General features: G+C 59.7%; 45 protein-coding genes (1 of these 45 running past the window's edge). 27 read left to right on the forward strand and 18 right to left on the reverse strand.

The features are described 5' to 3' along the window. Window positions 1-186: 186 nt before the first annotated feature. Window positions 187-399 (reverse strand): hypothetical protein, encoded by a 213-nt coding sequence (locus Q7V20_RS00175; protein ID WP_304785920.1) that lies wholly within the window; start codon window positions 397-399, stop codon window positions 187-189. On the opposite strand from Q7V20_RS00175, the gene Q7V20_RS00180 reads away from it, so the two are divergent. The 4 genes from Q7V20_RS00180 to Q7V20_RS00195 all read left to right on the forward strand — a co-directional run bounded on the left by Q7V20_RS00180 (window position 376) and on the right by Q7V20_RS00195 (window position 4925). Further along, window positions 376-1011, forward strand: a complete 636-nt coding sequence (locus Q7V20_RS00180; RefSeq protein WP_304785923.1) for a site-specific integrase — start codon at window positions 376-378, stop codon at window positions 1009-1011. The two genes, Q7V20_RS00175 and Q7V20_RS00180, sit on opposite strands and share 24 nt — an antisense overlap. Window positions 1012-1017: 6 nt before the next feature. Then, window positions 1018-2247, forward strand: a complete 1230-nt coding sequence (locus Q7V20_RS00185) for a DUF1173 family protein (protein WP_304785924.1) — start codon at window positions 1018-1020, stop codon at window positions 2245-2247. A gap of 158 nt (window positions 2248-2405) precedes the next feature. Further along, entirely contained in the window at window positions 2406-3683 is a 1278-nt protein-coding gene (locus Q7V20_RS00190) for a hypothetical protein (RefSeq protein WP_304785926.1), read from the forward strand. A gap of 12 nt (window positions 3684-3695) precedes the next feature. Then, window positions 3696-4925 (forward strand): metallophosphatase family protein, encoded by a 1230-nt coding sequence (locus Q7V20_RS00195; protein ID WP_304785928.1) that lies wholly within the window; start codon window positions 3696-3698, stop codon window positions 4923-4925. Between the two features lie 383 nt (window positions 4926-5308). On the opposite strand, the gene Q7V20_RS00200 is transcribed toward Q7V20_RS00195, so the two are convergent. Continuing rightward, window positions 5309-7573 carry a hypothetical protein gene (locus tag Q7V20_RS00200; RefSeq protein WP_304785930.1) on the reverse strand — a complete coding sequence of 755 codons (2265 nt, stop codon included), beginning with the start codon at window positions 7571-7573 and terminating at the stop codon, window positions 5309-5311. 24 nt (window positions 7574-7597) lie between these two features. After that, window positions 7598-10240, reverse strand: a complete 2643-nt coding sequence (locus tag Q7V20_RS00205; protein ID WP_304785932.1) for an AAA family ATPase — start codon at window positions 10238-10240, stop codon at window positions 7598-7600. A gap of 455 nt (window positions 10241-10695) precedes the next feature. Between Q7V20_RS00205 and Q7V20_RS00210 the strand changes: the two genes are divergently transcribed. Together Q7V20_RS00210 and Q7V20_RS00215 are read left to right on the forward strand one after the other, a co-directional pair. Continuing rightward, window positions 10696-11958: an RES family NAD+ phosphorylase gene (locus Q7V20_RS00210; RefSeq protein WP_304785934.1), complete on the forward strand. Its 1263-nt coding sequence runs from the start codon at window positions 10696-10698 to the stop codon at window positions 11956-11958. A gap of 310 nt (window positions 11959-12268) precedes the next feature. Continuing rightward, the gene (locus tag Q7V20_RS00215) at window positions 12269-14776 is read left to right on the forward strand and encodes a DNA repair protein (protein WP_304785936.1); all 2508 of its coding nucleotides are present in this window, start codon (window positions 12269-12271) and stop codon (window positions 14774-14776) included. Between the two features lie 107 nt (window positions 14777-14883). On the opposite strand, the gene Q7V20_RS00220 is transcribed toward Q7V20_RS00215, so the two are convergent. The 3 genes from Q7V20_RS00220 to Q7V20_RS00230 all read right to left on the reverse strand — a co-directional run bounded on the left by Q7V20_RS00220 (window position 14884) and on the right by Q7V20_RS00230 (window position 16382). Further along, window positions 14884-15261, reverse strand: a complete 378-nt coding sequence (locus Q7V20_RS00220) for a hypothetical protein (protein WP_304785938.1) — start codon at window positions 15259-15261, stop codon at window positions 14884-14886. A 170-nt stretch (window positions 15262-15431) separates the two neighbouring features. Beyond that, on the reverse strand, window positions 15432-15740 hold the full coding sequence (locus Q7V20_RS00225) for a hypothetical protein (protein ID WP_304785940.1): 309 nt from the start codon (window positions 15738-15740) through the stop codon (window positions 15432-15434). A 60-nt stretch (window positions 15741-15800) separates the two neighbouring features. Next, window positions 15801-16382: a RadC family protein gene (locus Q7V20_RS00230; protein ID WP_304785942.1), complete on the reverse strand. Its 582-nt coding sequence runs from the start codon at window positions 16380-16382 to the stop codon at window positions 15801-15803. A 392-nt stretch (window positions 16383-16774) separates the two neighbouring features. On the opposite strand from Q7V20_RS00230, the gene Q7V20_RS00235 reads away from it, so the two are divergent. Next, complete coding sequence (locus Q7V20_RS00235; protein WP_230181300.1) at window positions 16775-16990, forward strand: hypothetical protein; 216 nt, start codon at window positions 16775-16777, stop codon at window positions 16988-16990. Window positions 16991-17020: 30 nt separating this feature from the next. Here Q7V20_RS00235 and Q7V20_RS00240 read toward each other — a convergent pair whose 3' ends face one another. From Q7V20_RS00240 to Q7V20_RS00255, 4 genes are all read right to left on the reverse strand, one after another. Next, window positions 17021-17692, reverse strand: a complete 672-nt coding sequence (locus tag Q7V20_RS00240; protein WP_304785946.1) for a hypothetical protein — start codon at window positions 17690-17692, stop codon at window positions 17021-17023. Between the two features lie 75 nt (window positions 17693-17767). Beyond that, complete coding sequence (locus Q7V20_RS00245; RefSeq protein WP_304785948.1) at window positions 17768-17998, reverse strand: hypothetical protein; 231 nt, start codon at window positions 17996-17998, stop codon at window positions 17768-17770. 181 nt (window positions 17999-18179) lie between these two features. Continuing rightward, a complete protein-coding gene (locus Q7V20_RS00250) occupies window positions 18180-18707 on the reverse strand; it encodes a hypothetical protein (protein ID WP_304785950.1) in 528 nt (175 codons plus the stop codon). Between the two features lie 105 nt (window positions 18708-18812). Continuing rightward, the gene (locus Q7V20_RS00255; protein ID WP_304785952.1) at window positions 18813-18989 is read right to left on the reverse strand and encodes a hypothetical protein; all 177 of its coding nucleotides are present in this window, start codon (window positions 18987-18989) and stop codon (window positions 18813-18815) included. A 616-nt stretch (window positions 18990-19605) separates the two neighbouring features. Here Q7V20_RS00255 and Q7V20_RS00260 point away from each other — a divergent pair. Genes Q7V20_RS00260 through brxL form a run of 8 tightly spaced genes read left to right on the forward strand, consistent with a single transcriptional unit; the run spans window position 19606 to window position 33677 of the window. Next, window positions 19606-19959 (forward strand): helix-turn-helix domain-containing protein, encoded by a 354-nt coding sequence (locus Q7V20_RS00260; RefSeq protein WP_304785954.1) that lies wholly within the window; start codon window positions 19606-19608, stop codon window positions 19957-19959. A 31-nt stretch (window positions 19960-19990) separates the two neighbouring features. Next, window positions 19991-20590: a DUF1819 family protein gene (locus Q7V20_RS00265; RefSeq protein ID WP_304785956.1), complete on the forward strand. Its 600-nt coding sequence runs from the start codon at window positions 19991-19993 to the stop codon at window positions 20588-20590. After that, window positions 20587-21165: a DUF1788 domain-containing protein gene (locus Q7V20_RS00270; RefSeq protein WP_304785958.1), complete on the forward strand. Its 579-nt coding sequence runs from the start codon at window positions 20587-20589 to the stop codon at window positions 21163-21165. Before Q7V20_RS00265 ends, Q7V20_RS00270 begins: the two co-directional genes overlap by 4 nt. A gap of 23 nt (window positions 21166-21188) precedes the next feature. Then, a complete protein-coding gene (gene brxC, locus Q7V20_RS00275; protein WP_304785960.1) occupies window positions 21189-24866 on the forward strand; it encodes a BREX system P-loop protein BrxC in 3678 nt (1225 codons plus the stop codon). Between the two features lie 20 nt (window positions 24867-24886). Further along, entirely contained in the window at window positions 24887-28462 is a 3576-nt protein-coding gene (gene pglX / locus Q7V20_RS00280; protein WP_304785962.1) for a BREX-1 system adenine-specific DNA-methyltransferase PglX, read from the forward strand. Between the two features lie 7 nt (window positions 28463-28469). Further along, the gene (locus Q7V20_RS00285; protein ID WP_304785964.1) at window positions 28470-29003 is read left to right on the forward strand and encodes a DUF1016 N-terminal domain-containing protein; all 534 of its coding nucleotides are present in this window, start codon (window positions 28470-28472) and stop codon (window positions 29001-29003) included. A 10-nt stretch (window positions 29004-29013) separates the two neighbouring features. Continuing rightward, window positions 29014-31620 (forward strand): BREX-1 system phosphatase PglZ type A, encoded by a 2607-nt coding sequence (pglZ, locus tag Q7V20_RS00290; protein ID WP_304785966.1) that lies wholly within the window; start codon window positions 29014-29016, stop codon window positions 31618-31620. An 11-nt stretch (window positions 31621-31631) separates the two neighbouring features. Continuing rightward, complete coding sequence (gene brxL / locus Q7V20_RS00295; protein WP_304785968.1) at window positions 31632-33677, forward strand: protease Lon-related BREX system protein BrxL; 2046 nt, start codon at window positions 31632-31634, stop codon at window positions 33675-33677. Between the two features lie 61 nt (window positions 33678-33738). Here brxL and Q7V20_RS00300 read toward each other — a convergent pair whose 3' ends face one another. After that, window positions 33739-34839 carry an ImmA/IrrE family metallo-endopeptidase gene (locus tag Q7V20_RS00300; RefSeq protein WP_304785970.1) on the reverse strand — a complete coding sequence of 367 codons (1101 nt, stop codon included), beginning with the start codon at window positions 34837-34839 and terminating at the stop codon, window positions 33739-33741. Further along, complete coding sequence (locus Q7V20_RS00305) at window positions 34790-35410, reverse strand: hypothetical protein (protein ID WP_304785972.1); 621 nt, start codon at window positions 35408-35410, stop codon at window positions 34790-34792. Before Q7V20_RS00305 ends, Q7V20_RS00300 begins: the two co-directional genes overlap by 50 nt. Before the next feature lie 373 nt (window positions 35411-35783). Here Q7V20_RS00305 and imuA point away from each other — a divergent pair, with 373 nt between their 5' ends. Genes imuA through Q7V20_RS00320 form a run of 3 tightly spaced genes read left to right on the forward strand, consistent with a single transcriptional unit; the run spans window position 35784 to window position 41007 of the window. Further along, on the forward strand, window positions 35784-36614 hold the full coding sequence (imuA, locus tag Q7V20_RS00310; RefSeq protein ID WP_304785974.1) for a translesion DNA synthesis-associated protein ImuA: 831 nt from the start codon (window positions 35784-35786) through the stop codon (window positions 36612-36614). Further along, window positions 36556-37896, forward strand: coding sequence for a DNA polymerase Y family protein (locus Q7V20_RS00315; protein ID WP_304785976.1), 1341 nt, complete (start codon window positions 36556-36558; stop codon window positions 37894-37896). Before imuA ends, Q7V20_RS00315 begins: the two co-directional genes overlap by 59 nt. A 12-nt stretch (window positions 37897-37908) precedes the next feature. After that, window positions 37909-41007, forward strand: coding sequence for an error-prone DNA polymerase (locus tag Q7V20_RS00320; protein ID WP_304785978.1), 3099 nt, complete (start codon window positions 37909-37911; stop codon window positions 41005-41007). A 17-nt stretch (window positions 41008-41024) separates the two neighbouring features. On the opposite strand, the gene Q7V20_RS00325 is transcribed toward Q7V20_RS00320, so the two are convergent. After that, window positions 41025-41804, reverse strand: coding sequence for an SOS response-associated peptidase (locus Q7V20_RS00325; protein ID WP_304785980.1), 780 nt, complete (start codon window positions 41802-41804; stop codon window positions 41025-41027). A gap of 342 nt (window positions 41805-42146) precedes the next feature. Between Q7V20_RS00325 and Q7V20_RS00330 the strand changes: the two genes are divergently transcribed. Then, a complete protein-coding gene (locus Q7V20_RS00330; RefSeq protein ID WP_304785982.1) occupies window positions 42147-42662 on the forward strand; it encodes a hypothetical protein in 516 nt (171 codons plus the stop codon). On the opposite strand, the gene Q7V20_RS24295 is transcribed toward Q7V20_RS00330, so the two are convergent. Together Q7V20_RS24295 and Q7V20_RS00335 are read right to left on the reverse strand one after the other, a co-directional pair. Then, window positions 42617-43009: an HNH endonuclease gene (locus Q7V20_RS24295; protein WP_370652370.1), complete on the reverse strand. Its 393-nt coding sequence runs from the start codon at window positions 43007-43009 to the stop codon at window positions 42617-42619. The two genes, Q7V20_RS00330 and Q7V20_RS24295, sit on opposite strands and share 46 nt — an antisense overlap. A gap of 208 nt (window positions 43010-43217) precedes the next feature. Beyond that, window positions 43218-43499 (reverse strand): hypothetical protein, encoded by a 282-nt coding sequence (locus Q7V20_RS00335; RefSeq protein WP_304785984.1) that lies wholly within the window; start codon window positions 43497-43499, stop codon window positions 43218-43220. Window positions 43500-43675: 176 nt separating this feature from the next. On the opposite strand from Q7V20_RS00335, the gene Q7V20_RS00340 reads away from it, so the two are divergent. Then, window positions 43676-45694, forward strand: coding sequence for a ParB/Srx family N-terminal domain-containing protein (locus tag Q7V20_RS00340; protein WP_304785986.1), 2019 nt, complete (start codon window positions 43676-43678; stop codon window positions 45692-45694). A 72-nt stretch (window positions 45695-45766) separates the two neighbouring features. Here Q7V20_RS00340 and Q7V20_RS00345 read toward each other — a convergent pair whose 3' ends face one another. Then, window positions 45767-46945 (reverse strand): phage integrase N-terminal domain-containing protein, encoded by a 1179-nt coding sequence (locus Q7V20_RS00345; RefSeq protein ID WP_304785988.1) that lies wholly within the window; start codon window positions 46943-46945, stop codon window positions 45767-45769. Window positions 46946-48184: 1239 nt separating this feature from the next. Here Q7V20_RS00345 and Q7V20_RS00350 point away from each other — a divergent pair. After that, a complete protein-coding gene (locus Q7V20_RS00350) occupies window positions 48185-49228 on the forward strand; it encodes a PRTRC system protein D (RefSeq protein WP_304786128.1) in 1044 nt (347 codons plus the stop codon). Beyond that, on the forward strand, window positions 49225-49503 hold the full coding sequence (locus Q7V20_RS00355) for a hypothetical protein (RefSeq protein ID WP_304785990.1): 279 nt from the start codon (window positions 49225-49227) through the stop codon (window positions 49501-49503). Before Q7V20_RS00350 ends, Q7V20_RS00355 begins: the two co-directional genes overlap by 4 nt. A gap of 117 nt (window positions 49504-49620) precedes the next feature. Here Q7V20_RS00355 and Q7V20_RS00360 read toward each other — a convergent pair whose 3' ends face one another. Both Q7V20_RS00360 and Q7V20_RS00365 read right to left on the reverse strand, forming a co-directional pair. Next, on the reverse strand, window positions 49621-50889 hold the full coding sequence (locus Q7V20_RS00360; protein ID WP_304785992.1) for a type II toxin-antitoxin system HipA family toxin: 1269 nt from the start codon (window positions 50887-50889) through the stop codon (window positions 49621-49623). A 3-nt stretch (window positions 50890-50892) separates the two neighbouring features. Further along, entirely contained in the window at window positions 50893-51585 is a 693-nt protein-coding gene (locus Q7V20_RS00365) for a helix-turn-helix domain-containing protein (protein WP_304785993.1), read from the reverse strand. 507 nt (window positions 51586-52092) lie between these two features. On the opposite strand from Q7V20_RS00365, the gene Q7V20_RS00370 reads away from it, so the two are divergent. The 5 genes from Q7V20_RS00370 to Q7V20_RS00390 all read left to right on the forward strand — a co-directional run. Further along, on the forward strand, window positions 52093-52608 hold the full coding sequence (locus Q7V20_RS00370) for a hypothetical protein (protein WP_304785995.1): 516 nt from the start codon (window positions 52093-52095) through the stop codon (window positions 52606-52608). 419 nt (window positions 52609-53027) lie between these two features. Continuing rightward, window positions 53028-53975, forward strand: a complete 948-nt coding sequence (locus Q7V20_RS00375) for a 7-cyano-7-deazaguanine synthase (protein WP_304785997.1) — start codon at window positions 53028-53030, stop codon at window positions 53973-53975. Continuing rightward, entirely contained in the window at window positions 53972-55141 is a 1170-nt protein-coding gene (locus Q7V20_RS00380; protein ID WP_304785999.1) for an XRE family transcriptional regulator, read from the forward strand. The genes Q7V20_RS00375 and Q7V20_RS00380 overlap by 4 nt, the downstream gene beginning before the upstream one ends. Next, window positions 55116-55745 carry a PIN domain-containing protein gene (locus tag Q7V20_RS00385; RefSeq protein WP_304786001.1) on the forward strand — a complete coding sequence of 210 codons (630 nt, stop codon included), beginning with the start codon at window positions 55116-55118 and terminating at the stop codon, window positions 55743-55745. Before Q7V20_RS00380 ends, Q7V20_RS00385 begins: the two co-directional genes overlap by 26 nt. 580 nt (window positions 55746-56325) lie before the next feature. Then, window positions 56326-57671, forward strand: partial view of a TRAP transporter large permease subunit gene (locus Q7V20_RS00390; protein WP_304786003.1) — the 5' portion only. The gene runs 856 nt beyond the window's last position; only the first 1346 of its 2202 coding nucleotides appear in the window; the start codon lies at window positions 56326-56328; its stop codon lies beyond the right edge, outside the window.

Raw genomic sequence — 57671 nt, forward strand, 5'->3', positions numbered from 1 at the left:
GACGGTCGTTTCAAACTGATCGTGGACGATTGAGATACATTTGGCTTCCCGCTTGCGCGCACCCTTTGCGCGTCCACGATGGCGCTGAAACGCCGTCCACGATCAGCCTGAAACAGGCGTCCACGATCGCTGAAATACGCAATTGACGGGGCCACCTACGAAACCGTTGCCGTTTGTTTCGGTGTGTCACGCACAGCGGTCGAGCGGCGCATCAAGGCCGTCGCGGTTCAGCTGAGTCAGATCGCTGACATCGACGGTTTGAATGAGGACGGTGCGGCCTTTGTTCGCCGACTGCGACATCACCGCGATGCGATCCTGATGGCGCTCGTCGAGTTCGAGCCACAAAAGGCTGCTGGTCAACGGTCCAATCGGATCGTGACCCTCGAAGAAATCGTGCAAGGCGGCAAGCGCATCAAAGGGCGCAGCGCCAGGCCATGGCACGACCTGTCACTGTTCTACCTGCTGTTTGCCACAGGCGCTCGGCCCCTGGAAATCGCCAGGCTTGAAGTTCGCGACTACCTCAACCTGGATGGAAGTATCCGCCGCGTGTCGGAGTTGCGTGCCGAAGCGGCCATCACCCACAAGGTCAGGCCGCTTTACTTTGCCAGCACTCGGCTGGACGAGGCCCTGGCGCCCTATCTTGCCGAGCGCCTGCAGAAAAAGCAGGGGATCGGGCAGGCCGAGTCATACCGGGGGCTAGACCCACTCAGTCGCTTGTTTCTGTCGGCGACTGGCGATGGATTTCTCATCACGCCCTATGGCGAGCCCGGGCAGCGGCGTTTTTTGTGTCGCCCGATCCTGGAGACCTACCGCAAGCTGTTTCGCTATGCAGGCATGCGGGGCGTGACCGCCCTGTCGGTGCGCCGCACGGTGGTGGCTCGCTTGTACGAGCGTGGCGCGGATGAGGATGCCGTTGGCTTGATCCTGGGCATCAGCGAGCGCAGCGCCGTTCGTGAGTTGCTGGCCCGGCACAAGCCGACGGTCGAGCAACTGCTCAACGAGTTGATTTGATTGAACATGGACAGCCTGACTGCAATGGCGATGGACACACAACGGTTCTCAATCAAAGGGCGGGTGATTGACTCCGGTGCTGCGTCATTTCAGGATCTGCTGGCCAGTGTGTACGACACACCAGAGCGCCCTCGATGTTTGTGCGTGGCCGGTGGCATCGAGATGTACGTGGCGAAGCACCGGCAGTTCGTGGTCAAGCGCATGCCCGATACCGGAGGTCACCACCATCCGGCCTGCCCTTCGTTCGAGACGGACTCCCTGCAATCCGGGCTTGGTGAACTGATAGGCGAGGCCGTTCTGGAGCTGGCGCCTGGGCAGATCCAGTTGCGGGTGGATTTCCCGTGGACACGGACGTTGGGGCGCAGCGTGCCCCGAGGCGAGGCACAGGAGGCGTCAGAAGTGAGCGATCCGAAGCGGCGCATGAGCTTGCGTGCCTTGATGCATTTTCTGTTTGAACGCGCGGGCTTCAACCGATGGAGCCCTGCGATGGAGGGCAAACGCAATCAGGGCGTGTTGCACAAGTACCTGCTCGGGGCTGCCGAGGATGTGTTGGTCAAAGGGGTGGCGCTGAGCGAGCGCCTCTATGTGCCGGAGGCCTTTAGCGAAGCCACCAAGGCTCAGGCAGCGCAGCGTCGCAGGGACAAGCTGGCCGTGTTGCGGCCCCATGAAGGCCAAAGCCCGTTGGCGGTGGTCATTGGTGAATTCAAGGCCAGCGAGGCGACCGCGCTCGGTCGGCGCGTGTGGATTAAGCACATGCCCGATGCACCATTGCTGGTGGCCACGAAGACATGGGAGCGTGTTGAGCGCGTGTTCGCACCCCTGTTTGAGGCGCGTGATTCGGACAGTGGACACACCGTGCGTCTGATCTTGGCTGCGCTGATTCGTGCGCGACGGGAGCACACCTATGAAATCGATGCCGCCAGTTTGATGTTGACCAGCGAGCACTGGATCCCGATTGAGGGTGTCCACGAACTACCGCTGGTGCATGCCTTGGTGAATCAGCAGCGACGCTTTGTCAAACCTCTGCGCTACGACGCCAAGAGTGCCGCAAACTTTCCCAATGCCCTGCTGTTGGATGCGGGGCCACTACCCGTGCCTTTGCACGTCCTCAGTGCCTTCATGCCACTCAAGGATCGGGTAGAAAAAGAGCGCGCCGCCCGGATGGGCGATGCGTCGTCATGGTTGTGGTTCAGCAGCGAGGCCATGCCTGGTTTGCCTGAAAGGGCCGGGCCGTAGCCAAATTGAGAGGGCAAGCATTTACGGTCGTTGCAAGTAAAAGAACAAGGTGGAGGGTTTGCGAAAGGCCTCGTCAACCCGTTCGGCAATTGAAGGGGTTGACGCCACACGAAGTCGCGAGAGCATGAACCATCGCATGTTCATGAAGGAGCGCCGCCATGGCCAATCCCAACGTTACCGTTCACGGCGGCCCCCCTGGCTTGCCGACCTTGCTCGGACAAGGCCCCGCCCGCATTCCCACAGGCGGCAAGATCCGCGCTGGCATCAAGGTGCTCACCCGCAAGGCGGCGGAGCAGCCCCAGGCCCAACGCCTCTATGACGAAGGGGTCGAGGCCGGGCAGTCCTTTGACCAGATCGAGCGCGCCATCGTGGGGGCGCTGCCGCAACTCAAGTCACCGCTGATCCCGCGCAACGTGCCCTGGTTCACCGTGCGGGCACAAGACTTCCCCAATCCCGAGACGCCGAAGCAGATCCTGGATGCCTATGGCGAGGACCGTGGAGACGGCCTTCACCTCTATCGCTTCCCCATTGTCTTTCCGTCCGACCAATGGCAAACCGTGATGCCGCACGAACTCGCGGCTTGGGGGGCTCAGGACAAGCGCTACTGGTCACAGTATTCGGCTGATGGCCGTGTGCGGCTCTGCATTTGCCACGCGCCAGTGCCCATGGATAACACGGGGCGGCGCGCCATCCGCATCTTCGGTGGCCGCAAGACGGTTCTGCGTGAAGACAATGGCGGCATCTGCGAGCCCGAGTCCTGCGCTGACTACCAGCAGCGGCGCTGCAACCTGACCGGGCGGTTCCTGTTCTTCATCCCGGGCATCCGCTCCATCAGTGCGTTCGAGTTGCCCACCAACAGCTTCTACGCCATGAACGCGGCCATCCAGAAGTTCGAAACCATCGGCTTCCTTCGAGGTGGACGCATCTCCGGCTTTCTGGATCGTCAGCGCACCCCGTTCTATCTGACCAAGCGCTTGATGGAGGTCGCCCACATTGATGAGATGGGCCTGCCCACGCGTGTCTCCCAATGGATCATCGAACTCGAAGCGCCTGTTGATGTGACGGCCCTGCTGCGCGACCGGGAGGATGAGGACACAGCCATTGTTCAGGCCCAACTGGCCAGCCAAGTCTTGGATGGCGCTCTAGGCGTGGAGGCGTGCGACACCGATGTTCTGGTCGATCCGGTAACCATGGGTGCAGCCATGGACATCCCGGTGCGCGAAGGTGATCCCACGCTGGCGCACCTCCTGGCGCGTGCGCAAGACTATGGCATCGCCTCCGAGCAGTACCAGGCTTACGCCGACCGGCGGTGGGGCCGAGGGTGGCGGCTCAACCCGCATGGTCGTCGCCGTGCCTGGGATGAACTGGACCGCTATCGCAACGACCCGCAGGGCTACCTCGACAAGATCGAGAGCGAACTGCACCGGGTGTCATGAGGGAGATGCACCATGGTTCGCATCGCGCATTTTTCTGACCTTCACTTCGGCCCCAAGAACCTGATCGAGGCCGACCGCTGTTTCGGGGCGGCCATCGACATGGCCATGGCCTCAGGCGTTCAGGCTGCGGTGCTGTCCGGGGATTCGACTGACCACGCCTTGGACTTGCACTCGCCCGCCGCCGCACGTCTTGTGGCGCAGGTGCGTCGCCTGGCCGACCATTGCCCGGTGCTGATGCTGCAAGGCACGTACTCGCATGAACCGCCTGGCACCTTGTCGGTTTTCAAATCGCTGGGCGGGCGCTATCCGGTTCATGTGGCAGACCGGATCGGGCAGGCGGCCCTCATGCCGAATGGCGGTTGGCAGATTTCAGGAAGTTGGCGCTTTGATGTGCTGCCAGTTGGGCTCATGGCCCTGTTCAGTTGCTTGCCGACAGTTAACAAGGCTGCTGTGGCGGCCACGGTGGGTGCGGGGGCTGCAGCGGAGGCTATGGGTGAACACCTGGCCACCCTGCTGGCCGGGTTTGCCGAAAGCCACCGAGGCGCCCAGGCCTTGGGGGTGCCGTCCATTGGTGTGTCGCATGGCACCGTCTTTGGCTGCTTGAGCGAGCATGGTGTGCCCATGGCCGGGTTCGATCACGAGTTCACCACGGGCGCATTGTTTGCCGCTGAAGCCCAGGCCTTCATGCTGGGGCACATCCACCGCCATCAGGCCTGGGATTGCGATGCCAGATCTGGGCTGCAGCGCATCGCTTATGCAGGCTCCATCGGACGCTTCCACCATGGGGAGGACGGTGACAAGGGCTGGGTGCTATGGGAGGTGAGTGCCACGTCAGCGGTGTGCGCCCTGCAGCCGACACCGGCCCGGCGAACGGTTGACATCGTGTTTGACGGCAAGCCTGACCTTGGTGCCTTGCGGGACGTGGTGGCACAACAGGACATTGCCGGGGCGTTTGTTCGGGTCCGGTGGACCGTGGCGGACGAAGACCGCCACGAGGTCAATCGCGAGGCCATCCAGCAGGCGCTGGGGCTCGCTGCCGAAGTCAAGCTGGAGGGGCGCATCGTGCCGGTGGTGCGCACCAGGGCAGCAGGCATTTCGCAGTTGACCAGCCTGGAGCAGAAGGTCACGGCCTGGGCACGGGCGACGGATGTTCAGGAGGCAGGGCTACTTAGGTGCCTGGGTGAATTGGTGTGTTCACAGCCTCATGAAATCGCTGGCAGGATCCTGGTGGGGAACGCCTGACTTGCAGGGATGGTGGCAGCGGGTGATTTATGGTGCGCACGGTGTGCGTGGTTTGCTGTCTCGGCAGTGTTGCAATGAGCCGGTCTGTAGCGCTAAGCATACCGGGCGAACGCGGTGTGTCATCGACCGGCACGGATTGGTCTGGAGCAGGTTCGCTTGATCACTACGGCCGTCCGGTCGAGGCTGGGTGCTGTCGGCCACATGTCGGTCATTGGGCGACCGCTGTGATCGAGAGCTGACTGTGAGGATGATGGCTGGATCACGGTTGCGCGCCCTAAAACTCACACAGCCCCGCGTGGTCAGCTGCATCAAGCAGCAACTTGGCGGCGTGACGTCAACTGGCCAATGACGATTCGCTCCAATCCGACGGGTGCCAAGCAGCATCAATCGGCAATATCGTCAAAGATGCTTCTCGTGCTGTGCCTCTCCTCTGAATGCTCCACGGCTCCGAGAACTCTTGGGCCAACGTTCGGCTCCGGAGGCTCTGTTTCGGAAATCCACTCGTTCACGAGATCGATTTCTCTGTCAATGAGCTTGACCAGTTGTTCGTCTTCTCCAAACTGCTTCTTGAGGGTGCCGAACGATTCGAGGATTCCCTGCATGTGTTCATCCGGTGAATCGGAGGACAGGTGGCTGCTCTGCGCATTGAGCCGGACATCCTGCAGCTTTGGAAGCAAATCCGTTCTGACCGTTTCCAGCAGTTCGTCAAATTCGCTGTCCAGGAACACACTCCGCACACCAGGATCGTCTAGGCCATGCAGGTCTTCTCCCTGGACGGCATAGGTACGCACCGTCTCGACGAACGCCTTGCGAGTCTCCTCAGGAAGAAGGGCGAATTCATGCAATCGCACGGCAAGATCAACTTCTGGAGCGGCACTAAGACTCAGACCCGGCTTGGCCAAACGCTGCATGACGTCTGGCGATTTCTCAAGATACGCTGCCAGAAAATCCTTCGAACAGCGGTTGGCGAGAAACCGATAGAGCGTCCACCGAGCGCCCCACGAAGACATCCACTCAACTTTGTACTGGTTGCAGGCCGAGAAGTCCCTCAGTCGCGTGATCATCGTCGGAAACAGCGACTTGGGAACAATGACGGCCTTCTCGACACCGACGTTCCCACATGTGACTTGAGACAGAAGATTCTCGGTGGAACTGCCGCTGAGAAAGATGCCAAGCAGGTCTGGGCTGAAAGCCAGGGTCGCGGCGTAGGCGTCGCCAATCGTCGGATGCTTGAATCGCCATACCGGTTGGTCATCGACATGCATGTGCGTCACGAGACTGCCATTGAGTGCATCAAGCGCCTGAATACACTCTCCTAACGTGCTGCTCAGCCTCTCGATGGCGTGCGGCTCTGAGCTCTGCAGCATGATCGGACTTTCAAGATGGTCCTTTCTCATGTAGATCAGGCCCAGTGCTGCTTTGCTGTTCGCATCCAAACCCTGGATCACTTCGAGCAGAAGCTGTTCCCGCTTCTCCACGAACTCGCCCAAATGGTATTTGCTCAGGTAGAGATCGTTCGTGAACAAGGGGTCTGCGATGCGCCGCGCGGTCTCTGGAATGAAGCGCGGATGTGCCGCCATGTACTCCAAGTGAGGTTGAATGGTGGCGCGGAATTCGGCGGTCTGCTTGCCCAGCTTGAGGTGGTTGTAAAGAATCTGCTGCTTCTCCACGTCGGACAGATCATGTACGTCGATTACAACCTGGCTCTCGCTGAGCAGAGGAAATGCGCTTTCCTTGAGATCCTGGCGGGCCCTGTTGTAGATGTAGTCTCTGGACGTCATGACGATTTTGGCCCCTCGGCGCAGCATCGTCTTGACCTGCGTCAGCGAATGATTCCAGCCATGCACCAACGGTGATTCGTACTGCGTCACGCCGAATGCGTCATCGATCCAGAAGAACTGCGAAGGTTCGTCGACATTCCACCGCTCCACGACTTTGGCCGGATCAGCCAGTTTGAGAACCGAGGATTTCCATTTGTCGGCGGCCGCCATCGCCAGCATCGACGCGATCGTCGTCTTGCCTGCTGCGGGCTCACCAATTAGTAAGACGAACCCATGCTCGTCGAGCGCATTGACGGCCTTGCGATAGGACTCCGTGATGACGACCTTGGCCAGATCGTCACGCAACGATTCAAGGACGGCTCGGGCCTGAGCGTAGGCGCGCTGGTCCAAAATCTGGCTCAGATCGCCCAGGCCATACACGCGGGGCACGAGCATCCGCAGCCGCGTGTTCTCCTTGATCTGGTCCTCGATCCAGGTGGACCCGTATATCAGTACGTCCCTCACTCCGGCGCCACTCAGAACAGCTTTGATCTGAGCCTCCTGCTTTGCAGATACGCCAGCGTTCGTCATCAGGATGTAAACATCGCAAAGTCCGTCAGAAACGAGCTTTCGAACTTTGGGAATCTCATCCGCGATGCCGGACTTCGTCAGCAGGCTACCCATCTTGCTGGAGAACTTGCATTGGATGACGAATTTGCCGCTGAATTGCTGTCCTGGCGACGGATTCCAGCTTCCCGCGAAAGCACCATCGCGCCCTGCATCGTTCGAATCTAAGAATGACTGCACCGTCTGCCCAAGAACTTCCCGGGCGATGGTGAGACAAAGCTGCTGGAAGCTGTTCCACCCCAGTCGATAAAGGTCGTACATGTTCAGGCGTTTTCCAAGAGTTACTCAGCTGAAGACACTTGCTGTCTTCAGCTTCGCCTTTTCCCATTCCGCACGGGCTTTCTTGTAGTCCGACTTGATGGCATCGAAATGGGCCAATTCGCTCTTGACCATATCGGTGGTGAGCGGCACCTCATGGAAGTCTTCCGAATGGGAGTGTGCGTCGATGTAGCGCGATAGCGCAGCCATCCGATCATGAATGCGCGCCGCGATCGCTTCATCGAAGTACACATGATTCAGTGTGAACGTGATGTTCTCCCGCCAACGCCTCACCACGTTGTTGAACAACCTCTTCTGGATGAAGTCCTCGTAGCCGGTGCGCAGACTGCCGCAGGCCTTTTCCAATGCGTCCCGTTGCGGGTCGCCCGCCAATGTCCGCGCCGACTCGAAATGGCCCTTGGCCCGGTCATGCGCAGCTCCTTCATAGTGTTCGTGTGGAAAGGCGAGTCGATCGATGGCTCCGGGCGAATTGGCATCATCACGCCATACGGTGCGCCCGGCGAACGCCACCCCCTTCTCCTCGGCAGCCGTCGCGAGATAGTTTGTGAACAGGATGTCGTGCGTGAAGACCACTACCTGCCTCCGACTGGCTTCGGTCACCAGCCTCTGCGCGATTGCCTCCTTACGCAAGTGATCCATCGACGTTACTGGATCATCGAAGACTACGCCCGCACAAGCGCCGTTGAGTTCCACCTCTGTCAGAAAATCGGCCAGCGCCGCGGCGGTCTGCTCGCCCTCGCTGAGTACTTGCGAAGGATCGACTCCGGTCATCCCGGCGTTGGCAATTTCGATCTTCCGGTCGGTGGTCCCTGCTTCGCCGGCAAACCTGAATTGCACCGGGAGTGTTAGCCGAAGCGCGGTGCAGTTCTCGGTGAATCGCGCGATGAAACCCTGTGCAACGAGTTCCTTGGCTAGGGCCTTCTGCTTGCCCGTGACATCGCGCTGGATGGTGGGCAGGCTGCGAAGGCATGCATTCGCTTTCACCACCCATTTCAGATCTTCGACCGCTTCCGCCACGGCCACGTACTGGCCGGCCAGCAACTGTCGGTCCTTGAGCAGTTGCAACTCCAGAGACAGCGCGTCGATCAATGCCTGAGGATCACTCTGCCGGAGCTTTCCGTTGTCCTGATCCAGGCGGTCCGCCAGCGCGGACACTCGGTCCGAGACGGCGTCATATGTGAGCAACGACAGCGCCGGACCCGTCTCCGTTGCCGCCGCATCGCTTAACACGCCGACAACGGTCCGAAAGCCCTCGACGTGCCCGACGATCTCCGCAGCTAGTGCCGCATCGAGTTCTTGCACGGTGCGCCGCGCGGCACTCTCCTCGCCGAAGAAAGACAGTCCTACCTTGCCAAGCGCAACGCTGTGTGATTTCAGCGCGCGCCTCTTAGCAGCAAGCTGAGCTTCCACATCGCTGGTGGCCGTCTGGTAGAACTTGGTCAGACGATCCGCGCTGGCGGCATCCAAGGGTTGTTGGCATAGCACGCATCGAGCGCCATCCGTCTGGGGCGGAAATGTGGCTCCTGGATACGCTTCCTCGCCAAAGGCAATCGCAGCGGCCAACAGATCCAGCCACGCACGGGTTCCGATAGGTTGAACCGGCTCGCCGCCGAAACGCGCTGCTGACAGCGCTGCTCCTTGCTCCACCAGCGCGGCTATCCTTGACGCCGCATCAACAATGCCTTGCACGAGCGAGGGTTGGATCTCCTGCGCCAGGGCGCCGATAGATGCATGAACGGCCTTCAGGTCGACAATGCGTTGTTCGTTCCTCTTGACGATCTCTTTCGGGTCTGTTGTACGCAACTCAACCAATTTTTTTTCGATCACCAAGAGCCGGTCTGCTTCGACCTCACCGTATACCGCCAGTTCTTTCAGCCGCTTCAGGTCGGTCTGCGCGGTAAGAGCAGCGAGCGACGTCGCGACCTCGGATGTGCTGTTCTGAATGCCGTATTTGTCAGCGGCCGGCGTGCGCTGCGCGATCTGGTCTCGGAGTTTGGTCTGCAGGTCGATGAACACGGCCACCATCCGCGGGAAGACATCAAACAGATACGGCATGACCTGAAAAGCGTTGCGGCCGTCCAGGTGCACACGTACACAGGTCGAGTCGAAGACGGCGAAGCCATCGCGCATTCGCTGGCAGGGTTCCTGGTGAACAAAGTCCACGGCCGAACCATCGTCGAATGAGAACTTCGCAGTTGGCGTTGGCTGCTTGCTCTTCACAATCTTCACATCGCCCAGGATCCCGACGTCCTTCGATCGCGTGAAGCATGCTGACTTCAGCACCCGTGCATAACCGGACTTGCCGGCCCCATTGGGTCCGTAGATCACCGTGAGCTTTGGACCGAAGCTAAGCGTTTCACCTGCGGCCAGCGCGTTGACGCCCGACACGCCGGTCATTGTCGTCAGGGTACTGACCAATGCAGGAACGTTCGGCTGGAATCGAGGAAGCGCCAAGTCCCAAGCAATGCGTACCGCCTCGGGGCCTGCCAGGTTCTGGTCAATCAGAAACTCTGAAAAAATCTCATCGAGCACGGTGGCGGGCATGTCAATGTCTTCCACCAACTTGCTCAGCAGGAAATGCTGCCAAGTGGGAAGTGTCTTGCCCCAAGTTGACAGTGCGTCAAAGATGCTAAACGTTGGCTTTGTCATGGTGCTTCAATTCCTCAAACCAAGTGCGCGCAGCCAAGCATCGATCTGTCCGAAGGATCTGCTGCCACTTGTCAGGGCTGCGTCCCCCGGCGGTATCTTCCACGAATCGACGTCTGGTGTCGGGCCGAAGTTGTGAGTATCTCAGCCCTTTCGCGCTCCTCTATCGCCTTGGTGTTCACGCGAGTTGCCGATATGTCTGAAAGGCGCCAAGTTGCTGTCGTACGCGTAGGCCTTTAGCGGGGAGTCGATGACGACAACTCCAAGGTGAGGGTGTACATTCAATGTATCAAAGGCCCGACGAGGTCAAGCAGCACAGCATGCGCCTAAACGACCAGATTGACTGCGGACCCATTGCCGGCTCAGCCGATTGATGGCGCGGCTCGGGCCGCAAGGCACTGAGTATTTAAGATTGCAGTTCGACCGCAGACGAACCGCGCAGGGACAAGGATATACCAATGGAGCGAGCGCTCTGCTATGGCTGTGTCGATGACTCCTACCTCAGCAAAATCATTCGTGATGAAGGAGAAATGTTCGAGTGCGCTGTGTGTGAAGAGTCGGAGCGAGAAGCCATCACTGTTCAACGCCTCGGCCAGATCATGGAGCCGATCTTGCGTGAGCACTTTGAACTCGGACCGCAGGTCATAAAGTTCGGTGAAGACGACAAAGATTGGTGGGAGCAAGACGGGGGTCTCATATCCGAAGCAGTACAGGAAGTTCTGGGACAGTACTTCGACTTCGAGGACGAAATCGTCAATGCGATCGTTGACGCCGATGATTACTGGCCGCCTGATGGCGACGAGGCCTACTGGGACAAAGCAAGCTTGTATGTGCCTAGACGTGTGCAAACCGGGCACTACTTTGCGGAATGGCACAACACTCTCGCGGAATTGAAGCACGGCCGCCGCTTTTTTAGTCCGTCAGCGAGAGCGCTGTTTGAGAAGCTGTTTGATGGAATCGACGACCTGCGGGCACGAAGGGGGCGCAAGCGGCTTCCCGTCGCGCGCGTGCTGCCCAAGGGTACGAGCATCTACCGAGCAAGGGTTTGCAACTCAAGGGCAGCGCTCAAAAGCATGTTCGCGAATCCCATCAACGAGCTTGGACCGCCACCTGCAGAGGCGACACGCCCTGGACGCATGAATGCCGAGGGTGTTGTCGTCTTGTATGCGGCCAGAGATGCGAAGACCTGTTTGGCCGAGATGCGTCCTGCGCTTGGAAGTGAGGTTGCCATCATCGAGATGAAGACGACGCAGGCATTGCGAGTCCTGGACTTTGCCCGACTTGATGAAGCACGCTCCGGCAAGGCCCTGAGCTATTTCCAGCCAGACTTCACGGATCAAGTCGAGCGCCGCGCATTCCTGCGACGCTTGCACAGCCTTATCTCGCACCCAATCGTACCCGGGCGCGAGGCTGACTACCTCATCACGCAAACGATGGCTGAGTACCTGGCTCATGTGCATGACAAACCATTTGACGGCATTCTCTTCTCGTCGGTTCAGCGCGCTGGCGGGGTGAACATCGTCCTCTTTCCAGAAAAGGGGCTTCTCACGAACGAGCCTGCGGATGCCTTTCGAGTGAAATACGTTGACAACACCTTTCGGTTGGTATCGACCACCGCGATTAGGTACTCGCACCATAACCTAGAGGTCACCATCGACGGTGATGGGGAACCTTGGGTTGATGACGGCCTCGGCCCACCGCCGGACGACGACTGGGAATGAAACCAAATCGGGGCTCGAGCGGCAGGTTAGCGCAACTCATCAGTCTTTCGACGCATGGGCCCGCGCGCCAGCAACCGCTGCTGAACCGCCAGCCCAAAAGGCTCGCTTCAGGCTTGGCAGAGACACCAGAGGCGTTACCACATAGCCTCGCTGCAGAGCGTTCGATTGTTGGGCAAGCCCGAACTTCCGCTCAGGGTGGTTCCTGCCCCGTCATGAGCCTGAATGGAGTGTCTGAACGCCATTGACAAGCCGACGTTGACAACATGACATCAAGTTGGAAACTGGTTCCAGCAATCTGCTGGAGCCAACCATGCAACCACTCAAACTCGTCCTCAAAGGCTTTCGGGGCATCCGTGCTGGTCTGGGCCAACACCTGCTGACCCTGGACTTCGAGCGCTTGGCTGATGACGCTGAACTGATCGCCATCGCCGGTGCCAACGGGCGTGGCAAGACCACGCTGATGGACAACATGCACCCCTACCTCACGATGCCGTCGCGCGCGGCCTTGAGCGGCCCGGGTGGCTTTTCTTACTACGACCATGTCTGCCTGCCCGAGAACGAAAAGCACTTGACCTGGGCCCATGACGGCCGCTGCTACCGCTCCCAGGTGGTGATCCGCCTCAACGGTCGGCGCAAGACGGAGGCTTACCTCCATGTGCTCAATGACGCGGGCCAATGGTCTCCCGTCCGCCTGGACGATGGCCTGGTGTCCGATGGCAAGGTCGAGACCTACAACCGCTGCGTTGAAGCCATTTGCGGCAGCGCCGACACCTTTTTCACCTCGGTCTTCTCTGCGCAAGGCAAACGCCAACTCAGCACCTACCGCAACGCCGAGATCAAAACGCTGTTGTCCGACCTGCTGGGCCAGGACGAGATCCGGGCCCTGGGTCAGAAAGCCAGCGAGACGGCCAAGTTGCTCAAGGCCGGGCTGCTGGTGATCCGGCAGGAGTTGACCGGGCTGGACGCCGAGCAGGCGCGCATCGATGCGGGGCAGCAGCGCCTGCGTGACGTCTCGGCTCGCGTACAGCAGGCGCTGGCCGACCGACAATCGGCACAGGTAGTGCTGGATGCCGACCGGTCTCGCCATGCCCGCCTGGTGGCCGAGCGCGACCAGTCTCAGGCCACTGATGCCCGGCGTGCGCAGTTGCTGGCCGAGCGCAAAGCCCTGATCGACACGGGCACACATACCATTAACGCGCTCAAAGCCCAGGATCAAGGCGAAGTGCAGCGGCTTGATCGGCTTGATCAACGCGTGACGACACGGTTGGCACAAGAGCGCAGCCGGCGCGCCGTTCTGACCGGATCACGCCGTGACTGCCTGGCAACGCTCGAGGTGCAGGATGCCGTGCGGCGGGCAGGCTCCCGTTTTCCACTGGCCGAGCAGATGCTGGGCTTGCGTGACGCGAGGATCGCTGCTTGCCGTCAGCGCGTGGCGCAACTGGCCCATTGCCAGGGGGCTGAGCGGCTGTTGATGCAGAAGCTGGCGAACATCGAGCAGGAAGCGGGCAGGGCGGTGCTCAGGGAGCAGGAGTTGGCCCATCGCTTCGGCCTGGTGGGCGAGGTCCCTTGCGTTGGCACCGATCTGCAGGGCCAGTGCAAACTGCTGGGCGATGCGCGGGAAGCCCAGGTGCTGATTCCCAGTGCGAAGGCTCAGATTGCGAGCTTGGCTGCTGACAAGGTCGTTGTGCTGCAAGAGATTGTTGCGATCCGCAAACAGCGCGATGTGCTGTCATCGGCACCGCAGGCCCTGATCTGGGCCGAGCGCCGCGTGGAGGTGGCCCGAGCCCGGGTGTCTCGGTTTGCGATGCTGGCGGCCAAGTCCGTTCAGATCGACCAAGCGCGTTCGTCCTTGCTGGGGATTGAGACGGAACTGACGGCCCTCGGCCCCGATCCAGATGGCACCCACAGGACCGAGACGGCCGACGAGCAGTCGGAACGCCAGCAGATCATGTCGGGACGGCAGCACATCAGCCAACAGTTGGCCCAGCAGGCGCAGCATTACCGGGATGCGCTGGATCGCCTCGATGGCGTGCTGGCGACCTTGCCCGCACCCTTTGACGCACCACAGTTGGAGGCCGCCGTCCAGGCGCAGACCCGGTCCGCCCTGGCCGTGACGGCTGCGGAGCAGAGCCACTTGGCTGCCGAGCGAGACGCCCAGACGCTGGTGGGTCTGTCCGAGCAGGCGCAAGCACTGGTGGCCCGGCGGGCGCAAATCGAGGCGCGCATGTCCCGCGTCGAGGACAGCCTGGGTGCCTGGAACCTGTTCGCACGCTGCATGAGCAACGATGGCCTGATCGCCCTGGCCATTGATGACGCGGGCCCGGCCTTGTCTGGCCTGGCCAATGATCTGCTGCTGGCCTGCTACGGCCCGCGCTTCACGGTGTCCATCCTCACGCTGGTGGAAACCGGCAAGGGCGAGCAGCGCGAAGGCTTCGACATCCTTGTGCATGACGGCGAGTCGGGTGACAGCAAAAGCGTGGGGCTGATGAGTGGGGGCGAACGGGTCTGGGTCAACGAATGCCTGACCCGTGCTGTGGCGCTCTACCTGGCGCAGCACTCGGGCCGGTCTTACGACACACTGTTTTCCGACGAGGCCGATGGCGCGCTCGATCCTGAGCGCAAGCGGATGTTCATGGCCATGAAGCGCGAGGTCTTGCGCCTGGGTGGCTACCGGCGCGAGTTCTACGTGTCGCAGACCCCGGAGTTGACCGCCATGGCCGATGTGGTGATTGATCTGGATGCGATGGTCGCTGACGGTTCGCTCATTGAGCATGGCGCCAGATCAGAGGATGCCACGGCTAGACAGGAAGCAGCTTAGCTTGGGCGCACTCATATTCATGAGTCATGAGTCATGAGCATGGCTTGCTGTGCATCCTGCTGGCAAAGGAAGGGGTGGGGCGACCAACCCTTCCTCGATCGATCACATTACGCAGCCTTGGCCTTGGCCTGACGCTTCGGCGCTTTGGTTGTTGCTTCCGGCTCAACCGAGACCAGCGGTTTGGTGGCTGTCTTTTCTGGCTTGGCGGCCTTCTTCACAGCGGGTGCCTTCTTGGCAACCTTGGCCTTCTTCGAGGCTGGCGCTCGGCTCAGTTGGATGGCTTCGACGGCTGCGATGAATTCTTTCCAGCTCAGCTTGACGCCATTGGCCGCGCCAACCTTGCCCTTGCACCAGGTGATGCCGGCGCGGGCAATGATGATGTCACCCAGTCTGGCGCCGTCTTCCTTTTCTTCGCGGACTTCAATTTCCATCCCGTTGTTCTTGAGTTCGATGTCTGCCTTGATTTCTTTGATTCGCAACTTCATGGGGGTCTGTACTTTCATTTTTTGGCCAGAATTGGCGGCCCGAGGTTAACAAGGAAGACGGACGATCTTCACCGGGTCAACGAGAAAGATGCAGCAGCCAAAGAAAGAGCGCCGACCATGAGGTGCGGCGCTCTGTGAGGGCGTATGGACTGTTGGTATCTGTCGGTGTGTCAATGGCCCTGGTCGAGGTCGTCAAAGACGGGCAGGCCTTCCAAAATGGCCGCATCGCTGTCGAACTTGAGCCAGACGATCCCTGCCAATCTGGCCACCTCGAAGATCATGGCCATGTCGCTCTCAGCGGGCACCGTGTAGGGCGGCGAGCCCACATAGACGAAACCACCATAGTCGTTCGGGTACACGTTGACCGACAGGTCATCATTGGCCAGCTTCTGGCGCGTGGTGGCCGTCAGGTGGCAGATCGACAAGGCAGCCAGAGGCTCGACTAATTCCAACAGCCTGGTCACGATGATGTTATCCAAGGCGGACTCCTCTTGGCAAGAATGATGGCTGTGCCATGCAGGCTAGGGTGGGCGGACTGATCACAGCAAGCCCCTTTCTGCAAACGACGTGACCCGGTCACCGCCCACGATGAAGTGGTCAAGCACGCGCACGTCAACCAGCATCAAAGATGATTTCAGCGTCTGGGTCAAGAGCTCGTCTGCCCGGCTAGGGTCTACCTGGCCACTCGGGTGGTTGTGTGCCAACAGCACGGCCGCTGCGTTGCGTGCCAGCGCGCCTTTGACCACTTCGCGTGGGTAGACCGAGGTCTGGGTCAGTGTGCCCCGAAAGAGCTCTTCGGCCTCGATCAGGACCTGCTGCGAGTCCAGGTACATCACGAGGAAAACCTCGTGCTGCAATCCGGCGCAGTACAGGCACAACCAGTCTTTCACGGCCCTGGGCGAGGCCATGATGGGCCCCTCCAGCATCTTGGCGCGCAGGTTGCGCAACAGCAGTTCACGCGCGACGCTGAGCTTGTGGGCCAGGTCGGGCAGCTCCTGATCAACCGCCCGGTATGCGGCCGCTGGGTCGCAGGCACAGGGCGCATGGGGGGATTCAAGGCGAGTAGGTGCAGCGAGCAGTTCGCTGACCAGTTCGGTGTTGGACATATGAGTGACATTCACGGATTTCTCCTTCACAAAAAGGAAAAGCGGGAACGTCCAACCCCGAGGGGAAGGAGGTTCCCGCTCGGGATGTGCTGACGCGAGGCCAGCACAGTTGATGAGGCAGGTGACGACTGCGACGCCGACGCAAGGTCGGGAGGGCATTCCGCGATGGAATGCGGGAGGCATGGCGCAGTGTGGTCGGCCTGCCCGGTGTGTTCAAGCGCTGCCCGGGCGATGCCACCGCCAACAGCCCGGCGACCCGGGGGATTGCGTGCGGCACAGTGCTGTGACAACGGACTGTCACTGAATTTGCAATGGAAAAATCTTCATCCATCTCTGGCCAAAACCAGTGACAAGGGGCGGAGATTTGAACAAGATGTGCTCATTGAATCGATGCAGCGAGCACGACCATGATTCGTTTTGGCCAACACATTCGACTGACACGGCGAGAGATCGAACGCTTCAAGAAGATCACCGACCTGGAGCCCGTCGGCATTCGATCACTCAGCGACCTGGCGGCCTACATTGCGCTGTGCAAGGCCCATTACTGGGGCGTCTCCAAGGAGACGCAGTTCTTGCACTGGCTGATTGACCGCGAGTACCAGCGGTGCCGTGAGGCGGCTTAGAGCCTCAACGACCAACAGGCGCGCAGGTCTTCAGGCAAAGACGCTCGGCTCGATGGTGGCGCCACGCATGAAGGCCAGGTAGGCCGCAGCCTTGCCGATGTCCTTGAAGCAGGCGATGGCCTCATCCCCTCGCTTCACCGCCCATGGCAGGGTGGGTTCTTCGTTGGGCGATAGGCTCAGGTTGGCTTCGCGGTAAGCTGGATGTCGATACGGTGTTTTGCCTGTGTGCCAGTCAACCAGGCACAGGATGCAATTGGTCAGGATGGCACCACCACCCGACTCACCAGGCTCGACCAGCAATGGGACTTTGAGCCATCCGCCAGAACGACCGATGCGGCCGACCACACCGTGCTCATCAAGCCAGGATTCGCCTGTGGTGAGGTCACCCAATATCAAGCGGATCGTCTGGCCACTTCGGCGATAGGCCTCCAGCACCTTGGCCGCTTTGGGGTCTGTCCTGGGCGCGAAGTAGGTGCGTTGGCTCAGCGGTGAGCGTCCCCAGGCGGCTGTTGCATTCAGGTATTTCTGATAGCCCGCCAGCGCGGCGTAGTCGTTTTCCGCGAAGGCCAGATCGCTTCTGCCCAGTTGTTGCGCGATCTGATTGGCGTGATCGCGGGCGTTGTCAAAACCAAAGCAGCTGTAGCCTGATTCAGCAGCGATGACGTAGAGCTTTTGCTCAAGGTTGAGTGTGACCTTGTCCATGAGGGTTCCTTCAGTGGACACCTGGGGACGCACCGCCGCCAGGGCCGTGGGCCCCGCAGGCGTGATGAATGGGCGTCAGCCTTGGGCTGACAACAAGAAGAATGCTTGATCGCTGATGCTGTCCACCACCTGGCTTTGGCGCAGGTGATCGAGCTTGAGCAGCAGCGCATGGGCATGCGCGCGGTCGTCGCCCAGCAATGAGGGCTGGAGCGCCTGCACTTCCTTGATCAGCAAGCGCAGTTCCTGGACGATGGCGCGATCGGCACGCACCTCAATGGCATGCAGGGTTTCGGCAACGGTGGCCATGGGGAGTCCTTTCATGGGGGGCGCCGATCTGCCAATGGCAAATCGAGGCGGGCGAGGTTGGGAGGGGGCGAACGCGGCATGCACCACCGCTGGGGTGGGCATGCGCGTTCGACGATCTGGGCTCACCAGTGGGTGTCGGTGAGCCACCGTCAGGACAGCAAGTCCATGACGTGCTGCAAGCTCAAGCTGCGGTGGGTGCAGCCTTGGGCTGTGGCGAAGCCTTGTCCACAGCGGGTGTGGATGTGGGCTCGCTGGATGGTGCCCCGGCTTGCGCATCAAACGATGCCTGGGCCTGGGCGAACTCGGCCTCTTGCCTCAAGCGGCGAACCTGAGGCACGCCAGGCTCTTTGCCTGCTTTGGTGTCGATCATGGGCAGGCATTCGACAGCGATGTCTCTGCCCTGGTGGAACGCCCTGTGCATGGCCTGCGCAGGCACGATCACCAAACCATGGGCCAGCCAGCGCACGAACTGGCCGATCCGCTTGTTGCGAGCTTGCGTGGCCTTGTGCGTGCGCAAGGATTCCTTGCAACACAGGTACAGGGCCAGGTGGGCGCGCTTCATTTCTGGCACGGCCTCGAGTTGGGCCATCACTTCGGTGGCAACAGCGGGGTCGCTGCTGACACGTCGGTAAAAGCCAACCCAGGCGCGTGCCTCTTCGATCTCGATGCAGGTCCGCTTTGGGCGAACACGCGGTTTCTCGTAGGACATGATCTGAGCTCCAAAAAATGAAGGTCACACCTGTCCCGGTGGGGAGACGGTGGACTCCCCAGGGGTTGAAAAGCTGATGCAGCAGGGTGGCGTGAGCCATGAAGGTCACGCTGCCGCTGCGATGTACTCAAATGCCCGTTCAGCCGGTGGTGAAACCGGAGGTCGAGGCATCAACAGTGCGGGTAGCACTGCTTGGTGGATCACAGGCTCGCGGGCACGCCCGGAGCCTCCCAACAGCACGCAGATGGCGCGCGCATCCATCGTCGCTTGAGATGCGAACATGGCGTTCTCCTTCTGGAAATGAAGGGGAACGCACCTTCCCAGTGGGGAACATGGTTCCCCAGCTTGGGATGCTTCAGCCCTGATGGGTGAAGCGGCTCGGTGGCAACACCGCGAGGTGTGCCGACAGCACAAGGTTCAGCCCAAGGGCTGAACAAAACACATGGCCACCGAAATGGCCAGGCTGAACCGGAGTTCAGCGTCTACAAGGCAGGTCACGACTGCGACGCCAGCGATGCTGGACTTCAGGGAGACCGAAATCTCCATTGAAGGCTTCGTGAACGCGATGTCCACAGGTAGCCATCGCAGTATGGCCAGGGTGGGTGGCGGTACTCAAGGGGGCGTGGCTGTCCTTTCGCAGACACCATGGCGAATTGACGATGAAGTTGGGCGCTTTTGCGTGGTGGCTGAAGTTTGTTGGTGGTCATTCCGCAGAGCACCATTCAGACCGGCGCGCATCGCATTTCCAAGTCGAATTTCATGTCGTTTTCATACTTGAATTGAGCGCCTTCTGGTGCTGGTCGCCATATATCGTTGATCTACAATGGAACCCTGTGGTTAACGATTTTGTGACCCTCTGGGTAACAGTTGCGCCCAGCGCAGATCAATGCGGGCATTTATGGCAGACAAACAATTTGATTGGCCCGCTGAGATCACCACCTTGGCTGGCGAGCGAGGGATGAGCCTACGGGAGCTGGCGACAGCGCTCGGGGTCAGCCACGTCTTTCTCAGCAAAGTGGTGCGTGGCGAAAAGCCAGCCAGCTCTCGCCTGAAGATCAAGCTATGGAGCTGTAAGAGCTATGGCCTGAGCCGTGAGCGCATGTTGGAGTTGCTCATGCCTGACGACATCGCCGCAGAATTCCGGGAGTTTGAGCGCGAGCAACGCCCCTCCACAGTCAATCAGCCTTCAGCGCTCGAAGCAACATCATCAAAGCCATCCAATGCATCTCACGGGGCGGGCAATGGCCGTTGACATTGGCTTCGCACCAAAGGCCAATCGCCCTATGGCGACAGGCATCTACAGTGCCACGATCACCGCTGGCGGTTTGATGCTGCCCGAGGCTCGCCGTGTGGCCAGGCTGATGCTGGCTGAGCCCAGCAAAGAAGACTGGACCAAAGCCATCTGCACAGACAACCTGCTGCAAAAGAAAACTCCGGCTTCGGCTATTCGGCATGCCAACCTGATTCGCGCGCGGATGCAAACCATGCCCGTGGCGGCCTTGACCCTGGTGGCCTCAGGCAGTCAAGAGGTGGCCACGCAGTTGGCATTTGCGTCCGCGCTCAAGCACAGTGCTTTGCTCACAGACTTCATGCGAGCCGTGGTGGCTTCACACCACAGGCGTTTGGAGTTGGTCATTGCGCGGCGTGAGTGGGACACCTTTTTGTCTGAATGCATGGCCCGCGATCCTGCTGTTGAGTTGTGGACTGCATCAACACGGGCCAAGCTCTTCCAGGTCATCGTCAACATGCTGGTTGAAGCCCATTACCTTGAATCTGGCAGAACACTCAAGCTGCGCACCCCGAGCCTTCACCCGGAAGTGCGAGCCTTGCTGAAACAACATGGAGAACAAGCCTTGATCAACACCTTGGAGTTGCGCTCATGAGCCTGAGTCTTGACGACCGACTCAATCGCATCATCGGGCGCATCACGTCTGAAGAGTTCCTGCAAAACCAGGGGCTGGGCAACGAGATCGGTTTTTGGATCTTCGATTACCCACCAGACAAAGAGCTTGATGTCCGTGCCTTCATCGACGGAAGCGTTCTGCCCACCTTGGCCAAACGCGTGCCTGCCATCCGTGTGCAGAACATCAACCTCTTCGAGCTGGTCATTGATTTGCTGAAAGAGCGCGGCCTTCTGGATCAGGTGCTTCAGATGCAGGTGGACAAAGGCAACGACGCCGTTCTTGCCCCCCTGCGTTCTGTGCTCAAGGAAGACAAGCTGGCCCGACGCATCGCCGAGAAAATCGACCTGCAAGACATCGACATGTTGATCCTCACGGGCGTGGGCGCGGCCTATCCCATGTTGCGTACCAATACCTTGTTGTCTGCATTGCACCCCGTGATGCAGGACACGCCCTTGCTGATGTTCTACCCAGGCCGCTATGACGGCTATTCGCTGAACCTGTTCAGCAAGCTGGCCGACGACCATTACTACCGCGCGTTCCGCCTCGTTGATTAAGTTGTATCTCAGGGATAAGAAGCATGCTGAAAATCAGAGACCTGTTCACCAAGTCCATTGACCGCCCCATCAACGGCGTCATCAAAGCCGACCAGCGCGATGCTGAAAGCATCTGGCAAGAGTTGGATGAGTACGTCGTCACCAAGCAGTTGACCGAGTATTTCCGCAAGTTCTTTGATGCCTACCTGGCTGCCGCTGACAACCCCAAGGATCCTGTCCTGGCGGCACGCATGGGCGTGTGGGTGTCTGGCTTCTTCGGCTCCGGTAAGTCGCACTTCATCAAGATACTGTCCTATCTGCTGGAAAACCTGGAGGCGCATGACCCGCAGTCGGGCATCAACCGCCATGCCGCTCAGTTCTTTGATGAACGCAAAATCAAAGACCCAATGCTGCTGGCTGACATCCGGCGCGCCACCAAAGGCAGTGCTGATGTCATCTTGTTCAACATCGATGCCAAGGCCGACAGTAAATCTGAACGCGACGTGATCTTGCAGGTCTTCCTGCGGGTGTTCAACGAGAAGCTGGGGTTCTCAGGCGATGCACCTCACATCGCTGAAATGGAACGCCACCTGGTGGCCCAGGGCGTCTATGACGTCTTCCAGCAAACCTTTTTTGAGAAAAAAGGTTCCACCTGGCTTGAGCAGCGCGACGCGGTTGATTTCATGCGCGACGAGATCGTGGCCTCGTTGGGCGCTGCGCTCAAGATGACACCCGAGTCCGCTGCGGCTTGGTTCGACAACGCCCGCGACAGCTACAAGATCAACATTGAGAGCTTTGCCAAGCTGCTGCGCGACTACCTTGCCACCAAGCCAGATGGCCACCGCATCATCTTCCTGGTTGACGAGGTGGGCCAGTTCATTGGCGCCAACACCCAACTGATGCTCACGCTGCAAACAATCACGGAGCAACTGGGCACCCAGTGCCAAGGCCGCGCTTGGGTGATCGTGACCAGCCAAGAAGACATTGACGCCGCCATTGGCGATGCCAACAAAGCCAAAAGCCAAGACTTCTCGAAGATTCAAGGGCGGTTCCATACCCGCCTGTCACTGGCCAGCTCCAACACCGATGAGGTGATTGGTGAGCGCCTTTTGGCCAAGACCGAAGCAGCTCACCAGGCCCTGCGCACGACCTACGAAAAGCGCGCTGACATCATCAACAACCAGCTCTCTTTTGTAGGCACCACGGTGAACCTGCGGGGCTACCGGGATGCGGCTGAGTTTGTGGCGTACTACCCCTTCGCCCCCTACCAGTTCACCTTGCTGCAAAAGATTTTCGAATCGATCCGCAAGGTTGGGGCCACTGGCCAGCATCTCTCGCGTGGCGAGCGTTCACTGCTGGATGCCTTCCAATCAGCCACCCGCACCAGTGCAGACCGTGGCATTGATGCGCTGGTGCCGCTGTACAACTTTTATCCCTCCATCGAAAGCTTCCTCGACACGGCAGTCAAGCGTGCCATTGACCAAGCCGCAGAAAACAATGCGCTTGAGTTGCCGCAGGATTTGCAACTGCTCAAGGCCTTGTTCCTGATCCGCTATGTGTCTGAGGTGATCAAGCCAACGGTGGACAACCTGGCCACCCTTTGCCTTGATCAGATCGACGCTGACAAGCTGGCCCTCAAGCGCCGCATTCAACAAAGCCTGGAGCGCCTGGAATCTCAAAAGTTGGTCAGCCGCAATGGTGATCAATGGTTCTTCCTGACCAATGAAGAGCGAGACGTGGCCCGTGAGATCGGTCATGTGGACGTAGCCTCATCAGAAAAGGTGCGCCTGCTCAGTGACATCGTGTTCGATGAAATCCTGTCTGGCCAGACCAAGGTGCGCCACCGCGACACAAAGGGCGACTACGAGTTCAACCGGCTGCTGGATGGCATCCCTTACAAGCAGGCCCACCATCCGTTGACGCTTGAGTTCGTGACCCCTTTGGGTGACGACTACGAGCGCCTCAGCAACGACGCCCATTGCGTGCTGCGCAGCGCAGAGGGTGAGGGCAGAGCCCTGGTTCGCCTCGATGAAGGCAGCCGCCTGGATGTTGAGCTGACCCTGTACCTGCAGATTGAAAAGTACGTTGACAGCCCCAAGGCCAGCACGGCCACGCCATCGCTCAAGAAAATCATGAGCGACCGCAAGGATGAAAACCGTGAGCGCCGCACACGCCTGGTCACCCAAATTGGTGATTTGATGACAGGCGGCACCTTCTACGCCAAGGGCCAAAAAATCAACAGCAAGGCATCAAGCCCCGGCACCTTGCTGGACGAGTTGGTCAACTATCTGGTGACCAACACTTACCTGAAGCTGCAACTGCTCAAGGTGCGCCAACCCGATGCCCAGAGCGAGATTCGCTCGGTTTTGTCAGCTGATGACCTGGCCCAACGCAGCTTGGCCTTGGGCGGCGAGGAAGGCAACCCGCAGGCCATTGCCGATGTGCGCGAGCATTTGAACTTGGTGGCCAAAGACAAGCGGGTGTTGCTGTCTGATGTCGTTGAGCGCTACAGCGCCATCCCCTATGGCTGGAAGCCAGAGTGGGAGACCGTGCTCATCATTGCCCGCCTGTTCATGGCGGGAGAAATCAAGCTCACGCTGGAAGGCTCCGACTTGGATCCGACCAGTGCCATCGACCCCTTGACCAAGCCAGCGCGTTTCAAGCAGGTGGCGATCCTCAAGCGCAAGCTGGCTGACGCGAGCAGCCTCAAGCGGGCGCGTGACTTGCACAAGGGCTTGTTTGCTCGCCTGCCCCGAGAAGATGAAGACGGCCTGGTGGCCGACTGGCGTGCGCAACTGAACGAATGGGCACAAGATCTGCGAGGCTGCGCGCCCATCGCGGCGCAAAAGCACCATCCGGGCAAGGCCGTGATTGAGGCCCTGTTGGTGCGCATCAACAAGCAGCAAGCCATCCTTGATGCCTTTGAATACGTGGAAGCACTGACCCGCGACAAAGACGAATGGCTCAATGCCGGTGAAGACAAAGCCGATGTGTCGGCCTTCTACAAGCAGCAACTGCCGACCTGGCGCAAGATGCTTGATGCACTGCTGGTGTTTGATGCCAACCGCGAAGCCTTGGTCAAAGACGCCAAAGCCCATGGCGCATTGAAAGACCTGGACACCCTGCGAGACAACACCAGCCCCTACAGCCAGATCAACCGCATTGAGCCACTGGTGGCCACGGTGCAGGCCATCAACGATGCCCTGGCTGGTGAAAAGCGTGAAAAGGCGCTGCTGTCCATCGACGGCAAGATCGCCGAAACACAGCAGGCCCTGACCAAGGCCAACGCGAACTCAGACCTGAGCAACCGCGTGTTGCAGCCATTGCAGACGCTCAAGCACAAGGTGGCTGGTTTGTCCGACATTCCCCAGATTCTGTACCTGCAAGGGCAGGCGGGTGACCGCCTGGATGAAGCAATGGACCAGATCAGCGCGGCGTTGAAGGCCAGCACGAAACCTGCTGCCGCAGGTGGTGCCAGTGGCGTCACGCCTGCGAAGCCATTGGCCACCAGTGGTAGCGGTGCGGCAACCACCACGGCGAACGAACCGGTCGCTGTAACAACAGTCGGTACCGCGCCCAAGGCCAGCCAAACGGTGCATGCGGCGAGCTTGTCGCCAACCACCTACCTTGAAACCGAAGCCGAGGTTGAGTCCTACTTGGCCAGCCTTCGTACCCAGCTCTTGGCCGTGCTGCAAGCTGGCCAGCGCATCCGCATTCAGTGAAGCCCTCCGCGTAGAACCCCATGAACAAGACCAATCTGAAGCGTTACGCCCCGCAGGCCCGCAAGGACTTCATTGCCGCTGTAACAGCCCGTGCGCAATTGCTGGGCTTGAACGAGGTGGGCGGCACACCGCAGGCAGAACCTTGCACGGTGAACGGTGAGGTGGCCGTGATCGCAGGCCGCCCCTGGCCTGCCAGCGTGCAAGGCAAGCGTGAGCGCTTGTTCCAGCGCATGAAGCGCGATGGCTTTTCCGCAACGCTGGAGGCTGTGGCCTACACCTGGTTCAACCGCTTTGCAGCCCTGCGTTACATGGAGCTGCATGACTATCTTGGCCATGGCCGCCGGGTGCTGTCAAACCCCGAAGGGGGCTTGCCGGAGGCCTTGGCCTACGCGTTGGACTTGGCCGAGGCGGGTGACCTGCCAGGCCTGCGGCCAGACGCCGTGCGGCAATTCAAGCTGGACAACCAAGATAGCGAGCTGTTCCGCCGTGTGCTGGTGGCGCAATGCAATGCGCTGCATGGTGCCATGCCCTTCTTGTTTGAGCGCATTGACGACGACTCCGAGCTGCTGCTGCCCGACAACCTGCTGCGCAGCGACTCTGTCATTGCCAAGCTGGTGGATGAGATCCCCGAAGAAGACTGGGCCGAGGTCGAAATCATCGGCTGGCTGTACCAGTTCTACATCAGTGAGAAGAAGGACCAGGTCATCGGCAAGGTGGTCAAGTCAGAGGACATCCCCGCTGCCACGCAGCTTTTCACGCCCAACTGGATCGTGCAGTACCTGGTGCAAAACAGCGTGGGCCGCCTGTGGCTCATGGCCAACCCGCAAAGCACCTTGGCCGAAGAGTGGCCTTACTACATTACCCCTGCCGAGCAAACGCCTGAGGTGCAAGCCCAGCTTGATGCCCTCATCCAGACCCGAGTGCGTGAAGATGGCGATGTCCTCAACCCCGAATCCATCACCGTGCTGGACCCGGCCTGTGGCAGCGGCCACATCTTGGTGGTGGCCTATGACGTGCTCAAGGCCATCTACCTGGAGCGCGGCTACCAGCCCCGAGCTATCCCCCGCCTGATCCTGGAAAAGAACCTTTACGGCCTGGACATTGACGACCGCGCCGCCCAAATGGCCGGTTTTGCCCTGCTGATGAAAGCCCGTGCCGACGACCGCCGCCTGTTCACCGCCACGGACGATGCAGGCACCCTGCAGCCGCCCAAGCTCAATGTGCTGAGTCTGCAAGAGAGCAAAGGCCTGAGCGTGGACGAACTCGCCACCCACCTGGCTCCGTTCAGTGTGCAGCGCGCCACCATCACCGCGTTAGTGGACACCTTTGAGCACGCCAAAACATTTGGCTCTCTGATCCAGATTCCTTATGCGCTCAAGACGCATCTGGCGTTGTTGCCTGAGGTGCTGGCCTTGGTGAAGCAAAGTGGGGAGTTGTATGCCACTGCTGCGGCGGATGATTTGCTGCCGTTGGTGCAGCAGGCGAACGTGCTGGCGATGCAGTTTGATGCGGTGGTGGCGAATCCGCCCTATATGGGCATTCGTTACTATGCCAATGTGTTGAAGGAATATATAGAGACCAACTACGCTAACGAAAAAGGTGACCTTTATACGGCCTTCATGGCGAGAAACACTAGATTTCTCAAAGGACTAGGACTTGTCGCAATGTTGACAATACCCAATTGGATGTTTTTGTCTTCGTTTCAGTCGCTGCGAGATTGGCTGACAAACTCCATTGGAATTGATTCTCTTTGCCACAACGGCCGAGGTGTTTTTGGGTCCGACTTCGGAAGCTGTGCGTTCGTACTCTTCAAGGGCGCTTCGTCTGGATTAATTGGGTCATTCAAGAAATTATTCGACAAGCAGGGCAGTATCGCAGTCAACGATGAACTTTCTCAAAGATTCTTCTCATGTAATCCATACATGCGAGCAACTGTAGATTTCCGAAAAGTTCCTGGTAGTCCGATTGCCTATTGGCTCAGCGAAGAAGCCATCTCAGCATTCGCGGTAGATGTAAAGATTGGCCAAGTTGCCATACCCAGAAAGGGCATGGCAACGGGGGATAACAATAAATATGTGCGAATTTGGAGCGAGCTAAATATTGAAAAAATCGGCCTCGGAATGTCGAGAGATGAAGCAAAGGTATCAAATAAAAAATGGTTTCCGTACGCTAACGGGGGTGGGTTTAGAAAGTGGTACGGCATGATTGAGGATGTCGTTCTTTGGGAAAACGACGGCCATGTTCTTCAGAATGCAAAGCACACAAATGGCCTAATTCGTGCGGTGGGATTGAATCTGGATTACATATTCAAGGAAGGTGTAACTTGGTCACCCATTACATCTGCCCAGTTTTCATCTAGGCTGCTTCCTGTAGGTTGTCTGTTTAGTTCAGCATCAAACACCCTTTTTCCCACGGCAATAGATAGCCGTGCCCTTATGGGTCAGGCAAACAGTTCGGTTTTTGAGTATTTTTCAAAGATCATCAATCCAACTCTGAATTTAAATACAGGGGATATTGCAAATATTCCAATAGTTTCGAATGCTGTGCTTTGTGAAGAAATCATTCCAATAGTCGACTGTTTAGTTGATGACCATAAGCGAGACTGGGATTCATTTGAAGGATCTTTTTATTTTGTCGGCGACCCCCTGATAGAACTAGCGGAGTCCAATGGGCTATTGGGCTCATGTTGGGAGCAAGTCTCCGCTAAGCGAGTTGCTGCACGGTTCAGAAGCGCGGACAACGAAGCATCTATAAACAGCCTACTAATTGAACACTTCGGGTTTGCAGAGGAGCTGTCTGCGAAAGTCCCCGAAGATCAAATTACGCTTGCTCGTGCAGACCGCGAAAAAGACTGCCAGCGCCTGATCTCCTACGCCATCGGCTGCATGATGGGGCGCTACAGCTTGGATGAGCCCGGCCTGATCTATGCCCACGCGGGCAACGTCGGCTTCGAGCCTGGCCGTTATGTCACCTTTCCCGCAGATGCCGACGCCATCGTCCCTTTCACCGACGAACTCTGGTTTGCCGACGACGCCTGCAGCCGCATCCGCGAATTCCAGCTCGCCGTTTGGGGGCCAGATACTTTGGAAGAAAACATGGCCTGGCTGGCCGAGAGCCTGGGCACCAAAGCGTCTGAGACCCCAGACGAAACCATCCGCCGCTACCTCGCCGACAAGTTCTTCAAAGACCACGTGCAAACCTATAAGAAGCGCCCCATCTACTGGCTCTTCAGCAGCGGCAAACAAGGTGCCTTCCAGGCCTTGGTCTATTTGCACCGCTACCATGAGGGCACACTCGCCCGCCTGCGCGCCGAATACGTCGTGCCCCTCACCGGCAAGATCCAAAGCCGCATCGAGATGCTGCAAAAAGACGCGCTCGCTGCCAGCAGCACCGCCGCCCGCAACAAGCTGGCCAAGGAAGTGGAAAAGCTCAAGAAGAAGCACGTAGAGCTACTGGCCTACGATGAGCAGCTGCGCCACTACGCTGACATGCGCATCACCCTGGATCTGGATGATGGGGTGAAGGTGAACTATGGCAAGTTCGGGGATTTGCTGGAGGGGGTGAAGGTGGTGGCTGGAGGGGCTGGTGATGACTGAACCAAGCATGACGAACCTTCGGGCTCTTCCGCCCGCTGTGTTGGCTGACTACCAGGACTGGCTCAAGGCCATCAAGCAAAAGATCCTTGCCACCCGGATGAAGGTGGCCTTGGCCGCCAATGGTGAGTTGATCGCGCTGTACTACGAAATTGGGGCGCAAATTGTGGATCGGGAGTCGCTGGCGCAATGGGGCAGCGGGTTCATTGACGCATTCAGTCAGGACCTGAGGGCAGCCTTCCCTGAGATCGGTGGTTTTTCATCCAAGAACCTGCGGTATTGCCGCGCCTTCTTCCGCTTCTACTGTGATCCTGCAATTTGGCAACAGGCTGTTGCCAAATTGCGAGATACACCGTGGGCAGGCACTGAACCCGAACTGTCTGCCTTGCTGGCGAAAATGCCCTGGGGGCACAACATCCAGATCTTCGCCAAGTGCGCCAGCGTGGCCGAGGCCCGTTTTTACATGGAGCAAACGCTTGAGCAAGGCTTCAGCGCATTCCATCAATCCTTGATGCCGCTGTGCATAAACCGCCCCATTGATTGACGTCCCATTCATGAATCTACAACGCCTCACAGAAAGCCTCTCTGCCAGTTTCGCCAGTCAGCGAGTTGTGTTTTGGCACGACCCGGATGCAGAGTTTGCCGCCCAGTTAGACCAGCTGGAGTTAGGCCATGTTCGGGTGCTCAAGCTGGACCATGAGTCGGCACTGCGAATCAAGATGCAGCTTGAAGCTGACGTTGGACAAGCTTGGCTGATCTACAGCAACAAAGAGCAGCCCTTGCCAGAGTCTGATTGGTTGCTCGACGTTCGCCTGCGCAGCAAAAACTTTCGCGCTGACAGTGCTTCCATGTTGCTGGAAGACCTGGGCCTGACCACACTGTCGTTGTTGCCGCATTTGAAGCTGCGCAGCAAGTTCTTGCGGGCCAAAGATCGCGTTGAGCGCCTCAAGCGTCTGGCCATGCCGGGCGATGACGCCGAGGCCTTGGACCGCAAGATGATGGCGGTGCTATTGCGCACTGATGAGTCCGATGCCTTGGCCCTGGCCATGCGCTTGCTGCACGGTTTGTGGGTGCCCGGTGAGGCCACCTTGGTGGAAGAGCCAAAGGCCTGGCAAGAGATCGTCAACCATGAGCTTCAGGATGCCTTCTGGGTGCTGATGCAGCTGAACCTTGGGTATGCGACTGAATCGCCGTCTCTGCAAGATCTGCTGATCCGCATACTGGCGACCGACTTTGTGCGCGGCTTGAACGTGCCGTGCCCTGCAGCCTTGGCGCACCTGGTTCTGCCCAACAAGGTGTTGGCTGCGAATGCCTCAGTGCTGGCCGCTCGCTGGCGCAGTGATTTGAGCCTTCACAAGTCGTATGCCGACGTGTCTGCCGCAGTTGCAGAAACCTTGAACCTGATGGGCCTCTTGAGCGCCTTCCAGCCGGAAGACCTGGCAGATACGGTGACTTTCTCCGTGATCGAGCAACGCATTTTGGGCGTGCTCAAGCAACGCATCATTGGGCAGGGCGGGGCGGTGCTGGCCAGTTTGCGGCCCTTGGTGGCGCGTCGCCGTGATGGGCCTTGGGTCAACCCGCTGATGGCTGGTGCCAGTGAGCAGACCCGAGCCCTCACGGCCTGTTATGAGGCCCTGGAGGCCGCCGCCGAGTTCATGGCCCTCAAAGAGGAGCATGCAGCAGGCCTGAGCTTTGTCGATGCGAACGACGCCGTGGCCCGCTACTGCAGCCAGCTTTACCTCTTTGATCAGCGCTACCGGCGTTTCCACCGCGCTGCTTGCCTGGTCGAGCCCAGTGGTTGGGCGGTGTTGCATGAGCTCAAGACGGTGGTCGAGGATGCTTATGCCGGATGGTTCATGCCGCAGCTGTCGTCTGCATGGGGCAAGGTCATCGAGGGCGATGCGGGGCAGCTGAATCTGTCGATGCTGAGTGCTTTTCCAAAGCAACAGAACTTCTTCCAAGACAAGGTTGTCAGCGCCCAGAAGGGCGGCGTGAAGCGTGTCTTTGTATTGATCTCGGATGCCTTTCGATACGAGGCTGCCGAAGAGCTGGTTCGCGAAATCAACAGCACCAACCGCCTCAAGGCGCAGTTGGATGCCATGTTGGGCGTGCTGCCAAGCTACACCTCACTGGGCATGGCAGCTTTGTTGCCGCACGAAACGCTGGCCTACAAGGCAGACGGTGCTGTGTTGGCAGATGCCTTGCCTACTGCCACCTTGGAGGCTCGAAGCACGGTGCTGAGCCATCATGGTGGCTTGGCTGTCAAGGCAGACGACCTGCTGTCCTTGGGTAAAGAAAAAGGCCGTGAGCTGGTCAAAGAGCATCAGCTTGTTTACGTGTATCACGACCGCATCGACATGCTGGGTGACAAGCAGGCATCTGAAGGGCAAACCTTCGATGCCGTGGCAGACACCATTGTTGAGTTGCAGTCCATCGTCAGCCACATTGTCAACAATTTGAATGGCTCGTTGGTGCTCTTGACGGCAGACCATGGTTTCATCTACCAAGAGTCGGCCCTTGATGGCGCAGACAAGGCGGCCCTGGGCGAGAAGCCAGACGGCACGGTGATCGCTAAAAAGCGTTACCTCCTGGGTCGCAATCTGCCCAGCAATGCCAAGGCATGGCAAGGCAACACGGGCATCACCGCCGGGACCGATGCAGGTGAAGGCAGCATGGACTTCTGGTTGCCCAAGGGCACCATGCGCTTTCATTTCGCAGGCGGTGCCCGGTTTGTGCACGGCAGCGCCATGCCCCAAGAGGTGATCGTGCCCCTGGTCACCATCCGGTCCAGTGAGGCTGCAACGGCCCGAACGCGCTCGGTGGGTGTCAGCTTGCTGGGCTCATCCAACAAGGTGGTCACGAACACCCAGCGCTTCGAGTTCATCCAGGCCGAGGCTGTCTCCGCTCGTGTCCAGGCACGCAGTGTGTTGGTGTCTTTGCGTGATGGCCAAGAGTTGATCAGCGACGAGCAAGCCTTAACCTTGGACAGCACGTCCACCAGCATGAACGATTGGGTCAAGTCGGTTGTCCTGACCGTTCGCTCAGGCAACTATGACCGCATGCGTGACTACTACCTGGTGGTGCGTGAGGCCCTGCCACCCAATGTGGAGGTGCTGCGTGCGCCTTTCCGCATTGACTTGGCATTCACCAATGACTTTTGATGAGGGCCGACATGACTGATCAAACCCATACCGCTGAGCCTTCTGATGTGGACACCCTCCTGAACCGGTACTTTGCCGGGAAGGTGGTGCGCAAGGACTTGACCAAGCTCATCAAAGAGGGCGCCAATGTGCCCGTGTACGTGCTGGAGTACCTGCTGGGCATGTACTGCGCGTCTGATGACGAAGCCACGATCCAGGCCGGACTGACCAACGTCAAACGCATCCTGGCCGAGAACTATGTGCGCCCGGATGAGGCCGAGAAGGTCAAGTCCAAGATCCGCGAGAGTGGCAGCTACAAGGTCATCGACAAGATCACCGTCAAGCTCAACGAGAAGCGCGACGTGTACGAGGCGCTGCTGTCCAACCTGGGTGTCAAAAGCGCCGAGATATCCGACCGCATCGTGCGCCAGTTTGAGAAGCTGTTGGTGGGCGGTATTTGGTGCATCGTGACGCTGCGCTACTCGTTTGAGGAGAACCAGAAGGGTTCGCCCTTCATCGTTGAAGACCTCAAGCCCATCCAGATGCCGAACATGGACATGCAGGCTCTGTTTGAGGGGCGCAAGCAGTTCACGGATGAACAGTGGATCGACGCTTTGATCCGCTCGACCGGCATGGAGCCATCGGCCTTCAAAACACGCGTGAAATGGCACCTGCTGGCCCGCATGATTCCCCTGGTGGAGAACAACTACAACTTCTGCGAATTGGGCCCGCGTGGTACGGGCAAGAGCCACATCTACAAGGAAATCAGCCCCAACAGCATCCTGGTTTCAGGTGGGCAGACCACGGTGGCCAACCTGTTCTACAACATGGCTGCCCGCAAGGTGGGCTTGGTGGGCCTGTGGGACTGCGTGGCTTTTGACGAAGTGGCAGGCATCAACTTCAAGGATCAGGACGGTGTCCAGATCATGAAGGACTACATGGCGTCGGGCTCATTCAGCCGAGGGCGTGAATCGATCAACGCCAATGCGTCCATGGTGTTCGTCGGCAACTTGCCGCAAGGCCAGACGGTTGAGACCTTGGTGAAGACCAGTCACCTGTTCAGCCCGTTCCCTGACGTCATGATCGACTCCGCGTTCTTCGATCGCTTCCATGCCTATGTGCCTGGCTGGGAGATCCCGAAAATGCGGCCGGAGTTCTTCACCAACCAGTTCGGCCTGATCGTGGACTACCTGGCCGAGGCCCTGCGTGAAATGCGCAAGACGAGCTTTGCCGATGCCATCGACAAGTTCTTCAAGTTAGGCAACAACCTGAATCAGCGTGACACCATCGCTGTGCGCCGCACGGTGTCTGGCCTGCTCAAACTTTTGTGCCCCCATGGTGAGTACAACAAGGACCAGGTGCGAACCTGCCTTGAGTACGCGCTGGAGACTCGCCGCCGGGTGAAGGAGCAGCTCAAGAAGATCGGCGGCATGGAGTTCTACGACGTGCATTTCTCCTACATCGACTTGGAGGACATGCAGGAACGCTTCATTTCGGTCCTTGAGCAAAATGGGGGTGGGTTGATCCCCGAAGGGCGTTTGCAGCCCGGCGTGTTGCACACCATTGCGATGGGCGATGGCGGCATGCCAGGCGTGTACCGCATGGAAATCCAAGCCATGGCGGGTGGCGGCAAGTTGTCGGTATCAGGCGCACTGGCACGAGAGCCTGTGCGTGTGGCGTTTGACTACTTCAAGGCGAATGCCTCCCGGGTCAGTGCATCGATCCATCCCACCGAGAAGGACTATCACGTCCATTTGGTGGAGCTTCAGAGTGCTGGCGCGCCCGAGGGCTTGACCCTGGCCAGTTGCATTGCGCTGTGTTCTGCTGCGCTTGGGCGGCCACTGCAGAGCCAGATGGCGGTGATGGGCGACATGAGCCTGGGTGGCACCGTCACTCAGGCTCGCAACTTGGCTGAGAGCCTGCAAGTGGCGTTTGACGCTGGCGCCAAGAGGATCTTGCTGCCGATGTCCAGCGTGACCGACATTCCGTCGGTGCCTGGCGAACTGTTCGCAAAGTTCCAGACAAGCTTTTATTCGGATCCTGTAGATGCGGTGTTCAAGGCGCTGGGGGTGGAATGAACCATGTCGTTGGTTCTCAACACGGCTGTGCGCCGCAGCGCAGGAACCGTGTCAACCACGCTCAGTTCACGAGTCTGAGTCCGGTGCGTGTTTGTAAGCCATACATTTGCGCCACTTCTTCATAGTGCAGCGCAAGGACGTGCTCAAGATCTTGCTGCGTGTATCCCAACTCCTCAGTGAGGTGTTGGACGAGGGCAGGAAACACCGTCGGCCGCTCACGCTCAAAGGCGACTTCGGGAGGCTCCTGCATGCGATACCCAAGAGCAGACATTTGACGCCAGAGATAGTCTGACTTGTAGTGATCGATTGCACCGATGGTTTTGGCACGCACCAATAGTGCCGCCATCGACACACGCCAGACCTTTTTCAGTTGCGCCGCACGCTCAATGGAAATGTCGCGTAGATGCGGCATGACGTCCCCACTCGGCATCAGCAAAGCTGAGGCGAACTGGTTCGCCTGATCCTCCATCTCAGGGTGGGGGATTGAGTGCATGACGATATGGCCCAACTCGTGAGCCAGGCTGAAGCGTTGTCTGTCAGCCGGCGCTCGATTGTTCAGAAAAATGATCGGCGGCAAGCCTGGTATGCGGTAACTAACGCCATCGATCTGCGCTTCAGCCATGTCGAGCGGTACAACGATGCAGCCGGAGCGTTCCACATAGTCCATCAATGATTTGATCGGACCATTCGGGATGTACCAGGCACGACGGACATGCTCAGCGACTTCCTCCGCCCCTCCATCGAAATCATCTATGTCGTATTGAGGGATGGGGAGTTCAGGTTCGATCTCGACGGCCTTTAAGAAGGCACGAAGGTGTGCAATTCGTACGTTCAGCTCGGCAATGAATCGACTCAGGACTTTGACCCCGACAGCTGCTCGTTTTCGAAACATTGGGTGGGCGCTGATAGGGGCACCGTACTCACGTTCCTTCTGGAAGAAAAACGCAACAGGGCAGCGCAATGCATCAGCAAGTGCTGCCTGTTGGCTCTCTGTCGCCTCTCTAAGGCCATCCTCCAGTTTGGACAGGATGGATTGCGAGAGACCAGAAGCGGTAGCCAGCTCTGCCTGACTCATGCCAAGCATTCGCCGACGCAAATGAACGAGGTCCGACCTAAACTGCGTCGCCACCTCGCTTGGGTTGATCTTGTTGAGCTGTGCCATGGGACTTCTTGTTGGTTTTGATGATTCGGTCTGCTGCAGTACCGCTGCGTTCCTGGCCCGACATCGGTACCAGGTTGGACTGCGTGAGTTCGGTGTCGCCTAGCAGCGGTAGCAACCACATGATTTTATTTTGGTGACGCTGGGTCAAGCAGATGTCTTGTATGGCCGTCCCAAGCGCATTCAATGTGTAGATCACTTCTAGACGGGCTATTCCGCCAAAGAGATCGACTGACTGATCGTGAAAAGCAATTGCAGACTTTGTCGGATAGTTACTTGATCGAAAATTCATCCGAGCGTACTTGGGCCGCACAAAGACTCTGTTTTGGATGACTAATCCCAGGTTGCCATGGACCGTATCGACCCGAACGTCAGATAAGCCTTCGGTCTCTTGCTTGGCCCAATAAATGATCTGATTGCTCATGAACTGAGCTCGGAAGCTTTTTGTCTGCATCTGAGCGCCGTAAGGACTGGTGCTCCAGTCTTCCCACGCCAAGTGGATGCAACGACGTAAGAGCGCCGCGTGGTGAGACCCAAAGATTTCGGAAGCGTCGCGGTCTTGAAAGGTGATCATGGCAGTAGAGATTGTCAGGTCCCGGTTTCCGGAAGTGTAGCTCAGCCACAAACGCTTGCGCAAATTATTCTAAAAATTATTCACTTGCCAAGCACTGTCTGCGACCAGTTCCTAAAGTGACATGTCATTTGGCGTCATCGGCCTCAGTGGGTCGATCCTTGCGTGGGCGCGCAAGGCTAGCAAGCAGGTAGGGCTTTCCTTCTTACACATGGAAGCTCTGACGGCTGTCCTCAATTCAGAAGGTTTCAGACGAGGTAGCTTCATCTCGTGAAAACCTGCCTCAATTCCAGGTCGGCGATGGTCAGATGCTCGACATGGGCCGTTTGGACGTGATACTGTATATAAATACAGTTACCAGCGGACCCAGCATCTCATGTTTGCCGACCTCGACTGGCAGGACCCAGCGCCCAGCCAGACCCTTTCAACCGCCAAAGCGACGCTGCCGCCCGGCGAACTGCCGCCAGAAGTCGCCGCAGCGCTGTGGCGGGGCAATGAACTGGGCTCCAGCGTCACACAGGTGGTATCAACGGGCTGGGCCGAGCTGGACAAGGAACTGCCAGGCGGCGGCTGGCCCTGCCACGCGATCACAGAGGTTTTGCAGCCTCAGCCTTCCATTGCCGAGTGGCGCCTGTTGATGCCTGCCCTCAAGGCCATCGTGGCCGCCAACAAGATGGTGGTGATCGTGGGCCCGGCCAAGCACCCGCACCTCCCTGGCCTGCGCCGCATGGGCCTGGATGAGCGCAACCTGGTGTGGATCCAGGCGGATACCCCGGCTCAGCGCCTGTGGGTGACGGAGCAATTGGTCAAGAGCAACGCCTGCGGGGCCCTGATCGCCTGGCTGCCCCAGGCCCGCCAGGAACAGATTCGCCGCCTGCAGATCTGTTCGCAGATTTGCGATGGCCCGGTGTTCCTTTGCCGCCCGGCAGCGGCCCAGCACGAGGCCTCGGCTGCGCCGCTGCGGGTGGAACTGCGCCTGGATCTCGATTGGGCCCTGCGCCTGCACGTTTTGAAGCGCAGGGGGCCCGTCCATGAGGGGGCCCTGCGGCTCCCTTCGATCCCGGGCGGCCTGGAGTCGATCATCACCCCTCGGCTGGCCCAGCCGAGCGTTCTCATTTCATCGCGCCAAGAGCGCCAGGCGATCCCGGATGTTGTGGGTGGCACTGCTTCTCGACAGCCCTTGCCGCGACGCATCGCTGCGCATTGAGGCGGCTTCGGGACTGGCCGCGTGGGCGCTTCAATTCAGCCCCCGCGTCGCCATCACTGAACCGCTGTCAGCGTCGCCCGCCGTCGTCATGGAAGTGGCCGCCAGCGTGCGGCTGTTCGGTGGCAAGCGCAAGCTGGCCGAACGCGTGCGGCAGGAAAGCGCCGATCTGGGCATCACGCAGTTGGCCTGGTCGCCCACCAGCCTGGCGTCGGTCGCGCTGGCACGGGGTGGCGTGTCCAACGGCTTTGCCAAACCGCTTGAACAATTGCTGGACCGCCTGCCCATCCAGACGTTGAGCGCGGTGGCCGCCCACCAGCAGACGCTGGCCCGCCTGGGTTGCCAGACCCTGGGCCAGGTGCGCGCGCTGCCACGCGGCGGTTTGAGCCGCCGGTTCGACGCGCAGTTGCTGGCTGCCCTGGACCAGGCCTACGGGTTGCGGCCCGAGGTCCACGAATGGGTCACCTTGCCGGACACGTTTTGTGGGCGGCTCGAACTGATGAACCGGGTGGACCATGCGCCCGCCCTGTTGTTCGCAGCGCGCCGCTTGCTCGTTCAGATGTCCGGGTGGCTGGCTGCGCGGCAGTGCGGTGTCAGCGCCTTCACCTTGCGATGGCGCCACGACTCGCTGTGGGCCAGGGCGCCCGGCGATGGCGGCGAACTGACCATCCGCACAGCCCAGCCCACGCGCGACATCGAGCACCTGACCCGGCTGCTGGCCGAGCACCTGGCCAAGGTGGACCTGGGAGCGCCCGTTGGCGACATCGCCCTGGAGGCGGTGGAGGTCCACCACTTTGAGGACCAGAACCTGTCCTTGCTGCCCGATGCCAACCAGACCGGTGAAAGCCTGGCCCTGGTGCTGGAGCGCATCGCTGCACGGCTCGGGCCGGAGCGGGTGCTGCGGCCCCGCGTGGTCGAGGACCACCGTGGCGAATGGATGTGCCAATGGCAAACGTGCGAGCAGGCCCTTCCGGGCGCGCAGCGGAGAACGCTGGGCCGCCTGGTAGACATCCCGCAGCCGACCTTCATGCTGCCCGAGCCGCTGCGCCTGGCCACGCGAGGGCACCGGCCTTTGTACCAGGGCGAGTTGCAGTTGCTGGCCGGTCCGCACCGCGTCGAAGGCGGTTGGTGGGACCGCATGGAAGAGGAGGGCCAGGCCAGCACGCGCAACGTCATGCGCGACTACTGGGTGGCGCTCAATGAGCATTCGGGGCTGCTGTGGATCTTCCAGACCCGCCTGGCCGATGACGAGACCGCGTGGTTCCTGCATGGGCACTTCGCCTGAACCGGAACAGCCATGGCCACCATCCCACCGTACGCAGAACTGCGTTGCGTTTCCAGCTTCTCCTTTCTGCAGGGCGCCAGCCGACCGGAAGAGTTGGTCGAACGCGCCAAGCAACTGGGTTACCACGCGCTGGCCCTGACCGATGACTGCAGCATGTCGGGCATGGTGCGGGCGCACGTGGCGGCCAAGGAGAACGGCCTCACCTTGCTGGTGGGCAGCCAGTTCCAGGTTTCCTGCGCATTCCCCCTTTCTCTGACGGTCCTGGCGTGCAACCTCAACGGCTACGGCAACCTCTGCCAGTTCATCACCAAGTTGCGGCGTTCATCGGACAAGGGCTCCTACCACCTGGACGTCGCCGACATCTCGGGCAGCGAACTGCTGGACTGCGTGGTGATTGCATCGCCGCAGCGCATGTCAACGCCGCCCCAACTGGAGCAGGCAGCCCGCTGGGTCTTGACGCACTTTCTGGGGCGCTGCTGGTTGGGGGTGGACTTGTTGCGGCTGCTGGACGACGAGATGTGGCTGTACCGGCTGCGCCAGGTCAGTGAACACACCGCCATCCCGCTGGTGGCCACGGGTGATGTGCATTTCCACGTCAGATCGCGCAAGCCTTTGCAGGACGTGATGACGGCCACGCGTGTGGGCAAGCCGCTCACCGAATGTGGCCTGGAGCTCCAGCCCAACGCCGAGCGGCATTTGCGAACCCGCCTGCGTCTGGCCCAGACTTATCCTGCGGACCTTCTTGCCGAAACCCTGCATGTGGCCGCGCGTTGCCAGTTCTCGCTGGACGAGTTGAAATACCAGTACCCCGACGAGGTGGTGCCGCAGGGTGAGACGGCGGCGAGCTACCTGCGTCGCATCACCTACGAAGGGGCGGGCAGGCGCTGGCCCGAGGGGCTGCCGGCCAAGGTCCAGCTTCAGATCGAGCACGAGCTTGAACTCATCACCGAACTGAAGTACGAGCATTACTTCCTCACCGTCGCCGACATCGTTGAATTCGCCCGCTCGCGCCACATCCTGTGCCAGGGGCGTGGGTCGGCCGCCAACAGCGTGGTCTGCTACTGCGTGGGCGTCACGGAGGTGGACCCGGCCCGCATGAGCGTGCTCTTTGAGCGCTTCATTTCGCGCGAGCGCAACGAGCCGCCCGACATCGACATCGATTTCGAGCACGAGCGCCGCGAGGAGGTGCTGCAGTACCTGTACCGCAAGTACGGCCGGGAGCGCGCGGCCATCACCGGGGTCATCATCTCTTACCGCCCCAAGTCCGCGATCCGCGATGTGGGCAAGGCCCTGGGCTTCGATGCGGATGTGATCGACCAACTGGCCAAGAGCCACAAATGGTTCGACGGACGCGATGTGCAGGAGGAGCGTGTGCGCGAGTTGGGCCTGTCGCCCGATGACCTTCAGGTGCAGCAACTCATGGTGTTGACCACCCAGTTGCTGGGTTTCCCTCGCCACCTGTCGCAGCACACGGGCGGCTTCGTCTTGACCAAGGGGCCCTTGTCCCGGATGGTGCCCATCGAGAACGCGGCCATGGCCGACCGCACCGTCGTGCAGTGGGACAAGGACGACCTCGACGCGGTTGGGCTCCTGAAGGTGGACTGCCTGGCGCTGGGCATGCTGACGGCCATCCGCAAGTCGCTGGAGTTCATCGGCCTGCGCAAGGGCTACCGCTTCGAGATGCAGGACATCCCTGCCGAAGACGTGGCCACCTACGACATGATCTGCAAGGCCGAGACCGTGGGGGTGTTCCAGATCGAGAGCCGCGCGCAGATGACCATGCTGCCTCGCCTGCGTCCCCGCTGCTTCTATGACCTCGTGGTCGAGGTCGCCCTGGTGCGGCCCGGGCCGATCACGGGCGGGATGGTTCATCCCTACCTGCAACGCCGACAGGGCCTGGAGCCCGTGGTGTACCCGAGTGAGGCGCTCAAGGAGGCGCTGGAGCGGACCTTGGGCGTGCCGATTTTTCAGGAGCAGGTGATGCAGATCAGCATCCTGGCGGCGGGGTTCACACCGGGTGAGGCCGATGGCCTGAGGCGCGCCATGGCCGCCTGGAAACGCAAGGGTGGCCTGGAGCGCTACTACGACAAGATCGTCGATGGGATGACGGCGCGGGGCTATGAAAAGGCATTTGCCGAGGCCATCTTCGAGCAGATCAAGGGCTTTGGCGAGTACGGCTTTCCGGAGTCGCACGCCGCTTCGTTCGCCCTGCTGGTCTACGCCAGTTGCTGGATCAAATGCCATCACCCTGCCGAGTTCCTGGCCGCGATGTTGAACTCGCAACCCCTGGGCTTTTACAGCCCGAGCCAGCTTGTGCAGGATGCCAAGCGCCATGGGGTCGAGGTGCGGCCCGCCGACGTGATGCACAGCGATGTCGATTGCACCCTGGAAGACATCGACCACCAGCCCGCTGTGAGGCTGGGGCTGCGGTTGCTGATCGGCTTGCGCGGGGACGCGGCGGTGCGCATCGTGGCGGAGCGAGCCGAGAGGGTGTTCGACAGCGCCGAGGATCTGGCCCGGCGCGCCGGACTGGAGCAGCACGAGATGCGCCTGCTGGCGGGGGCCGATGCCTTGATGAGCCTCAGCGGGCATCGGCGTCAGCAAGTCTGGGATGCCTCCGCGCTGCGCTCGACACCTGCCTTGTTGCGGGATGCGCCCGTCGATGAGGAGTTTCTCGAACTGCCCGAAGCGCCCGAGGGTGAGGAGATCGTGTTCGACTTTGCGGCGACCGGGCTGACCCTGCGTCGGCATCCCCTGGCCTTGCTGCGGCCCATCCTGGCCAAGCAGCGCCTGCTCACCGCTGCGCAACTCCAGGACTGCCCCAATGGCAGGTTGGTCAGGTGCTGCGGCCTGGTGACCTTGCGCCAACAGCCTGAGACGGCCAATGGCGTGATCTTCGTATCGTTGGAGGATGAGACCGGTGTCGTGCAGGTCATCTGCTGGCGCAGCATCAAAGAAGCCCAGCGCAAGGAGCTTTTGGAGTCCCGGCTGCTGGCCGTGTACGGCACCTGGCAATCAGAAGGCGGCGTGCAAAGCCTGGTGGCGGGCAAGTTGCTGGACTTGACTCACTTGCTGGGGCGCCTGAACACCCAGTCGCGGGACTTCCACTGATGGCAGGAGTCGGACGGTCAGAAAAGCGATCCTTGATCGGGCGGGGCCTGCTTCGTCTCCGGCTCGGCCGTTGCTCGTTGCTGTTTGGCGCGCAGCAGTTCGTCGGTAAGCCGTGCGTCCGACTGGTCAAACACATCGGCCGACGTGGGCTTGATCAAGGCGACGGCTTCAGCCTCAGAGCCATGTAGCCAAGTATCCCAATCCGCCTTGTCAATGTGAACAACGGCCCGCTTGTCTTGCTTGTCGGGTGGAAGAACCTCTCCGGTTTTCGGATCTTTTTCAGGCCTGTGCAGGCGAGCAAGGAGCGGGTGGCCATCGCAGTTGCACGTGATCATTGTGTAGTTGGCAACCAACTCTCCGGTGTTCGGGTCGGTCCACTCGGACCACAACCCTGCAAGAGCCCAGGGTTGGCCATCTGCACGGCGCATCTTCCACCAGATGTTCTTGCCGGTCTCCCAGTTGGGTTCTTGGTACCAGGCTGCCACGATGAGACATCGCTGCGCCTTGCGCCATGCGCCCATGTAGGTAACCCGCCGCTTGATGTCTTCAATGCGCGCGTTGTTGGTAAGGATGGCCCGCGAGGCAGGGCGGCGCGTCGGACTGTCTGGCTGGATCATTCCCCACTGGCCCAGGCGACCAACCAGCCTGGTGGTGTCAGGGTTCTTTCCCGGTCGCACGAAAAGACCGGTTTGAAAGGGCCCGACCGTAGTCGCCTCATAGTCCTCCAGGTCCAGTCCGATCTGGCCGAGAAATCGCTCGGCTTCACCTTTGGAAGTCATTGAGTAGAGATTGCACATGCTAAGGGACCTTTTGCTGCTCGTCTAAGCGGCGCCTGGCCTGCCAAATCCAATCGCCCCAGGCCAGGAAAAGGTCAAAACTTGGTCAGGAATGATGCCTGATCCGGGCGGCTAAGGCCAGCGACGCTCCTGCCGCTGGTTGCTGCCCGCAAACAGCGTGAGAGAGCCATCCGCATCCGATGCCGACGCGTTGCTGCACTCGCTGACTTGGTGCATTGTCTGGCAAAGCTTTGTCGTCAGCTTGACCGGATCGCCGACCTTCGCCGTGGGGCGGCGGTGGGGTTGCAACGGCATGAAGTTGAGGTGAGATGAGTGATCGGCTCAACTCAGGAGGATCAAAGTATGACCATCAGATTCACGGATGCTGACGGCTTTGACCGTGGCGCACAAGGTGCTGACCTGGCAGTTGTGCTTGTCTCCAGGCAGGATATCGAATCCTTGCGGATAGGAAGCACAGTGGAGCGGCTGATGCTGTTCAGCGACTGTGCCAAGCATGTTCACCAATTCGCAGGGCGCGTCGTCATCCAGGTCGATGGTTATGACGATGACCCTCGGGCATTGGTCTCGATCCCGGAGGTCAAACGCTTCTTTCGGGCTGTGGACGGGCATTGGAGCTATTGGCTGCACTTCCTGATTCCGGAGGTGAGCCAAATCCAACTGATCCTCCTCATGTTGGTGGATGTGAAGGAAGAGACGGTGCAGAACGGCCGCATCGGTTTCTCGCTCACAAGCCCTCAACAACTGGACGAGCAGATACAGCGCTTGCTGACCGCGATGGAGACCCTTCACGACGCCTTCAAGGTGCCCCGGGCTCACGCCGAACTGATGATTGCCGCCGTGGTACGCGCGATGGGTTGACCGGCATGGGATCCGACCCAAGGGAGCCATTTTCCCTGGGCGCACCGCCGCCTGACGGCCATTTTGTAGATCGATGGGTCAGGGGCGTTTGCACTGCGGCCTCTGTGGCGACGGCTGTTGCATATCCAGCATGCGGCCACGACATTGCATGCGACATCTCGGCCTCCATCGCATCTGGCAACCAGGTGTTCGGCCGTCGAACGGTGATGGCGGGCCTGGGCCAGGGTAAGCCGACAGCGCTGGGCGAACGCCTTCGGATCAGCTTCCCACATGGGATGGTCGCAATAGTGGCAACGACCATTCTGGCGCGAAAAAGCGGACCGGCGAAGTTGGGCAAGTTTGCTCATACAGGGACCTTTAGGTGAGTAAAGCCCCTGTCGGGAAGTCCATCCCAGAGCAGGCACCGGCGCGTCACGCTGACCGGCGATGCGCTCACGTGCGTGAAGCGCGGTTCGATGTGGAATCGAAGCGCCCTTAGTCTAGCGCGGGTTGCTCCGCGCTTGCAAACATTCTTGGCGCGGGGCAGGCCGAAGCTAAAGCCCGCTGTCCTTGCCGTCAAACATCGCCAAAGCGAACCTCATGCTCGCCCAGGAGTTCGCCGCTTGGCGTGCGCAAGCTCAGCCGCAGAACATGCACATCCGGCTCGTTCTGAAACGGCCCTGAAGGGTCGAACCAGCGGTATTTAAGGTAGACCGCGCGGCCATCCACTGCGCCGGTCCATTCGCCCAAAACGGCGGATGCCGGACCAGTGTTCTTCAGTTCCTTCAAACCGTATCGGATGACAAAGTCATTCAAGGCGGCGTCGGACTGGATCTTGTTGAAATCCTCAAGGAGCATGGCGTGGTTGATCGACTTCTAGCTAAGGGGGTAGCGCGGGCATGCTACCTCGTTCAAGTCATCCTATCGCATGACCTGTTCCAGACGCGAGACCGACTTGCACGAGCCAGAGCCGGTGAGATCCTGAATGCATGGACAAGCACATGGCCTGTCCCTCAACCACACAGGAGCCACCCATGAAATTCAGCAAAGCAGAAATCGATGCCCTGATCGCGGCATCCCCACGCACCACGGCACCGTTGAGCAAGCTGGTGCTGTCCACCACCTACCAGGTCCGGTCGGGCGGTAGCACGTCGAAGATGAGCATCGCCGAACTGGCCGCATCCATCCTGGACTGCGGCGTGTTGCAGAACCTGATCGTCGTCAAAGGGCCCAGGGGCACTTTGGAGGTGTGCGCAGGAGGTCGGCGCCTGGAGTCGCTGACCTTGCTGCTCAGTACAGGCCAGATCCCCGACAACTACCCTGTGCCCATTCTGATCGTGGCCGCCGACAAGGCCTTGATGGCCAGCCTGTCGGAAAACCTGCACCACGTGCCCATGCACCCCGCCGACGAGTTCCTGGCCTTCTCCCGCCTGCTGGACGAGGGCAAGTCGCCCGAGACGGTGGCCGCTGCCTTCGGCGTGACGCCGCTGGTGGTCAAGCGCAGGATGAAGCTGGCCACTGTGGCCCCGACCCTGATGGCATTGTTTCGGGAAGACCAGATCAGCCTGGAATGCCTGATGGTGCTGGCCTCGGTGGATGACCATGAACGGCAAGAGAAGGCCTGGATCGGCTTGCCCCAATGGAACCGCCGCCCCGACTACCTGCGACAACTGCTGACCGGCGGCGAAATCGAATCCGACCGGGACCCCGTGGCCAAGTACGTGACGCTCAAAGCCTACGAGAAGGCGGGCGGTGCCACGCGGCGCGACTTGTTCAGCGAGGATGACAAGAAGGCCTACCTGCTGGACGCGACCTTGCTGGAAAAGCTCGCCACCGACAAGTTGCAGAAAAAGGCCAAGCAGGTGGCCTCGGAAGGCTGGAAATGGGTGGACGTGCGGCCACGTTACTCACGCGACGAATATCTCAACCACGGTGAGTTGCGCAAGACCCGGCGCGAACCCGATGAGCCGGAGGCCGCGACCTTGGCAGACCTGGAAGCCAACATGGCCGCATTGCAAACACGCATGGACGCCCTGGAAGACGATGAAGGGGAGGGCAGCGAAGAAGCCTATGACGACCTTGAGCGCGAAATCTCGGCCTTGCAGGTACAAGTCAAGGCCATCGAGGACGAACTCAGTGTTTGGCCCGGCGACTTGATGGGCAAGGCCGGATGCGTGGTCCATGTGGGCCAGAACGGTGCCGTTGCCGTGAAGTACGGGCTGATCCGACCCGACGACCGCAGCGACATGGCACAGGCCGCGCGGCAGGCGGGCGATGGCGGGCAAGCCGACATGGTTTCCTTGCCATCCCCCAAGACTCGGCCTGTTCACTCCGACAAACTGATGCGCCGCCTGACCGCGCACCGGGTGGCTGCCGTGCAAGCCGAGTTGATCGCTCGCCCGGATGTGGCGCTGGTGGCGATCACGGCCCAACTGGCGCAAAAGCTGTTCCTGAACCACGACTACCGCTGTCACCAGCAGGACCCCGTCCTGGCCATCACGGCCACGGGCAGCCAGTCTGATTTGCGAGCCGCTGCCGATGACATCGAAACCAGTCCGGCGTGGCTGCGGATGGATGCCGAGCGCCGCACCTGGGCTGACAAGCTCCCGCAAGACCTGGATGCCATGTTCCCCTGGCTGTTGGCGCAAGACCAGGCCACGGTGCTGCAACTGCTGACCTTTGCCGTTGCCTCGACGGTCACGGGCATCTACGGTGTGGAGCCTGCGACCCAAAGGACGGATGCCCTGGCGCTGGCGCTTGGCCTGGACATGCGCCGTTGGTGGACAGCCAGTGGCCCTTCGTACCTGAACCATGTGTCCAAGGCGCGCCTTTTGGAGGTGGTGACCGAGGCGGTGGACATCAATGCCGCAGCGCCACTGGCGGCGCTCAAGAAGGACGCCGCAGTGAGCGGGGCCGAGCAGGCCATGGCCGGTGCTGGCTGGTTACCGATGTGCTTGCGCACGGGTGCCTCCTCGAAGCCGACTGGCGATGACGGTGGCGCTGGTCGTGTAGAGGCAACCAATGCTGATGCGGTGGTTGAACTGGCGGTGTGAGCCTGGGCGTTTCGTGAAACAGCCTACAAGGTGGCGCAGGGTCATGGCCTTGCGCCACTGCGGCCATGTCTTTCAGCCCGATGTGTGGACAGGCTCGCCATCAGCATGGCCGTCAAGGTCGGGCGGGTCTTTCCGAGGGCGGACGGCCCCTAAATACGCGCCAGCCGCGCGGGCCCTCGCATGGCCAGCGAGGTGGGCCACGGCCTGCCGCGCAGCCCGATCAAGCTCGGGTGCCACAGTGCCCTCCCCGCGAACCGGGGGCGGGCCACCGGCCAGGGCCTGATAGTGCCCGATCAGCACTTCGTGCCGCAGCCCGTGCGCGGTGACCCCCAACTCGCGAACCGTGATGCCGAACTTCGCCACCACGTAGTCAAAGCGCCTGAGGTTCTTGCGCAGGTCATGGGCTGGATCACCCATGTGTGCATCCTGGCTGGACACCACGCCCTGTGCAAATTCAACCGCCAGGACCCTGCTTGGGCGGTCCAGCGGGATGTAGCGCACCCGTCCCCCTTTGCCCTTGACCCAGGCATACCGATCCGCTTCCTGCTCATCGGGCGACAGGCCGGTGGCCTCAAACGGCACGATGCTCTCGAAGGGCCTGAACAGCACCGATTCCTTGCGCCGCAGCCCCATCGCGTGGATCAGCCGCAGCGATGCACCCACATGGCGGTCGTGCTCGCACACCTGATCGATCAGAGCGTCGATGTCCACCCCTTGCGCCGACCAACTCTTGTCCCGGCTGGCGTATTCATGCCGCTGGTATTCGTCCAGGCTCAAGCCATAGTGATCTGGTGCCCGAACGAAGCCATGCTTGCCCATCCACATGGCCAGCCCGCGCAGAAAACTCAGGTAGGTCTGGATCGTGGCCGGTGCCAGGTGCTCTTGCTGCCAGACCTGCACCATGGCCTGGATGTGCTTTTGCCCCAGGTTGCGCGGGTCGGGCACGGTCTTGAACCCGGCCTTGGCCTTCAGCTCACTAAAGAAGCGCCGCAAGAACTGGGCACGCTCCTGACGTGTCTTGTGCGAGACGGTTTTGGCCAGCGAGGTGTGCAGGGTGTTGAACAGTTCGATCAACACCTCCAGCACCTTCAAGGGCGGTGTCTGGCCTGCGGGGTAGCGAGCCAGGATCTCCTGGGGTGTCTTGCCCGCCCAGCTTTGCCGTCGCGTGGGCTGATGCTGGCTTGAGCGCCCGGGGCTGGAGGGTTCCTGAATCCTGCGCCTGGAAGGTCGAGGGGTGGATGGCTCAGACATGATGTGAATTCCATGGTCAGGTGCCCGCTGCCCGAACAGCGGGTTGGGGTTGTACGAACATGCGCACGAAGGTGTGCGTGAAAGTGGAATCCCATTGAGATCGCCGATGGCACGGATTCCGTCGCCCTATCGGCTCGTGGTCAAAGATTCAGCGCGCCACGCGACCACGACGAGTGCTGCGCCTACCCAAAAGGTTTGCCGGTCGGTGTGCCTGCTGTGAAGCATCGACACCGGCCCGCTCGGTCTGTCTTAAAAACGAAATGGTTGATCCGGCCCACTTGTGCATTTCTGCAGCCATGGGGTTGGTGATGCCAAGGTGCCTCAGGGGCATGAGTGGCATCGGCGCGCAGGTCTGGCCTGACGCGTTTGTGGTGGATCAGTTCTGGATTCGGAGCGCCATCCACTCGCATGGGTCCACCCCTGACCGAAAGTCCAGGGCGGTGTCGAGTTCATGAGCGAGGTCGCACGGGGAGCCTAAAAAGGCAAACACAACCGTGCGGTGCGCCAAGGCGCGTGCTCAAGGGATGACGGGAACAGCGGTGCGGCATCGGGTGCCGACTGCGTGCTCGAAGACCATGGCGCGTTTCAGGAACGCCCAGCGCGAACGCTGGCCAGGCCACTGGTGCATGCACTGCGAAACAATCCTCACGGCCACCACCTCAAGGGGCGATGGCAGATCCGGCTCAAAAGGCCGGAGCTTGAAGGGCAGGTAACGACTGCGACGCCTTTTGCTCCATCAGGAGCAGGGCCAGGACGGCCCTCGGGAATCTGTAGTTGACGCCGATGGCAAAACCAGGTCAAGGCAGGCCGCCGCAATCGCCCCGGATCGTGGGGCCATGCGGGTGGCGAATGTGGGTGTCGGGACGCACCCTTGAGCCGTGCTTATTTACCGATAGGGCCGTAGAGCCAGGCTGCATGCGGGCTTGACAGCAGATCGGCTTGCCTCTGGTTCCCATCCGGTCGATTGCAGAGCGAATTGGAGGTGCGCGTTGAGTGCAGGGCGGCTTGGCGCCAGGGGTTGACGGGTGTCATTCGAATGAGAACGTGGTGACACACGCAAGGCCCCAAGCTCATCCCGGCGACCTCCAGCGCCAATTCAATGTCAGTGCAGCGCAAGTTGGCTGACATCGTGTTGGCCTGATGACGAAATCGAGTCATTTGAGCGGGGATTTTGCGTGGCGAGATCGCGTTGGCATGTCGATGCTGATCACCCCTGAAACCTTGTTTTGGAGTCTCATCATGGAATTGATCGTCAGAGCGGTGGATGTCGGATCGGGCAACACCAAGTTCGTCACGGCAGCAACGGGCACAGACATCCGTTGCGCCAGCTTCCAGTCCGTCGCCTACCCCAGCAGCGATGCTGTGCCAGCGTTGCCCGCGAGCGAGCGCCGCCAAACGGTGTGCATCCCTGTCGGGCCTCTGTTCTACGAGGTCGGCCCTGATGTCGGCCTTGCAGCAGATACCTTCCGCGCCAGGCAACTGCATGATGCGTACACAGAGTCGCCGGAGTACCTGGCACTGCTGCGCGGTGCGTTGAGCATGATGAAGCTGCGTCACATCGATCTGCTCGTTGTTGGCTTGCCCGTCTCACACTTCGCGGCCAAGAAGACCGCATTGGAAAAGCTCATGGTGGGCACCCACGATGTGGGTGGTGGAAGGACGGTGACGGTCGGCAAGGCACTCGCCGTGGCGCAGCCCCAGGGCGCCTTGGTTCATTACGCTTCCGAGCACAAGAGAATGGCCACCATCGGCAACGAGCAAAGCCTGATCATCGATCCGGGTTCGCGAACTTTCGACTGGATCGTGGCCCGGGGGATGCGCATGGTGCAAAAGCAAAGCCACTCCCTCAACCGAGGCATGTCGGATGTGTTTCGCTTGCTCGCCCGTGACATCACGAAGAGCATTGGCACGCCATACAACGACTACGACGTCATTGACCGGGCTCTGCGTACCGGCAAGTCGCCGGTGATCTATCAGAAGGCCTACGACATGAGCCGCCATTTGCCCTTGGCCGAATCGGTTGCTGCGCAGGCGGTGTCGTCCATGAGGGAGTGGATCGAATCACCGCACAGCCTGCAGAACATCATCCTGGTCGGGGGCGGGGCGTTCCTGTTTAGAAAGGCGGTCAAGGCGGCGTTCCCACTGCACAAGATCCATGAAGTGAAGGAGCCGATGTTCGCCAATGTGCGGGGGTTTCAGCTCGCCGGGCAGAACTATGCGCGCACTGTGATGCAGGCATCGCGTTCGGACCAGGGTGGGGCCGAGGCGGGAGGTGCTGAATGAGCGCCGATGCCAAAGTGCCGGGTGAGCCGATTCGTCTGGTGTTTGAGCTGACCCGGGCTGATCACCCCAGGCTTTTCGATGACCTGATTCGATTCCCGAAGGGAACCAAGCGGATCAATCGCTTGAGGGTGTTGGCCTACGATGGTTTGCTGGTTCAGGGTGGACAGTTTGTTGCGGCAGGACAGCCTGGGTCGATCAGTCATGTACGGAGCGGTGCCGATGAAGTCAACGGTGTCATGACGAATGATTTGTTCGTTCCATCGCTGAGTGAATGAGGTTCGCGACGTGCTGGGCCGATTGAAGTTTGATCGGCTACTGGCGCTGCACGATTGCTTCAGCACGGTACGAGCTGGCGAGGCAAGGGTGAGCCAAGCGGTCCTTCTCGCAGACTTCTATTGCGCAAGCCCGAAGGCTGATGCCATGCGCTCTTGCTCTTGGACGGGTAAGCCCAAGCGGTCGGCAATTGTTGGCCACTGCCTCACGACCGCCTGGCTTCGCTCAATGATCGCATCGGCGGTCTCGGTATCGACGCGGAAGTAATGTGCCACGGATCGGACCAGGTCTAGGTCCATTGCGTTGTCTGCCTCGCTGATGTTGAGCTTCAGTCCCTGTGATCCGGGTACGGGATTCATGTCGTAGGCCTCGGACAAGCGCCAACCTTTGCCGGGCATCAGGATGAAGCCGTGGTTGCGCAGGTGATCGTCCGTGTTAGAGACCAGGAGGTTGAACACGATGCGCGACCACAGTTCTTGCAAATCACCATCAGTCTGCGCACCATGGTTGATCAGTACGCGGGCGATTTCCAGGTAGCTGACGCCCGTCGATCCGTCATCACCATCCTGATGGCCGGTGAGCGTCATCGCAGAGGCGAAGTGCAGCCGCCGGCCGTCTGCGGTGCGGTCGAAGCGCTTCACCAAGAAGGTGTGGTGCGGATTGGCGAAGCGGCGTGCCAGGCTGTCAGGTACCTGCAATTGACAGGCGCGCGCAAGCGTGTGCACCACCAGCTCCCATGCGCCCACGTCGTGTTCGTCTCGCACGCTGGGGAACTTGGCAATCCACAAATGGCCATTTGGGTCGGCCACACTGGCCTTTGGTCGCGCACCGCCAAGTGAGCCACCCGGCGCAATCAGCATGCGCAGCCAATCGTCGCCCGCTGCGGCCGTGTTGTTGTCATCACGTTCCAGTGCAAGGCTGGCCGCTTCCAGCTCGCGCAGTTGGACAAACGGCGGTGCAGCCACCCCGTGTCGGTTGTCAAGGAAGTCGCCCGCATCATCAAGCCTCAAGCGCAGCGCGCCGACACGGAAGGCATCATGCACACCCAGCAGATAGTCCGATTCGTGAAGTCGAACTGTCTTGGCGACTCGACCCGCCCGTTGCTCGCGTTCCAGTCGGCGGCGCATGAGCAGTCGGCCCCAGCGATCGGGGCTGGCATCGGAGAAAACGCCAAAGGTTTCATGACCTTGGGGAGGATGCTGTCGGCCCTCAAAGAGGCCGAGTCGGGGATCAAGCTGCAAGTCCAGTACGTCTGGGTGCGCTAGTGCGGCCGTGTCGAATGCGAACTCGAAGAGTTCACGGCCCGCGCCGCGTTGGGCATGCAGTACGCCCAGACGGAGTGGCGCGGGCAGCCCGTCCCAATCGGCATAGATGGCGATGATGGCCATGAGTCAGCGCCGTTTCCTTGACAGGGGTTCCAGGGGACGAATCAACCCAGCAAGCGTTTCGGAATCAGAGAAGCCGCTCTGCTCCCGCCAGCTCTGCTCGTTTTCTGTGGCGTTCAATAGTTTCTTGATTTCCGTGCCTGGTGCTTCCAGTTGATGCATGGCCGCCTTGACTTGCTCTGATGGTAAAGAGTCAATGGCCTTGCGCATTTGCATTTCGGGCAGTGCTTCGAGCGCTTTGCGTAACTGCTCTCTTGGCAACGACGCCAACATTTTGCGCAGTTGGTCCTGAGGCGATTTCTCTATCAGTCGGTGCAGTTGATCCACGGCATCAACGATCGGCTTTGAGCGGTTCGCCGATGAGGGGCTGGCAAGTGTGGTTGGCGCAAGCTTTGCAGTTCTCTTGCTGGCGGCAGGCAACCGCGCATCTTGCAATTCGCGTCCCTGTGGGTCTGCTTTGCCCAGTTGGCCAAGGTCGTTCTCGATGCCAAGCACTTGCATGACGGACAGGTAGGCTCCCATCGTCACACCTGACCCGCCTCGCTCCAGGCTGCGCAGGGTCATCGGTGACATGCCAGCACGTTCGGCCACCTGTTTGGCCGACAGGCGCCGTCGCTGCCGGGCGAGACGTAGCCGATCACCGAACTGACGCAGCAGTTCTTCAGTGGACGGGAGCAAGGGGGCGATTTTTTTGGCCATGGCGCCATTATTTTAGCTTTTTTGGCTGTCAATGGATGAATTATTTCCACTTGGCAATCATGCCCCATGCCGTGAAAAGACAGTATTCCATCGTTTTCAAATGGAAATAGCTAAATTATTGGTGCTTTCTGCGCCAGTAACTGTGCGTGAGTGAGTCGAGCTGCCAAGGGCCGTGTTGTGCCTGCCGCCGGGACGGGCGCAGCCATCTCGACGGTCGGTACGCGGCGATGCGAGTGGTGTCGTGCGTCATTCAGCCGCAACCGACTCGCAGCGCCCCCGGTAGGAGCCGCGAGGGCGCGCCGAATTTGTGTTCAATGTTCTTGGAGATCACTCTGGGATTGAATGCTGTAGTGCGCCTTGGGTCTGCCCTGGTAACCCGGGCATGTGGTCGGCCAAGTGATTAATTTGACAAAGTCAATAAAAAAAGCATAAACTTTGACAAATGGAGGAAATCCAATGAGTGACGGACCGCACAGGAGCCTTGGCCTAAGGAGGCCATGGCGACAGTTGGCTAAGCTTTGCGACAACGCAGCCTATACGCAGACGGAGGTCACTCATGCCGCCACGGCAGCGCTCTTAAGCGACTTCAACGAAGTGTCGGCTCCTTTGCTCAAGGCCATAAAGCGTGTCTTTGAGTGCGAGGGCAACTCTCTTGGCTCTCCAGAGATTGCGATGCACCAGTTGAACCTCGCTCGTTCTCTTGCCGCTGGGTCGGTCTTTGGGCAACATGCGGTGAAGTGCAGCCAAATGCTGGTCAGCGAGGGCAAGCTCGAACCCGATAGCTTCATCATTGCTATTGGTGTCGCAGCGAAGATGCGCGGTCAAGCCAACGTCAGGGCCTTTCACGAGCACTACCTCGATAAGACGAACGAGTTCCGGGCTAACAAGGTAGTTCATCGTTTTCAAGTTGCTATCGATTCGTTGCCGGATAGTTCGCTGGGTAGCATCCTTGTCGAAGCACGTACCGCCAGGATTCGGCCAAGTACCAGAAACACCGGCCTGGACGAAGGAGTGCGGCTGTGACCATCTATGAGCCTAAAGAGATGACCGTCGATGTCATCGATCAATATGGAGCTTGCAAGAGGGGTGCCGTTCCTTGCCGGATTGGTGGGAACATCCGGTTCGAAACGGAGGCTCTAGAGTCTTTCTCGACCCATCGATGGGACCCAGTCATCTATGACGCTTTTCTCGTCGCTGCGGCCGTGGAGTTCTGCGACCGCACCCTGGTCCGCAGTTCTATGAACTGGGGCCGTAGGTTCGTTCTACATGTGCCTGTGCACAATGTTTACAGGTGGATGGACAGGGCAGTTCACGGGGCTCTGACGGATGCATTGAACCTACTGACTGGCGACGACTGGCAAATCGTGTTTCGTGCTCGGAATGTCCCCATGCCTCCTCCATCGCAAGAGACGATGAGGTTTCCGATGAACGCGGAGGCAGTCATGGCGTACAGCGACGGCATGGATTCGCAGGCAGTAGCGGCGCTCGAAGGCAAGAAGCTCAACGGACGGGTAGTGCGCGTGCGCATCGGCACCAGCGAGCGCGACATCTCAAGGCAGGAACGAAAAGAGATGCCCTTTCATGCAGTTCCCTACAAAGTGAAAATCGCGAAAAAGGATGGTGAAAGCAGCGCGCGCAGCAGAGGCTTCAAATTCAGCCTGATTTCTGCGATGGCAGGGTACCTGATTGACGTTCCTGTGGCTATCGTTCCTGAAAGCGGGCAAGGCGCTCTCGCCCCTGTCTTGCTGCCTGTGGGGCATGGCTACGAAGACTATCGAAATCATCCCGCCTTCACTGCGCAGATGGAACGCTTCGTGTATTCCTTGCTGGGCTATCGATTCAAGTACCAGTTCCCGCGTCTGTGGATGACCAAAGGCGAGACCTTGAAAGAGTTCGTAGATAACTGCGAAGGCGGCTCCAAGTGGCACAAGACCCGTTCTTGTTGGCAGACTTCGCGCCAAATTGGATTTAATGGAACGAGGCGGCAGTGCGGGATCTGCGCTGCATGCATACTGCGGCGCCTGAGCGTCCACGCGGCGGGCCTGAAAGAGGCAACGGATGTCTACGTTTGGGAGTCCTTGCGCACCAAGACTTGGGAAGCGGGGGCTGCCAAGAACTTTGACCTTTTTACCAACGCCTTGCACCAGTACTCTGTTGCTGGGGTTCTCCACTTTGAGCACCTGGCAGGGCTTCAAGGTAGGTCTGACTACCAACTGACCAGCCGACTAAGTAATTTTGAACTGGCTCAATCCCTCGGGGAGAGTCCAGTCAGCGTGTCGCAGAAGCTTGACCGGCTGCTGCGGCAACACGCCAAGGAGTGGTCAGCCTTCACGAAGGACCTTGGACCGAGGTCTTTCGTGAGGCAATGGATACGTAGTAGTGCATCATGACTAAAGAGAACTATGAACTGAGCCAACTTGAGCTCGGCGAGCGACTTAGAAGCGCGCGGGAGACCGCTAACCAGACGCAAGACGTAGCGGCAAAGGCTGCCGGGCTTTCAAGAACCACGTTGGTGGCCATCGAGAAGGGGCAGCGCGCTGCCAAGCTTATGGAGCTGCAGGACCTGTGCAGGTCCTACAGCGTGTCCGTCAATTCAATCCTGCGTCGCGAGTCTGTTCATGTGGACCTCGTACCTCGGTTTCGTACGCTCGCTGAAACTGGCGAACCATGTATAGATTCGGCAGCGAAGATGCTCAACGACCTGGTCAAGGCCGAGGTCGAGCTTGAGAACATTCTGGGTGTTCAAAAGACCTACAACTATCCCGCCGAAAAGAGCATCCTAGCCGGAGATGTGCGCCAACAGGCTGAACAGGATGCCCTCAACCTACGGAACTGGCTCGGGTTGGGGGATGGGCCTATTCGTGACCTTTACGTCATCTTGGAGCTGCAATTGGGCATCCGGGTGTACACGCGCAAGCTTGACGGCAAAGTGTCTGGATTGTTCGCCTATGACGACGCTGTGGGCGCTTGCATGCTTATCAACTCGACCCACCGCCGGGATAGACGTAACCAGACGGGGAGCCATGAGTTGGGGCACTTTATTGCTACTCGTCGCAGGCCTGAGATTTATCAGGACGAGATGTACGACAATTCGCGAGAGGAGCGATATGCCAATGCGTTTGCACGGGCATTTCTGACTCCAACGCGAACGGTCATGGAGAAGTTTAAAGAGTTGACGATTGGGTCGTCGCACCTCACGCGCCGACACATCATCTTGCTGGCCAATTTCTTCAGCGTATCGCGCCAGGCTATGGTCATGAGGCTGGAAGAACTTGGACTAACGAAAAAGGGAACGTGGGATTGGTTCAAGGACAACGGCGGTATCACCGACGAGCAAGTCCGACAGGTACTGGGGGAGGATGGCAACGAGGCCCCAGCTGTCCAATCACAGCAATCGTCGCGGCTGTACCTCTTGGCCATCGAGGCCTGGAAAAGGGACCTGCTCAGTGAGGGGCAGATGTCGGATTTGCTCAAGCTCAGCCGTGAGATGGTGCGAGAACTACTCGATGAGGCTCAAGAGGACGAGGTAGATGACCTTTTCAAGCTGCCTAACTGAGCAATCGACCACTCTCGTTCTCGACTCCAGCATCATCATCAACTTGCTGGCCACCGGCCATGCAGAAGCGATTTTGCAGGAACTTCCTGGCCTCACCTGTGTCACCGAGACCGTGGTCGGGGAAATCAAAGGGGGCGCAGAGAATGGTCATGGAGAGTCGACGAAGCTCCTTGAGCTTATCGACCGCAGGAAACTGAATGTCGTGGAGTTGGACGAGGAAGCGCTCGAAAGATTCATCGCAATCGTCTCTGGCTCAACGTCCGACTCGCTTGGGGACGGAGAGGCCGCCACGCTGGCTTTCGCTAACCGCAATGGACTGGTCGCGGCCATCGACGAAAAAAAGGCCAGGCGAATGGCTGGTGAGCGTTTTGGTTCTCTCACGATTGCAACGACAGTCGACATCCTCGCGTATGCGCCTGTAGTACAGATGCTGGGGGAAGAGCGGTTGTCCAAAACAGTTCTCGATGCGCTACGCCTGGCGCGAATGCAGGTTTGGGAGCCACACTTCGATTGGGTCGTCGAGCAAATAGGCCTCGCAAACGTCCCCCTGTGCCCAAGCCTAAGGCGACTAGCAAAACGAATCCCTCCAGCCCCGGCTAGGTGAACGTGCGCGCCATATGCGGTCCTTGATGCGGAGTCCTCGAATGCTAGACTCAATTGGGTGCGCTCTCAGGCGAAACCGCTTGCTTTCCGTCGCTTGACGTCCCAGGACAGCCCAGGTTTTTTGTGGGGTAAATCGTGGGGTAAATGCAATTGATGACACCAAAATTCCATAAAAATCAACAGCTTGGCGTCGGTCTCGACGTTCAGGTGCAGAACATCGAATAGGGCCCTGCGCAACCCTGGATGGCTCATCCAGGTGGGTTGGCGTCGGTGGGGGAGGCTGCCGACGACCGCGTCAGATTGACCCAGATGGCCTTGCTTGCCTAACTCTGCCCCTCCCTTGCACTTTGTAAAGGGATGAATTTTCGCTCATCACCAACTTACTCAGGCAAATTGCGCAACGCGTGATCAGGCACTTGATGGTGTCACCGGGGGTAACAGATCGGTAAAGCCGCCGCGCATGCGGGCGAACCCTGAATGCGGGCGGATTGCTCATCGGTTCAAATGGCGGCGCACAGGCCCATGCATTCTTAAAGATGCATGGGCCTGCGACATATAAAAAAGTTACGGAGCTTGCGTGAATGAGTGATTCCAGGGGAGGGCGGCCCACCAACAGCCATTGGGCTGATTGGCTTTTGACTTTGCCAACGGTCATGTTGCTGGTCTCGATTCTGATCCTCAGCACCGGAGAAATGGTCCACGGCCAGTTGTTGAAGCTGGGCGAAGTCCTGTTTGGCGATCCCGCCCATCAGATTCAGTACTTCATGCTGCGGGCCGATCCAGTGGCGCCTGCCTGTGATCCGAAGCTGGACATCGACGCCGAACTGGCGCGGCGCCAGGCGGCCAGCGCGCCACGCCAAGCTCCCAAGGACGACATCGACGCCATGTTCGGTGATACCAGGCAGGACCCCGCGACCATGCGCGCGTCCATTGCCGAGGATGCCAAGGTGTGCTCCGTCAAGTACATCTTTTACGAGGGGATCAAGTCACACATCACCCCATCGCTCGTGATGTACCGAACGTTGGAAACCAGCTTCCTGGGTTTGTTCATGCTGGGATCCCACAACCGCGTGGTGATCCTGTTGCTCTTGCTGACATTCACGTCGGTCCATGCCACCTTGGGCCATCATCACATTTGCATTCGCCCTCCACGCCGTGCCAAAGAACATCTGATTCAGTCGTGGAGCATGCTGGTGGCCTGCTGCATGATGCTGTATTCGGTGGTGCGGTTTTACCAGTTCTCCATCGACTCAGGGCTGCCGATCGAGGCTCCGCAGGTCAATGCCATGTGGATGGTTTTGTTTGGCGCCATGGCGCTGGCCAGTGCGTACCGCATCTGGCGTCCACTCGCACCTGCCGTTCCTGACCATGGACCCGGCCATGGCTGGTTGCGTTCGCTTGATTGCGTGTCCCTGGTGGCCGCCATGTTCATCATCGGCAGCCTGTACTTTTTCATGCAAGGACATCCGGCCGGCCCAGCCATTTATGCCAACAAACTGGTCGACTTCATGGGCTTGCCTCTGGCCTTGGCCTTGCATATCTGGGCGGGCATGCTGTTCAAGCAAAGCCGCTTGGTTGACTTGTTCATGAGCGTCATCCGCCCTTGGAAACTGTCGCCCCAGGCGCTGACATACATCATCTTGCTGGCCGCTGGTTTGCCGACCGCCTATGCCGGGGTGTCGAGCGTGTTCGTGATCGCTGCGGGCGCCATCATTTACCACGAGGTGCGTGCGTCGGGCGCTACCAGCCAGTACGCACTGGCTGCCACTGCCATGTCTGGGTCATTGGGCGCGGTTTTGCGCCCCAGTCTGCTGGTCGTGGGCATTGCCGCATTGAACCGCCAGGTCACGACCACCCAGCTTTTTTACTGGGGAGGTCTTGTGTTCGCCCTGACTTCCACGATGTTTTTCATCGCGTCGCAACTGGC

The organism is Aquabacterium sp. (assembly GCF_030652515.1).
Classification (GTDB): Bacteria; Pseudomonadota; Gammaproteobacteria; order Burkholderiales; family Burkholderiaceae_C; genus Aquabacterium.

Bases quoted from the DNA above. Each gene is read 5' to 3' on its own strand.
- Q7V20_RS00220 (WP_304785938.1), bottom strand. From the start codon at position 15,261: ATGAAGTTGCGAATCAAAGAAATCAAGGCAGACATCGAACTCAAGAAC.
- Q7V20_RS00340 (WP_304785986.1), top strand. From the start codon at position 43,676: ATGAAATTCAGCAAAGCAGAAATCGATGCCCTGATCGCGGCATCCCCA.
- Q7V20_RS00210 (WP_304785934.1), top strand. From the start codon at position 10,696: ATGGAGCGAGCGCTCTGCTATGGCTGTGTCGATGACTCCTACCTCAGC.
- Q7V20_RS00265 (WP_304785956.1), top strand. From the start codon at position 19,991: ATGGCGACAGGCATCTACAGTGCCACGATCACCGCTGGCGGTTTGATG.
- Q7V20_RS00345 (WP_304785988.1), bottom strand. From the start codon at position 46,945: ATGTCTGAGCCATCCACCCCTCGACCTTCCAGGCGCAGGATTCAGGAA.
- Q7V20_RS00260 (WP_304785954.1), top strand. From the start codon at position 19,606: ATGGCAGACAAACAATTTGATTGGCCCGCTGAGATCACCACCTTGGCT.
- Q7V20_RS00320 (WP_304785978.1), top strand. From the start codon at position 37,909: ATGGCCACCATCCCACCGTACGCAGAACTGCGTTGCGTTTCCAGCTTC.
- Q7V20_RS00365 (WP_304785993.1), bottom strand. From the start codon at position 51,585: ATGGCCAAAAAAATCGCCCCCTTGCTCCCGTCCACTGAAGAACTGCTG.
- Q7V20_RS00255 (WP_304785952.1), bottom strand. From the start codon at position 18,989: ATGTTCGCATCTCAAGCGACGATGGATGCGCGCGCCATCTGCGTGCTG.
- Q7V20_RS00325 (WP_304785980.1), bottom strand. From the start codon at position 41,804: ATGTGCAATCTCTACTCAATGACTTCCAAAGGTGAAGCCGAGCGATTT.
- Q7V20_RS00190 (WP_304785926.1), top strand. From the start codon at position 2,406: ATGGCCAATCCCAACGTTACCGTTCACGGCGGCCCCCCTGGCTTGCCG.
- Q7V20_RS00240 (WP_304785946.1), bottom strand. From the start codon at position 17,692: ATGGACAAGGTCACACTCAACCTTGAGCAAAAGCTCTACGTCATCGCT.
- brxC (WP_304785960.1), top strand. From the start codon at position 21,189: ATGCTGAAAATCAGAGACCTGTTCACCAAGTCCATTGACCGCCCCATC.
- Q7V20_RS00305 (WP_304785972.1), bottom strand. From the start codon at position 35,410: ATGATCACCTTTCAAGACCGCGACGCTTCCGAAATCTTTGGGTCTCAC.
- Q7V20_RS00195 (WP_304785928.1), top strand. From the start codon at position 3,696: ATGGTTCGCATCGCGCATTTTTCTGACCTTCACTTCGGCCCCAAGAAC.
- Q7V20_RS00375 (WP_304785997.1), top strand. From the start codon at position 53,028: ATGGCGTACAGCGACGGCATGGATTCGCAGGCAGTAGCGGCGCTCGAA.
- Q7V20_RS00215 (WP_304785936.1), top strand. From the start codon at position 12,269: ATGCAACCACTCAAACTCGTCCTCAAAGGCTTTCGGGGCATCCGTGCT.
- Q7V20_RS00350 (WP_304786128.1), top strand. From the start codon at position 48,185: ATGGAATTGATCGTCAGAGCGGTGGATGTCGGATCGGGCAACACCAAG.
- Q7V20_RS00245 (WP_304785948.1), bottom strand. From the start codon at position 17,998: ATGGCCACCGTTGCCGAAACCCTGCATGCCATTGAGGTGCGTGCCGAT.
- Q7V20_RS00285 (WP_304785964.1), top strand. From the start codon at position 28,470: ATGACGAACCTTCGGGCTCTTCCGCCCGCTGTGTTGGCTGACTACCAG.
- Q7V20_RS00360 (WP_304785992.1), bottom strand. From the start codon at position 50,889: ATGGCCATCATCGCCATCTATGCCGATTGGGACGGGCTGCCCGCGCCA.
- Q7V20_RS00330 (WP_304785982.1), top strand. From the start codon at position 42,147: ATGACCATCAGATTCACGGATGCTGACGGCTTTGACCGTGGCGCACAA.
- brxL (WP_304785968.1), top strand. From the start codon at position 31,632: ATGACTGATCAAACCCATACCGCTGAGCCTTCTGATGTGGACACCCTC.
- pglX (WP_304785962.1), top strand. From the start codon at position 24,887: ATGAACAAGACCAATCTGAAGCGTTACGCCCCGCAGGCCCGCAAGGAC.
- pglZ (WP_304785966.1), top strand. From the start codon at position 29,014: ATGAATCTACAACGCCTCACAGAAAGCCTCTCTGCCAGTTTCGCCAGT.
- Q7V20_RS00270 (WP_304785958.1), top strand. From the start codon at position 20,587: ATGAGCCTGAGTCTTGACGACCGACTCAATCGCATCATCGGGCGCATC.
- Q7V20_RS00200 (WP_304785930.1), bottom strand. From the start codon at position 7,573: ATGTACGACCTTTATCGACTGGGGTGGAACAGCTTCCAGCAGCTTTGT.
- Q7V20_RS00205 (WP_304785932.1), bottom strand. From the start codon at position 10,240: ATGACAAAGCCAACGTTTAGCATCTTTGACGCACTGTCAACTTGGGGC.
- Q7V20_RS00315 (WP_304785976.1), top strand. From the start codon at position 36,556: ATGTTGTGGGTGGCACTGCTTCTCGACAGCCCTTGCCGCGACGCATCG.
- Q7V20_RS24295 (WP_370652370.1), bottom strand. From the start codon at position 43,009: ATGAGCAAACTTGCCCAACTTCGCCGGTCCGCTTTTTCGCGCCAGAAT.
- imuA (WP_304785974.1), top strand. From the start codon at position 35,784: ATGTTTGCCGACCTCGACTGGCAGGACCCAGCGCCCAGCCAGACCCTT.
- Q7V20_RS00385 (WP_304786001.1), top strand. From the start codon at position 55,116: ATGACCTTTTCAAGCTGCCTAACTGAGCAATCGACCACTCTCGTTCTC.
- Q7V20_RS00235 (WP_230181300.1), top strand. From the start codon at position 16,775: ATGATTCGTTTTGGCCAACACATTCGACTGACACGGCGAGAGATCGAA.
- Q7V20_RS00185 (WP_304785924.1), top strand. From the start codon at position 1,018: ATGGACAGCCTGACTGCAATGGCGATGGACACACAACGGTTCTCAATC.
- Q7V20_RS00300 (WP_304785970.1), bottom strand. From the start codon at position 34,839: ATGGCACAGCTCAACAAGATCAACCCAAGCGAGGTGGCGACGCAGTTT.
- Q7V20_RS00380 (WP_304785999.1), top strand. From the start codon at position 53,972: ATGACTAAAGAGAACTATGAACTGAGCCAACTTGAGCTCGGCGAGCGA.
- Q7V20_RS00355 (WP_304785990.1), top strand. From the start codon at position 49,225: ATGAGCGCCGATGCCAAAGTGCCGGGTGAGCCGATTCGTCTGGTGTTT.
- Q7V20_RS00335 (WP_304785984.1), bottom strand. From the start codon at position 43,499: ATGCTCCTTGAGGATTTCAACAAGATCCAGTCCGACGCCGCCTTGAAT.
- Q7V20_RS00250 (WP_304785950.1), bottom strand. From the start codon at position 18,707: ATGTCCTACGAGAAACCGCGTGTTCGCCCAAAGCGGACCTGCATCGAG.